The 45,053-nt window shown below is 65.2% G+C and carries 41 protein-coding genes and 1 pseudogene; 17 read left to right on the forward strand and 25 right to left on the reverse strand.

Going from position 1 to position 45,053, the window contains the following annotated elements:
- On the forward strand, positions 1-236 hold a 236-nt coding region (locus H165_RS18685), incomplete at its 5' end, for a transposase domain-containing protein (RefSeq protein WP_017939954.1).
- Positions 237-778: 542 nt separating this feature from the next.
- Here the strand turns inward: H165_RS18685 and H165_RS0116015 are convergent.
- The 9 genes from H165_RS0116015 to H165_RS0116055 form a co-directional block, all read right to left on the reverse strand.
- Positions 779-2,377: an isocitrate lyase gene (locus H165_RS0116015; RefSeq protein ID WP_017939955.1), complete on the reverse strand. Its 1,599-nt coding sequence runs from the start codon at positions 2,375-2,377 to the stop codon at positions 779-781.
- 486 nt (positions 2,378-2,863) lie between these two features.
- Positions 2,864-3,667: a secretin N-terminal domain-containing protein gene (locus H165_RS0116020; protein ID WP_155943626.1), complete on the reverse strand. Its 804-nt coding sequence runs from the start codon at positions 3,665-3,667 to the stop codon at positions 2,864-2,866.
- A 2-nt stretch (positions 3,668-3,669) separates the two neighbouring features.
- Positions 3,670-4,308, reverse strand: a complete 639-nt coding sequence (locus tag H165_RS0116025) for a DUF7931 domain-containing protein (RefSeq protein WP_017939957.1) — start codon at positions 4,306-4,308, stop codon at positions 3,670-3,672.
- Between the two features lie 7 nt (positions 4,309-4,315).
- On the reverse strand, positions 4,316-4,741 hold the full coding sequence (locus tag H165_RS0116030) for a GNAT family N-acetyltransferase (RefSeq protein WP_026146677.1): 426 nt from the start codon (positions 4,739-4,741) through the stop codon (positions 4,316-4,318).
- Positions 4,734-5,900: a ribosomal protein uL16 3-hydroxylase gene (locus tag H165_RS0116035; protein WP_017939959.1), complete on the reverse strand. Its 1,167-nt coding sequence runs from the start codon at positions 5,898-5,900 to the stop codon at positions 4,734-4,736. Before H165_RS0116035 ends, H165_RS0116030 begins: the two co-directional genes overlap by 8 nt.
- 79 nt (positions 5,901-5,979) lie before the next feature.
- Entirely contained in the window at positions 5,980-7,350 is a 1,371-nt protein-coding gene (purB, locus tag H165_RS0116040; protein ID WP_017939960.1) for an adenylosuccinate lyase, read from the reverse strand.
- Between the two features lie 112 nt (positions 7,351-7,462).
- Positions 7,463-8,086: a high frequency lysogenization protein HflD gene (gene hflD, locus H165_RS0116045; protein ID WP_017939961.1), complete on the reverse strand. Its 624-nt coding sequence runs from the start codon at positions 8,084-8,086 to the stop codon at positions 7,463-7,465.
- Complete coding sequence (mnmA, locus tag H165_RS0116050; RefSeq protein WP_026146678.1) at positions 8,083-9,210, reverse strand: tRNA 2-thiouridine(34) synthase MnmA; 1,128 nt, start codon at positions 9,208-9,210, stop codon at positions 8,083-8,085. The genes hflD and mnmA overlap by 4 nt, the downstream gene beginning before the upstream one ends.
- A gap of 63 nt (positions 9,211-9,273) precedes the next feature.
- Positions 9,274-9,717, reverse strand: a complete 444-nt coding sequence (locus H165_RS0116055) for an NUDIX hydrolase (RefSeq protein ID WP_017939963.1) — start codon at positions 9,715-9,717, stop codon at positions 9,274-9,276.
- A gap of 427 nt (positions 9,718-10,144) precedes the next feature.
- Between H165_RS0116055 and icd the strand changes: the two genes are divergently transcribed.
- Complete coding sequence (gene icd, locus H165_RS0116060; RefSeq protein ID WP_017939964.1) at positions 10,145-11,401, forward strand: NADP-dependent isocitrate dehydrogenase; 1,257 nt, start codon at positions 10,145-10,147, stop codon at positions 11,399-11,401.
- A 287-nt stretch (positions 11,402-11,688) separates the two neighbouring features.
- Here the strand turns inward: icd and H165_RS0116065 are convergent, their stop codons facing one another.
- The 4 genes from H165_RS0116065 to H165_RS0116080 all read right to left on the reverse strand — a co-directional run bounded on the left by H165_RS0116065 (position 11,689) and on the right by H165_RS0116080 (position 14,846).
- Positions 11,689-12,456, reverse strand: a complete 768-nt coding sequence (locus H165_RS0116065) for an SDR family oxidoreductase (RefSeq protein WP_017939965.1) — start codon at positions 12,454-12,456, stop codon at positions 11,689-11,691.
- 17 nt (positions 12,457-12,473) lie between these two features.
- A complete protein-coding gene (locus tag H165_RS0116070) occupies positions 12,474-13,541 on the reverse strand; it encodes a phosphotransferase family protein (RefSeq protein ID WP_017939966.1) in 1,068 nt (355 codons plus the stop codon).
- Positions 13,542-13,767: 226 nt separating this feature from the next.
- Positions 13,768-14,082 (reverse strand): SCP2 sterol-binding domain-containing protein, encoded by a 315-nt coding sequence (locus H165_RS0116075; protein ID WP_017939967.1) that lies wholly within the window; start codon positions 14,080-14,082, stop codon positions 13,768-13,770.
- 56 nt (positions 14,083-14,138) lie between these two features.
- Complete coding sequence (locus H165_RS0116080; RefSeq protein WP_017939968.1) at positions 14,139-14,846, reverse strand: histidine phosphatase family protein; 708 nt, start codon at positions 14,844-14,846, stop codon at positions 14,139-14,141.
- A gap of 222 nt (positions 14,847-15,068) precedes the next feature.
- Between H165_RS0116080 and sohB the strand changes: the two genes are divergently transcribed.
- Positions 15,069-16,088: a protease SohB gene (gene sohB, locus H165_RS0116085; protein WP_017939969.1), complete on the forward strand. Its 1,020-nt coding sequence runs from the start codon at positions 15,069-15,071 to the stop codon at positions 16,086-16,088.
- Between the two features lie 18 nt (positions 16,089-16,106).
- A complete protein-coding gene (locus tag H165_RS0116090) occupies positions 16,107-17,099 on the forward strand; it encodes a YhdH/YhfP family quinone oxidoreductase (protein ID WP_017939970.1) in 993 nt (330 codons plus the stop codon).
- Between the two features lie 276 nt (positions 17,100-17,375).
- On the opposite strand, the gene H165_RS0116095 is transcribed toward H165_RS0116090, so the two are convergent.
- Entirely contained in the window at positions 17,376-17,873 is a 498-nt protein-coding gene (locus H165_RS0116095) for a DUF934 domain-containing protein (protein WP_017939971.1), read from the reverse strand.
- Positions 17,857-19,515: a nitrite/sulfite reductase gene (locus H165_RS0116100; RefSeq protein ID WP_017939972.1), complete on the reverse strand. Its 1,659-nt coding sequence runs from the start codon at positions 19,513-19,515 to the stop codon at positions 17,857-17,859. Before H165_RS0116100 ends, H165_RS0116095 begins: the two co-directional genes overlap by 17 nt.
- Before the next feature lie 596 nt (positions 19,516-20,111).
- Between H165_RS0116100 and H165_RS0116110 the strand changes: the two genes are divergently transcribed.
- Entirely contained in the window at positions 20,112-21,083 is a 972-nt protein-coding gene (locus H165_RS0116110) for an ABC transporter substrate-binding protein (protein WP_017939974.1), read from the forward strand.
- Between the two features lie 3 nt (positions 21,084-21,086).
- Here the strand turns inward: H165_RS0116110 and H165_RS18690 are convergent, their stop codons facing one another.
- From H165_RS18690 to metH, 4 genes are read right to left on the reverse strand one after another with little or no spacing between them, the layout of a single operon-like run.
- Positions 21,087-21,308, reverse strand: a complete 222-nt coding sequence (locus H165_RS18690) for a DUF2970 domain-containing protein (protein ID WP_017939975.1) — start codon at positions 21,306-21,308, stop codon at positions 21,087-21,089.
- 36 nt (positions 21,309-21,344) lie between these two features.
- The gene (locus H165_RS0116120) at positions 21,345-22,388 is read right to left on the reverse strand and encodes an RNA methyltransferase (RefSeq protein ID WP_017939976.1); all 1,044 of its coding nucleotides are present in this window, start codon (positions 22,386-22,388) and stop codon (positions 21,345-21,347) included.
- Positions 22,389-22,447: 59 nt separating this feature from the next.
- Entirely contained in the window at positions 22,448-22,780 is a 333-nt protein-coding gene (locus tag H165_RS0116125; protein WP_017939977.1) for a cupin domain-containing protein, read from the reverse strand.
- A gap of 18 nt (positions 22,781-22,798) precedes the next feature.
- Positions 22,799-26,491 (reverse strand): methionine synthase, encoded by a 3,693-nt coding sequence (metH, locus tag H165_RS0116130; RefSeq protein ID WP_017939978.1) that lies wholly within the window; start codon positions 26,489-26,491, stop codon positions 22,799-22,801.
- A 177-nt stretch (positions 26,492-26,668) separates the two neighbouring features.
- Between metH and H165_RS0116135 the strand changes: the two genes are divergently transcribed.
- The 8 genes from H165_RS0116135 to H165_RS0116170 all read left to right on the forward strand — a co-directional run bounded on the left by H165_RS0116135 (position 26,669) and on the right by H165_RS0116170 (position 35,714).
- Positions 26,669-28,942 (forward strand): fatty acid cis/trans isomerase, encoded by a 2,274-nt coding sequence (locus tag H165_RS0116135; protein ID WP_017939979.1) that lies wholly within the window; start codon positions 26,669-26,671, stop codon positions 28,940-28,942.
- A gap of 108 nt (positions 28,943-29,050) precedes the next feature.
- Positions 29,051-29,986 (forward strand): pca operon transcription factor PcaQ, encoded by a 936-nt coding sequence (gene pcaQ / locus H165_RS0116140; RefSeq protein WP_017939980.1) that lies wholly within the window; start codon positions 29,051-29,053, stop codon positions 29,984-29,986.
- A gap of 157 nt (positions 29,987-30,143) precedes the next feature.
- Positions 30,144-30,863: a protocatechuate 3,4-dioxygenase subunit beta gene (gene pcaH, locus H165_RS0116145; protein WP_017939981.1), complete on the forward strand. Its 720-nt coding sequence runs from the start codon at positions 30,144-30,146 to the stop codon at positions 30,861-30,863.
- Positions 30,864-30,876: 13 nt separating this feature from the next.
- Positions 30,877-31,482, forward strand: coding sequence for a protocatechuate 3,4-dioxygenase subunit alpha (pcaG, locus tag H165_RS0116150; protein ID WP_017939982.1), 606 nt, complete (start codon positions 30,877-30,879; stop codon positions 31,480-31,482).
- Positions 31,472-32,560, forward strand: coding sequence for a cell division protein ZapE (gene zapE, locus H165_RS0116155; RefSeq protein WP_017939983.1), 1,089 nt, complete (start codon positions 31,472-31,474; stop codon positions 32,558-32,560). Before pcaG ends, zapE begins: the two co-directional genes overlap by 11 nt.
- A 14-nt stretch (positions 32,561-32,574) precedes the next feature.
- Positions 32,575-33,501: an AEC family transporter gene (locus H165_RS0116160; RefSeq protein WP_017939984.1), complete on the forward strand. Its 927-nt coding sequence runs from the start codon at positions 32,575-32,577 to the stop codon at positions 33,499-33,501.
- Positions 33,502-33,628: 127 nt separating this feature from the next.
- Positions 33,629-34,471, forward strand: coding sequence for an IclR family transcriptional regulator (locus tag H165_RS0116165; RefSeq protein WP_017939985.1), 843 nt, complete (start codon positions 33,629-33,631; stop codon positions 34,469-34,471).
- A gap of 286 nt (positions 34,472-34,757) precedes the next feature.
- Positions 34,758-35,714, forward strand: a complete 957-nt coding sequence (locus H165_RS0116170; RefSeq protein WP_017939986.1) for an AraC family transcriptional regulator — start codon at positions 34,758-34,760, stop codon at positions 35,712-35,714.
- 9 nt (positions 35,715-35,723) lie between these two features.
- On the opposite strand, the gene greB is transcribed toward H165_RS0116170, so the two are convergent.
- The 3 genes from greB to H165_RS0116185 are packed head-to-tail and all read right to left on the reverse strand — an operon-like array spanning position 35,724 to position 39,468.
- Positions 35,724-36,221 (reverse strand): transcription elongation factor GreB, encoded by a 498-nt coding sequence (gene greB / locus H165_RS0116175; protein WP_026146680.1) that lies wholly within the window; start codon positions 36,219-36,221, stop codon positions 35,724-35,726.
- A 41-nt stretch (positions 36,222-36,262) separates the two neighbouring features.
- The gene (locus H165_RS0116180) at positions 36,263-38,785 is read right to left on the reverse strand and encodes an ABC transporter permease (protein ID WP_017939988.1); all 2,523 of its coding nucleotides are present in this window, start codon (positions 38,783-38,785) and stop codon (positions 36,263-36,265) included.
- Positions 38,785-39,468: an ABC transporter ATP-binding protein gene (locus tag H165_RS0116185; protein ID WP_017939989.1), complete on the reverse strand. Its 684-nt coding sequence runs from the start codon at positions 39,466-39,468 to the stop codon at positions 38,785-38,787. The genes H165_RS0116180 and H165_RS0116185 overlap by 1 nt, the downstream gene beginning before the upstream one ends.
- Positions 39,469-39,478: 10 nt before the next feature.
- Between H165_RS0116185 and H165_RS0116190 the strand changes: the two genes are divergently transcribed.
- From H165_RS0116190 to H165_RS0116200, 3 genes are all read left to right on the forward strand, one after another.
- Positions 39,479-40,087 carry an arylesterase gene (locus H165_RS0116190; protein WP_017939990.1) on the forward strand — a complete coding sequence of 203 codons (609 nt, stop codon included), beginning with the start codon at positions 39,479-39,481 and terminating at the stop codon, positions 40,085-40,087.
- Between the two features lie 73 nt (positions 40,088-40,160).
- Positions 40,161-40,442, forward strand: a complete 282-nt coding sequence (locus tag H165_RS0116195; RefSeq protein ID WP_017939991.1) for a hypothetical protein — start codon at positions 40,161-40,163, stop codon at positions 40,440-40,442.
- 60 nt (positions 40,443-40,502) lie between these two features.
- A complete protein-coding gene (locus H165_RS0116200) occupies positions 40,503-41,477 on the forward strand; it encodes a L,D-transpeptidase family protein (protein WP_026146681.1) in 975 nt (324 codons plus the stop codon).
- A gap of 134 nt (positions 41,478-41,611) precedes the next feature.
- Here H165_RS0116200 and oprI read toward each other — a convergent pair whose 3' ends face one another.
- The 3 genes and pseudogenes from oprI to H165_RS0116220 all read right to left on the reverse strand — a co-directional run bounded on the left by oprI (position 41,612) and on the right by H165_RS0116220 (position 43,877).
- Complete coding sequence (gene oprI, locus H165_RS0116205; protein WP_017939993.1) at positions 41,612-41,863, reverse strand: outer membrane lipoprotei OprI; 252 nt, start codon at positions 41,861-41,863, stop codon at positions 41,612-41,614.
- A gap of 473 nt (positions 41,864-42,336) precedes the next feature.
- Positions 42,337-42,838, reverse strand: a pseudogene (locus H165_RS20005) (transposase); the annotation flags it as partial.
- Between the two features lie 67 nt (positions 42,839-42,905).
- Entirely contained in the window at positions 42,906-43,877 is a 972-nt protein-coding gene (locus H165_RS0116220; RefSeq protein ID WP_017939995.1) for a helix-turn-helix domain-containing protein, read from the reverse strand.
- Between the two features lie 730 nt (positions 43,878-44,607).
- On the opposite strand from H165_RS0116220, the gene H165_RS18695 reads away from it, so the two are divergent.
- The coding region (locus H165_RS18695; RefSeq protein WP_040640668.1) for an aldehyde dehydrogenase family protein at positions 44,608-45,053 on the forward strand (446 nt) is incomplete at its 3' end.

Here is a 45,053-nt window from a genome sequence, read left to right on the forward strand (position 1 = left end):
CCGAGAACGCCATCCGCCCGTTCGTCATCGGCCGCAAGAACTGGCTGTTCAGCGACACCCCGCAAGGCGCCACGGCCAGCGCACAGATCTACAGCCTGATCGAAACCGCCAAGGCCAACGGCCAGGAGCCCTACGCCTGGCTGCGCCAGGTGCTTGAACGTCTGCCCAGCGCGCGCAGCGTCGAGGACTACGAAGCGCTGCTGCCATGGAACTGCGCTCCGAACTCGGCGTCCTGAAGAGCACCCCGTCCTGGCGGACGGGGTTTATGGAGCGCTTACGTAGAGTCGCCCGGCAAGATCGGAAATTTTCAGCCCTTTTCAATCCGTCCGTGGAAATGGGGTAGGACCCTGGATGCCGAGCGCACGCGTGTGCTGTGGGGGGGGGCGAAGGCAACAGTCGCGAGGCGATCCGGCCTTTCTTCGGATGACTGAGCGAAGAGGGCCGTACATATATCGAGGCGGTCGCAATGGACATGCACACCGCAGCGATCTGGAAGTGCGTGCCCAGCCCCCGAACGCCGAAGTGGCCCATGACCTCTTTCACGTTTGGCTGGGAGGTGAGCGACCGGGGTCGCGATAACTGGGCTGCGACGGTCTGGGCACTTGCCCCGCGTGCAGGTGACGGCTGCGCTCTGGGCTGCCAGGGGCGGAGCTTCAGGGCTGGGTCTGGAGGCTGGGGCGAGGGCTGGCAAGGTTCCGGGCGGGAAAAAGAAAACCCCGGCATTGCTGCCGGGGCTCTCCAACGACACCTTTGGTCCGAAGACCGGGTGAACCTGTACTTAGTGGAACTGGTTCATGGTGTTGTTCTGGCCACTGGCCTTCAGCGCGGCCTCGCCGGCGAAGTATTCCTTGTGGTTGTCGCCGATGTCGGAACCAGCCATGTTCTGGTGTTTCACGCAGGCGATGCCCTGACGGATCTCCTGACGCTGCACACCCTTCACGTAGGCCAGCATGCCTTCCTCGGCGAAGTAGCCCTTGGCCAGGTTGTCGGTGGACAGGGCCGCAGTGTGGTAGGTCGGCAGGGTGATCAGGTGGTGGAAGATGCCGGCCTGAGCGGAGGCGTCACGCTGGAAGGTGCGGATGCGCTCGTCGGCTTCCTTGGCCAGGTCGCTGTTGTCGTACTCGACGCTCATCAGGTTGGCGCGATCGTAGGCGGACACGTCCTTGCCTTCGGCAGCCCAGGCATCGAACACCTGCTGGCGGAAGTTCAGGGTCCAGTTGAAGGACGGGCTGTTGTTGTAGACCAGCTTGGCGTTCGGGATGACTTCGCGGATGCGGTCCACCATGCCCTTGATCTGACCGATGTGCGGCTTCTCGGTTTCGATCCACAGCAGGTCTGCGCCGTTCTGCAGGCTGGTGATGCAGTCCAGGACCACGCGGTCCTCGCCGCTGCCCTGCTTGAAGCAGAACAGGCCGGAGGGCAGGCGTTTCGGCTTGAGCAGCTTGCCCTGAGCCTTGATGACCACGTCGCCGTTGGCGATGTCGTCGGCGGACTCGATGTACTCGCCATCCAGGAAGCTGTTGTACAGGTCGCCCAAGTCGCCCGGCTCGTTGGTGACGGCAATCTGCTTGGTGAGGCCAGCGCCCAGGGAGTCGGTACGGGCGACGATCACGCCGTCGTCAACGCCCAGCTCGAGGAAGGCGTAGCGAACTGCGTTGACCTTGGCCAGGAAGTCGGCGTGTGGCACGGTGACTTTGCCGTCCTGGTGGCCACACTGTTTCTCGTCGGACACCTGGTTCTCGATCTGGATGCAGCAGGCACCAGCTTCGATCATCTTCTTGGCCAGCAGGTAGGTAGCCTCGGCGTTGCCGAAACCGGCGTCGATGTCGGCGATGATCGGCACGACGTGAGTTTCGAAGTTGTCGATCTGGTTCAGGATTTCCTGTTCCTTGGCCTTGTCGCCAGCGGCGCGGGCTTTGTCCAGAGCGGTGAACAGCAGGTCCAGTTCACGGGCGTCGGCCTGGCGCAGGAAGGTGTAGAGCTCTTCGATCAGGTTGGCGACTGCGGTCTTCTCGTGCATGGACTGGTCGGGCAGCGGACCGAACTCGGAGCGCAGGGCGGCGACCATCCAGCCGGACAGGTAGAGGTAGCGCTTGTTGGTGGACTTCAGGTGCTTCTTGATGGAGATCAGCTTCTGCTGACCGATGAAGCCGTGCCAGCAACCCAGCGACTGGGTGTACAGGGCGGGGTTGGCATCGTACTCGGCCATGTCCTTGCGCATGATGGCCGCGGTGTACTTGGCGATGTCCAGGCCGGTCTTGAAACGATTCTGGATACGCATGCGAGCGGCGTACTCGGGGTTGATGGCGCCCCAGCTGCTGCCGTATTTCTCTTTCAGGGCGGCAACTGCCTTGATCTCGTTCTGATATGCGGACATGGTCAATCCTTCAAAAAGTAGTGGTTGAGCCCGACTTTCCGCTTGAGTCGTCGCACGGTCGACGGCTCGTTGCCTGGCGTTCGGGTGATCGATGAAGGAGAGACTGGAAGGATGAGGTCTGCGGAGCGGAGAGTGACGTACAGTGGCAGGCCTCGGCGTCGTGTGCAGTGCTCGCTTGCCGGCTCGTGGATGCCGTTGGGCGACGCGTTTCGACGGCGCTGTCGATCTGACTGATTGAGTGCTTCCCCGTCCCTCAGGACAACTTTCGTTCCAGTCGCAACCTCGTCGAATCGCCTTGTGGGCCATGCAACACGGGTCGGCTCGGGGGTGACCGGAGCGCGACCCGGAGGCTCCTTTCGGAGCCCCTGATTAGCGGGAGCGGGGCCATCATGCCTTTGGAAAATGGCTTCGTCAAACGTTTTGTAGTGTTTTTTTTTAGCTACTACAAAATTTCCGAAGGCGACCGGACGGTCAGCCGGCGGGCATTCAGTCGAGGGCCTCGACCTTTAGGCGCAGGCTCATGTCGTCCTGCCCGCGGGTGGAGTAGTGGCGGAGGAAGCCGTTCTCTCCGGACTGTCTGCTCTGACTGGCGCCGCCCACGGTGATCCATTCGCCGAGCCGTCCCGAGACCCGGGTACTGGTGCTCTGCACGTCGATGGCGCCCTGCTGGGAGCGGCTCAGGCGTTCGTTGTGGCTGTCCAGGGTGACCTGCACCTGGTCGCCGTTGATCCGGGCGGTCACGTAGAAGCCACGGGTGACGTCGCGGTACTGGGTTTCGTTGTGGACACCGCCGTATGGGTCGACGCTGGTGGTGGTGAGGGGCACGCTCTGGCCGATCTGGATCAGGGCCGGGTAACCCTCGGTAGCTTGCACCTGCTGGACGCCGCCGTCGCGGCTGCGGGTACTGCGCCGGATGATGCGCATCTGGTCCTGGCCGCGGACTTCGCCACGCCCGGCCTGGATCTCCAGGTTGCCGGCGCGGGCGCTGCCATCGACGCGATAGCCGTGCTCGTCGAGATAGGCGCTGTCGCTGGTGTCGACGCTGATCAGCAGGCGTCGCGGACGGATGTCCAACTGCTGGAGCAGGTCGCGCAGCTCGCGGAGCTTCTCGGGGGAGGCGTTGACGATCAACTGGTTGCCATAGGCGCTGGCCTTGCCTTCATCGCCGAGCACCGACTGCACCACCGGCAGCACCTCGTCGGCCGTTCGGTAGCTGAGGGGAATCAGCTCGGTGGCGGCAGGCAGCGGCTGGCTGAGGGCGAGCAGCAGGGTGGCGAGCAGGGTGCGCATCTTCACAGCAGGAAGCTCCGCAGGTCGGGATCGGTGATGCTCTGGTCCCAGGCCTGGTCGAACTGTTCCTGACGCTGGCGGACTCGCCCCGGGTCGTTATAGAGCGCGTAGCCCTCGGGGATTTCCGGCTTTGGGCGCAGCAGCAGGCCGCGATCGTCGGCGAGGAGGAAGGCGGCTTCCTCGCTGGGATAGTCGGGATGCAGCTTGCGGATGTGCAGGTTGCTGGTGACACGGCGCGCCAGGTTGAGCAAGCGGTGACCTTCCTTGACCGCCCGACTGCTGTCGCGCAGGAGGATGCGCAGGTGGTTCCTGGGGTTGGCCAGCAGGAAGCGCGTGCAGGCCTCCTGGACACTGCTATGGTGGTACAGCCAGGGCTCGAGGTCGGGGGTGTAGAGGCACAGCGAATAGCGTACCTGCTGCAGCAGGGCCAGGGCGTGGGCGCGGGCGGCGTCCGGGTGGCTAAAGCGCTCCAGGGCGGCATGTTCGCCGAGACGGAAGGGCGCGGGCTCCCAGGCTTCCGGCTCGGCGGGCAGGGGCAACGGGTTGTGGACGGCGAAGCGACCCGGCGACTGGAACTCAATGGCCGGTAGCTCGTCCGTATCAGGATGCTGTCCAGTCGGCAGGTCGCTGTCGTCGTTCATGTCTACCTCAGCTGCTTTGTCTCACCATGTCCACGTGGGGGATGCCGGCCTCGAGGAACTCCTCGCTGACAATGGAGAAGCCTAGCCGTTCGTAGAAGGGCGCGGCGTGAACCTGAGCACTGAGTTTCTGTCGGGTCAGGCCGCGCCGTTCGGCCTCGGCGATCACCGCCTTGAGCAGCGCCTCGCCGACCTTCAGTCCGCGATAGTCCTTGAGCACCGAGACGCGGCCGATGTGCCCGTCGGGCAGCAGGCGCGCGGTGCCGATCGCGTAGTCGTCATCCAGGGCGAGGAAGTGGATGGCCTGTGCGTCCTCGTCATCCCACTCCAGTTCCGGCGGCACCGACTGCTCGGCAATGAACACGGCTTCACGGATGCGGCGCAGGTCGGCGTTGTCCTTCTGCCAATCGGCGACACGCACATGCAGGTTATTCATTGGCAAACCCCAAACTACCTTGTTTCACTAACTCCCAGATGAGGGTACGACCCTCGTCGTCGGCCAGCCATTGGCCGAGATTGTCGATATGCAGCGCGTCGGCGCTGCAGATCAGTTTCAGCAGCTCGCGCAGGCCGGCGGACAGCACGCGGCTCTGCCCGCTGGCGAACAGCACCAGATCCTCGCCCACTTCCGACCAGGCCAGACGGGCGCTCGGGTTGCGGATGATCACCGCACCACCTTCCAGAGTGTCGAGCAGCTCCTCCTCGCCGATGTCGATGCCGGTCACCAGCTCGGGATAGCGCGGTTCGGTCATGAACTGGCCGAACCAGGTCATCAGCAGGCGCTCGTCGCCCATGTGGCGGTCGAGCAGGGCCTTGAGGCGCTCCAGGGCGTCGCGCTGGATCTGGTTGGGGTCACTGGCCGGCTGCACGTCGGGGTCGCTGTAGCGCTCTTCCTCGGGCAGGAATTGTCCCAGGAAGTCGGTGAAATGGGTCAGTACTTCAGCGGCGCTGGGCGCGCGGAAGCCCACGGAATAAGTCATGCAATCATCCTCAGCGGTACCACAGTGAGCGAGGAGGGGCGGCAGGTAGAGCATGTCGCCGGGCTCCAGCACCCATTCATCGGTCGTATCGAACTCGGCCAGGATCTTTAGATCCGGATGGTCGAGAAGCGGGCTGGCGGAACTGCACATCTGGCCGATCTGCCAGCGGCGTCTGCCATAGCCCTGAAGCAGGAACACGTCGTAATTGTCGTAGTGTGGGCCGACCCCGCCGCCGGGCGCAGCGTAGCTGATCATCACGTCGTCGATGCGCCACTTGGGCAGGAATTTGAAGGACTCGAACAGCTCGGCGACCTCCGGGACGAACTGGTCGACGGCCTGTACCAGAAGGGTCCAGTCGCGTTCCGGCAGGTGGCGGAAGGTGTCCTCGTCGAAGGGGCCGCGGCGCAGCTCCCAGGGGCGGGCGCCATGCTCTATGACCAGGCGCGATTCGACCTCTTCCTCGAGCGACAGCCCTGCCAGTTCGTCGGGCGTGATCGGGCTCTCGAAGCCGGGGATCGCCTGGCGGACCAGCAGGGGTTTCTTCTGCCAGTAGTCGCGCAGGAACTCGCGTGGGGTCAGGCCGCCCAGCAGTTGAAGCGGAGTATCGGGATTCATCGCTAATCCTTTGAAATTCTTTGAAAGCTCTAAACAAAAACGCCCGGCACGGCCGGGCGTTCACCTGGCTCTCGGTGGATCAGATGCGCTTGGCCTGCGCGGCGGCGTTGCCGACGTAGCTGGCCGGGGTCAGGCGCTTGAGCTCGGCCTTGGCGTCCGCCGGAATCTCCAGACCGTCGATGAAGGCCTGCAGCGCTTCGGGGCTGATGCCCTTGCCGCGGGTCAATTCTTTGAGCTTCTCGTAGGGGTTCTCGATGCCGTAGCGGCGCATCACGGTCTGCACCGGCTCGGCGAGCACTTCCCAGCAGGCGTCCAGATCCTCGCCCAGGCGCTGGGCGTTCAGCTCCAGCTTGCCGATGCCCTTGAGGCTGGCCTCGTAGGCGATCACGCTGTGGGCGATGCCCACGCCCAGGTTGCGCAGCACGGTGGAGTCGGTCAGGTCGCGCTGCCAGCGGGAGATCGGCAGCTTGCTGGCCAGGTGCTGGAACAGAGCGTTGGCGATGCCCAGGTTGCCTTCGGAGTTCTCGAAGTCGATCGGGTTGACCTTATGCGGCATGGTCGAGGAGCCGATCTCGCCGGCCACGGTCTTCTGCTTGAAGTAGCCCAGGGAGATGTAGCCCCAGACGTCGCGGTCGAAATCGATGAGAATGGTGTTGAAGCGGGCGATGGCGTCGAACAGCTCGGCGATGTAGTCGTGGGGCTCGATCTGGGTGGTATAGGGGTTCCAGGTCAGGCCCAGGTCCTGCTCGATGAATTCACGGGCGTTGGCTTCCCAGTCCACCTGAGGGTAGGCGGACAGGTGGGCGTTGTAGTTGCCCACGGCGCCGTTGATCTTGCCCAGCAGCGGCACTGCGGCCACTTGGGCGATCTGGCGCTCCAGGCGGTAGACCACGTTGGCCATTTCCTTGCCCAGGGTGGTCGGCGAGGCCGGCTGGCCGTGGGTGCGGGAGAGCATGGGCACGTCGGCGAACCTGACCGCCAGCTCGCGGATGGCGGCGGCGATCTGGCGCATCAGCGGCAGCACTACCTCGTCACGGCCGGCGCGCAGCATCAGGGCGTGGGACAGGTTGTTGATGTCCTCGCTGGTGCAGGCGAAGTGGATGAACTCGCTGACCTTGGCCAGCTCGGGGAGCTTGGCGGCCTGCTCCTTGAGCAGGTACTCGACGGCCTTGACGTCGTGATTGGTGGTCCGCTCGATTTCCTTGACGCGCTGGGCGTGCTCGAGCTGGAAGTCGTTCACCAGGCTGTTCAGCAGGGCGTTGGCTTCGGCCGAGAAGGGCGCGACCTCGGGGATGCCGGGGTGGTTGGCCAGGCGCTGGAGCCAGCGGACCTCGACCATGACCCGGAAGCGGATCAGGCCGTATTCGCTGAAGATCGGACGCAGGGCGCTGGTTTTGCCGGCATAGCGGCCATCGACGGGGGAAACCGCGGTGAGCGAGGAAAGCTGCATGAGGGCGTTCTCGACAGTCGGCTGACGGAAAATCGGGGGCGCGAATCATACATGAAAAACGCGCCCCGGTCTTGGCGGACCGATCGGCGTGCGACCGGCTGGGTGTGCTCAATCAGCTGCCGCGCAGCATCGGATAGAGCTGGTCGAGCAGCTTCTTGCGACTGAACACCAGCTGCCAGCGGTGCCCGCCGAGCTGGCGCCAGAGTCGCGCGGAACGGATCCCGGCGAGCAGCAGGGCGCGGATCTTCGCCGCGTTGCTGGGCTGCTGCAGGTGGCGCATGTCGCCGTGGACCTGGATGCGCTGGCGGAAGGTGCTCAGGGTGTCCTGGTAGAGCGCGGCGCAGGAGGCGATGACGTTCTCGTGGGTGATGCCGAAGTGCTCCACCTGCTGCTGGATCTGGTCGAGGCGCTTGCCGATGACCTCCAGCATGTCGTCGCGCTTGGCCAGCTGACGCTCCAGAGCGACCAGGGCCAGGGCATAGCGCAGCGGCTCGCGCTGCAGACTGGTCGGGTCGCGCTCCAAGGCGCCGACCAGCACCCGGTAGCCGTCGCGCAGGTTGAGGTCGTCGCCACCGTAGACCTCCAGGGTGTCCTGGGGATTGCGTACCAACAGGCTGCCGAGCATGCAGCCCAGCGGTGCCTCGCTGACCTGGCCAGTGCGGGCGATGCGGTCGACCAGGGCGGCGGATTCGAAGATTGCCCCCAGGGCCACCAGCTGTTCCTGCAGCGGCGTCATGCCAGGGCCTCCGCGTAGGCCGGCTCGGCCACTTCGATCACCCCACCGCCCAGGCACACCTCTCCGTCGTAGAGCACCACCGACTGGCCGGGAGTGACGGCGCGCTGCGGCTGGTCGAAGACCACCCGGTAACCGTCGGCGGTGCGTTCCAGGGTGCAGGCCTGGTCGGCCTGGCGGTAGCGCACCTTGGCGGTCAGGCGGCGCGGCCCGTTCAATTCCACGGGGTTGACCCAGTAGACATCGGAGGCGAGCAGGGCGCGGGAGAACAGCCAGGGGTGATCGTTGCCCTGGCCGACGATCAGCACGTTGCGCTCCAGGTCCTTGCGCAGCACGTACCAGGGCGCCTCGCCGGCTTCCTTCAGGCCGCCGATGCCGAGGCCCTGACGCTGGCCGATGGTGTGGTACATCAGACCGTGGTGGCGGCCGATCACCTTGCCGTCGGTGGTCTCGATATTCCCGGGCTGGGCCGGCAGGTACTGCTTGAGGAAGTCGCTGAAGCGCCGCTCGCCGATGAAGCAGATGCCGGTGGAGTCCTTCTTCTTCGCGGTGGCCAACTGGTACTGCTCGGCAATGGCGCGCACCGCCGGCTTCTCCAGCTCGCCGACCGGGAACAGGGTCTTGGCCAGCTGCTCGCCACCCACGGCATGCAGGAAGTAGCTCTGGTCCTTGTTCGGGTCCAGACCCTTGAGCAGCTCGGTGCGGCCGTCCAGGTCACGACGGCGCACGTAGTGGCCGGTGGCGATCAGATCGGCGCCGAGCATCAGGGCATAGTCGAGGAAGGCTTTGAACTTGATCTCACGGTTGCAGAGGATGTCCGGGTTGGGTGTGCGTCCAGCCCTGTACTCGGCGAGGAAGTGCTCGAACACGTTGTCCCAGTACTCGGCCGCGAAGTTGGCGGTGTGCAGCTTGATGCCCAGCCGGTCGCAGACGGCCTGGGCGTCGGCCAGGTCGGTCATGGCGGTGCAGTATTCGGTACCGTCGTCCTCTTCCCAGTTCTTCATGAACAGGCCTTCCACCTGGTAGCCCTGCTGCAGGAGCAGGAGGGCGGACACGGAGGAGTCGACGCCGCCGGACATGCCGACGATCACGCGTTTCGAGGCTGGGGTGGTGCTTGAATCGGACATCGTGGAAAAGGGTTCGTCGCCACAAAGGGGAAGATTCTATCAGGCAGCCGGAGTTGCCGCGAATCAGCTCCTGCTTCGGATCAGGCTCAGAGGGAAGCGTTCTCCGCCCAGGTAGTCGTCGATGCAGCGCAGCACCAGCTCGCTGCGCCAGCGCTCGGGCTGGGCGGCAAGCTCCTCGCGGGTCAGCCAGCGCGGGCCGATGATGCCGTGGTCCAGCGGACGCTCGGGGTGGTGACGCAGCGGGCGGGCGGCGAAGCACACGCGCTGGTAGGTCACCCCGTTGCGCCCGGTGTACAGGTAGATACCGGTGACCGCGGTCAGCTCGACTTCCCAGCCGGTCTCCTCGAGGGTTTCCCGCAGCGCGGCCTGGATGAGACTTTCGTCGGCTTCCAAGTGGCCGGCAGGCTGGTTAAATACGGCGCGACCCTCGGCCAGCTCCTCGACCAGCAGAAAGTGTCCCTGGTCCTCGACGATGGTCGCGACTGTGACGTGCGGGGTGAAGCGCATAGAAAGTCCTCGGGAGAAGTAACATGTGATGCCCGTAGGCCGGCTTCGCTGGTCGGGCGGGAATGGAGTTTACCGTCTGCAGGGCGATTCGGGCTCGATTTCGCCAGCATTCAACCGGATCGGCGCATCTTCCACGTCGTCCGACGGAGTGCGCTGGCGGAGTCGGGCAGGGCGTGGATGAGCTGCTAGGCTATTGGCTGCTCTGCATCGGCAGGCTTGTAGCGCTTCTGTAGTCTTACTACAAAGCGTCTGAAAAAGCGGGGCGAAAACGACCCGCAGCGCCATACCCGGCGCGGGAGGGGATGGAAAAAAGCGTGACTTTCGGTAGAAAAACTACAAGAATGTGCCGCCTTTTCTATACCCAAGATTCTTCCGTCGTGCCAACCGCGTGACGGAATGTCAGACCACGAGAGCAACGGAGTCCAGCATGGGATACCAAAAGATCCAGGTGCCAGCCACTGGTGACAAAATCACCGTCAATGCCGACCTGTCCTTGAATGTGCCGAACAACCCGATCATTCCGTTCATCGAAGGTGACGGCATCGGCGTGGACATCACTCCGGTGATGATCAAGGTCGTCGACGCGGCTGTGCAGAAAGCCTACAGCGGCGAACGCAAGATCGCCTGGATGGAAGTCTACGCCGGCGAGAAGGCCACCAAGGTTTACGATCAGGACACCTGGCTGCCCAAGGAAACCCTGGAAGCCGTGCGCGACTACGTCGTTTCCATCAAGGGCCCGCTGACCACTCCGGTCGGTGGCGGCATCCGCTCCCTGAACGTTGCCCTGCGCCAGGAGCTGGACCTGTACGTCTGCCAGCGCCCGGTTCGCTGGTTCGAAGGCGTGCCCAGCCCGGTCAAGAAGCCCGGCGACGTGGACATGGTGATCTTCCGGGAGAACTCCGAAGACATCTACGCCGGCGTCGAGTGGAAAGCCGGTTCTCCGGAAGCCGAGAAGGTCATCAAGTTCCTCACCGAGGAAATGGGCGTCAAGAAGATCCGCTTCACCGACATGTGCGGCATCGGCATCAAGCCGGTTTCCGAAGCCGGTACCAAGCGCCTGGTGCGTAAGGCCCTGCAGTACGCCGTGGACAACGATCGCAGCTCTGTGACCATCGTCCACAAGGGCAACATCATGAAGTTCACCGAAGGTGCCTTCAAGGAGTGGGGCTACGAAGTCGCTCGTGACGAGTTCGGCGCCGAGCTGCTGGACGGCGGTCCCTGGATGCAGTTCAAGAACCCGAAAACCGGCAAGAACATCGTGGTCAAGGATGTGATTGCCGACGCCATGCTGCAGCAGATCCTGCTGCGTCCGGCCGAGTACGACGTGATCGCCACCCTCAACCTGAACGGTGACTACCTGTCCGACGCTCTGGCGGCCGAAGTCGGTGGTATCGGTATCGCTCCCGGCGCCAACCTCTCCGACAGCGTCGCCATGTTCGAAGCCACTCACGGCACCGCGCCGAAGTACGCTGGCCAGGACAAGGTGAACCCGGGTTCGCTGATTCTCTCTGCCGAGATGATGCTGCGTCACATGGGCTGGACCGAAGCGGCCGACCTGATCATCAAGGGCACCAACGGTGCCATCGCCGCGAAGACCGTGACCTACGACTTCGAGCGTCTGATGGAAGGTGCCAAGCTGCTGTCCTGCTCGCAGTTCGGCGATGCGATCATCGCCAATATGTAAGCGACCAGCGGCAAACGAAAAGGCCGGTCTGCATGACCGGCCTTTTTTTGGGTTCTTCGCGCAATCCAGGGGAAGTAGTGGTTGGCGAGTCGGAGGTTGGTAGATCGGCAGTCGCCAAACCAGCCGATCCCCTTCCTCTTTCCCGTCATGCACGATGCCATGTTGGGCGTGGTCTTCTGGGGCTGCGCCTCGCTGAAGCTCCTTCTTTGCCGTCCCCGATGCGGTCGTTGCAGTAGATGAGCCCGAAAAAGGGACCCGGAGGTCCCATTTTTCGTAAGTGTTAGGGGTCAGGCCAGGAAGCCGCCGTCCACGTTCATCGCCATGCCGGTAGCGTAGCTGGAGGCATCGCTGGCCAGGTAGAGCACTGCGCCGGCCATTTCGCTGGGTTCGGCCACGCGCTTGAGCGGGATACGCTGCAAGGCGTAATTGCGGATGGCGTCGTTCTTCACCAGCGCCGAGGCAAACTTGGTGTCGGTCAGGCCGGGCAGCAGGGCGTTGCAGCGAATGCCGAACTGCGCGCATTCCTTGGCGAACACCTTGGTCATGCTGATCACCGCTGCCTTGGTCACCGAGTAGATGCCCTGGAACTCGCCAGGGGTGACGCCGTTGATGGAGGCCACATTGATGATGTTGCCGCCACCGTTCTCCTTCATCAGCTTGGCGCCTTCGATGGACATGAAGTAGTAGCCGCGGATGTTGACGTCCACGGTCTTCTGGAAGGCGCTAAGGTCAGTGTCCAGTACGTTGCAGAACTGCGGATTGGTGGCGGCGTTGTTGACCAGGATGTCGAGACGACCGAACTGCTCGCGAATCTGCGCGAAAGTGTTGTGGATTTGCTCCATCTCGCCGATGTGGCAGGGGATGGCCGTGGCCTTGCCGCCTTCGGCGGCGATGGAGTTGGCCACTGCCTGGCAGCCTTCGAGCTTGCGGCTGGAGACGATCACGTGGGCACCTTGCTGAGCCAGCAGCCTGGCGATGGCCTCGCCGATGCCGCGGCTGGCGCCGGAGACGAAGGCGATTTTGCCGTCGAGGTCGAACAGGTGAGTCTTGGGCATGGTGTCTCCCTTCTCCTTTACAGTCGGGACTTGTCGATGAGCTGCAGGCTGAATTGCTCCAGCGCCTTGTTGGCCTGGATGAAGATGGCGAAGCGCTGATCCTTGGTCTGGCCGTGATAGAAGCGGTAGTAGATCTGTTGCATGATTCCAGCCAGGCGGAACAGCCCGTAGAGGTAGTAGAAGTCGAACTCCTCAATACGGATGCCGGTGCGTTCGGCGTAGTAGTCGACGAACTGGCGGCGGGTCAGCATGCCTGGCAGATGGCTGGGCTGGCGGCGCATCATCTGGATCGGCGCCGGGTCGTCGGCCTGCACCCAGTAAGCGAGGGTGTTGCCGAGGTCCATCAGTGGATCGCCGATGGTGGCCAGCTCCCAGTCGAGCACGCCGATGATCTTCAGCGGGTCGGCGGGGTCGAGGATCACGTTGTCGAAGCGGTAGTCGTTATGGACGATCCCCGGCTTGTGGTGATCGGCCGGCATCTTGTCGCGCAGCCAGGCCTTGACCGGCTCCCATAGCGGCGCATCGGGGGTCAGGGCCTTCTCGTAGCGGTCGCGCCACCCGTCGATCTGGCGTCGCACATAGCCTTCCGGCCTGCCCAGATCGGCCAGTCCGCAGGCGGTATAGTCGACGTTGTGCAGTTCGACCAGCTTGTCGATGAAGTTCTGACACAGCTGGCGAGTCTGGGCTTCGTCCAGCTTCAGTTCCGCCGGCAGGTTGTCGCGCAGGATGATCCCGCGCATCCGCTCCATGACGTAGAACTCTGCGCCGATCACCGTTTCGTCGGTGCAGTGCAGGTAGGCCTTGGGGCAGTAGGGGAAGCCGGCGTTGAGGCGGTTGAGGATGCGATACTCGCGGCCCATGTCGTGGGCGGATTTGGCCTTGCGGCCGAACGGCGGGCGGCGCAGGACGAACTCCTGGTTCGGGTATTCGATCAGGTAGGTCAGGTTGGAGGCGCCGCCGGGGAACTGGCTGACCTTCGGGGTGCCGGTGATACCGGAGATGTTGGCTTTGAGGTAGCTATCGATCGCAGCGGCGTCGAGCTCTTCGCCTTCGCGGATGCGAGTTGACTGGTCGGTAAGCGCCATGCGTATCCCTATCCTTTATCTTTATGATGGCGGCATCGGATCATTGGCTAATCTAATGCTGCTGCCGAGGCCTCACAAGCGCGGGTGGGCCTACATTGGTGAGCGTGTTGCCCACCGATCAACCCGCCTGATCGGTCTTGCGCAGCCGGTCATGAACATTCTTCAGGCATAAAAAACCGGAGTCCGAGGACTCCGGTTTTCATCGGGCGACAGCCTTGCGGAAGGCTTAGACCGGGAACAGCTCGCTGAGCTTCATGGCCAGCATCATGTCGCCTTCGGCGCGCAGCTTGCCGGCCATGAAGGCCTGCATGCCGTCGGTTTCGCCGCTGGTGATGCCCTTCAGGGTTTCGCTGTCCATGATCAGGGTGACGTTGGGGTTCGGGGCGTCGCCTTGCTGCACGTCGCAGGTGCCGTCCTTGACGATCAGGTAGTGGTTTTCGCCGTCTTCGATGTTGAACTGGAAGACCAGGTCCAGGCCGGCTGCGGCGCTGGAGTTGAACTTGGACTGCATGGTTTTGACGATGTCAGCAACGGTGGTCATGAGCGTTATCCTTTGTAGTTTTGGTTCCAGATGGCCGTTTTGGCCAGAAGTTGGGCTCATCGGTAGGTAATGAGCTCCGGGGTCTTCAGCAGCTCCAAGTGTGTGTAGCTGTTGAAGGAAGCCAGTGTCACCTCGCTGCCGCGGAACTTCAGGCGGTTAAGTGAGGTGTTGACGATCTGCCAGTTCATCTCGAAGGCCTGGCGCGCCGGGATGCTGGTGATCAGGTGGAGCAGGGCGGTGATAGTGCCGCCAGAGGTGAACACCGCGATGTTCTGGCGCGGGTTGGCCCGGGCGAGGAGGCGTTCCAGGCCGTCGCGTACGGTTCCCACGAACGATGCCCAACTGGTCAGGGATTCGTCGTGCTCGCCGTTCAGCCAGCAGCCGATCAGGCGGGCGAACAGGCGTTGGAATTCGTTGCGGTTCTGCCCGGGATTGCGCAGCACCTCCAGAGCCTGGGGCTCTTCTTCGAGCAGATGGGGCAGCAGAGCGCGGATCACGGCGTCGGCGTCGAACTCGTTGAAGGCCGGTTCGATCTCGATTTCCGGGGCCGGCAGGCCGGCGCTGCCGATCTGCGCCAGCGTCGCCTGGGCGGTGTGCTGCTGACGGCGCAGCTCGCCGCTCAGGCAGCGGTCGAAGCCGAGGCCGAGTTGGGAGAAGTGCCGTCCGAGGATTTCCGCCTGGCGAATTCCGATCTCCGACAGGACATCATAGTCATCGGCTCCGAACGAAGCTTGACCGTGTCGAATCAGATAGATGCTGCCCACGCTCGGCTTGCCCTTGTGGATTGGAGTTCCGCGAGAGTAGGGGGATAGGTGGGACCTGTCAATGAAAAAACATACGCTTGTTTTAATCGACTGTAACAATCCATTCGAAGGCTCTGGCTCACGCAAAGCCAGCCTGCACGTGCTGGTCTGAAGCTGGGGGCATGGGTATGCTTGGGCGTCACGCGGGCGCCGGCGAGCGGTGCCGAGAGCAAGGGGAGTAACGTGGAGTTTCTAGCCGATTATGCGGGCTTCCTGGCCAAGACACTGACCCTGGTGGTGGCCATCCTGGTGGTCCTGGGGGCAATCGCCGCGCTGCGCAGCAGGGGCCGTGGCAAGGCCGAAGGTCATCTTGAGGTCCACAAGCTCAACGACTTCTACAAGGGGTTGCATCAGCGCCTCGAGCAGGTGGTGCTGGACAAGGCCAGGCTCAAGCAGCTGCGCAAGCAGGAGGCCAAACTTGCCAAGGCGGCGAAGAAGGCTGGCGAGCACAAGCCACGGGTTTTCGTGCTGGATTTCGATGGCGACATCAAGGCCTCGGCCACCGAGCACCTGCGACACGAGATAACCGCAGTGTTGGGCATGGCCACTCCCAAGGACGAGGTGGTGCTGCGCCTGGAGAGCGGCGGTGGCATGGTGCATAGCTATGGCCTGGCCGCATCGCAGCTGGCGCGCATCCGCCAGGCCGGCGTGCCGCTGACCGTGTGCGTCGACAAGGTGGCGGCCAGCGGCGGCTACATGATGGCCTGCATTGGCGATAAGGTGATCTCCGCGCCCTTCGCCGTGCTTGGTTCCATCGGTGTGGTGGCCCAGCTGCCCAACGTCCATCGCCTGCTGAAGAAGCATGACGTGGACTTCGAGGTGCTCACCGCCGGCGAGTACAAGCGCACCCTGACGATATTCGGCGAGAACACCCAGAAGGGCCGGGAGAAGTTCCAGGAGGACCTGGAGACCACCCACCGGCTGTTCAAGAACTTCGTCGCCCACTACCGGCCGCAGCTGTCCATCGATGAGGTTGCCACCGGCGAGGTCTGGCTCGGTCAGGCAGCCCTCGGCAAGAAGCTGGTGGACGAGCTGAAGACCAGCGACGAGTACCTGGCCGAGCGTGCCAAGTCGGCGGAGCTGTTCCAGCTTCGCTACGTGGAGAAGAAGACTCTTCAGGAACGCATCGGTCTGGCCGCTAGTGTGGCTATGGACCGCCTACTGCTGAACTGGCTGGGCCGCCTCAACCAGCGCTTCTGGTAAATCGATGGAGGAAGACAGATGAACAAGTTCCGGGCCCTGCGGGTCAGTCAGGACGAGTCAGGCGCCTACGTACGCCGGGTGATCGAGTGCGGTATCGATGAGCTGCCGGCCGGCGAGCTGCTGATCCGAGTGCATTACTCCTCGCTCAATTACAAGGACGCGCTGTCGGCCAGCGGCAATCGCGGGGTTACCCGCAACTACCCGCATACCCCGGGCATCGACGCTGCCGGCGTGGTGGCCGAGTCCGCAGTCGCGGAGTTCGCGCCGGGAGACGAGGTGATAGTCACCGGCTATGACCTGGGCATGAATACCGCTGGCGGTTTCGCCGAGTACATTCGCGTGCCTGCCGCCTGGGCGATCAAGCGTCCGCAGGGCTTGTCCCTGCGCGAGGCCATGCTGCTCGGCACCGCAGGCCTGACCGCCGCACTGTGCGTCGACAAGCTGGAAAAGACCGGCCTTGACGCTTCGGCCGGACCGGTGCTGGTGACTGGCGCTACCGGCGGGGTGGGCAGCATCGCGGTACGCCTGCTGGCCCGCCTCGGCTACCAGGTGGCGGCGGCAACCGGCAAGGCCGAGCAGGCGGACTTCCTGCGCAGTCTGGGGGCCGGCCAGATCGTCGAGCGCGCAGCGCTGCTGGAAGGCGTGGACAAGCCGCTGCTCAAGGAGCAGTGGGCCGGAGCGGTGGATACCGTGGGCGGCGATGTGCTGTTCAACGTGGTCAAGTCGTTGCGCTACGGCGCCAGCGTGGCCTGCTGCGGGCTGACCGCCGGGGTGAACTTCAAGGCCAACGTGTTTCCCTTCATCCTTCGTGGCGTGAACCTGCTGGGGGTCGATTCGGTGGAGCTGCCGCTGATGGTCAAGGCCTCGATGTGGGACCGCCTGTCCTTGCAGTGGAAGCTGGATGGTCTAGAAAGTCTGGCAAGGGAGGTCGGTCTGGACCAGTTGCCGGGGGAGATCGAGCGCATTTTGGCAGGGCAGCAGGTCGGTCGGGTGCTGGTCCGGCTGATCTGACTCGGCAGAAAGAAGCCCTGCTCAGGCCGGGCTTCCTGTTTCAACAGGCTTCCTGGCGTACAGGGTGATTTCCGCAGCTGGCCGATCTGGGGGGCAGGGCCTGCTCAGGCGACTGCCGGAGGACTCTTCGGTGTCCATCATGATTGGCCCGGGCCAGGACTTCGTCAGGCATTGGCTGGCCGGGCGGGCGCACGCGAACGCACCTGCACGAATGGTGCGAGCTCTTCGCGCAGGTGGCCTAGGGGCGTGACGGCGGAGTAGGGGGAGCCGCGCCGTTCAGGCGCGGCGGCGGAACAGCGGCAGTGGCTGGTCGACGGCGGCCTGGTAGACCTCGGAGAACTCCTCGAAGGCCTTGAGGGCATCGTAGGGGTCCTTGTCCTCGCGCACGGCGAAGGCGTCGAAGCCGCAGCGCTTCATGGCGAACAACTGGTCGCGCAGCACGTCGCCGATGGCACGCACCTCGCCCTGGTAGCCGTAGCGCTGACGCAGCAGGGCGGCAGTGGAGTAGTGGCGACCGTCGGTGAAAGCCGGGAAGTTGAGGGCGATCACCTGGAAGCTGTCCAGCTCGCCAGCGATTTCCTCGACCTCCTCATCGGCGTCCAGCCAGATGCCCAGACCACCATCACGGGCCTTGAGGGCATGGCCGTGCTCGCGCCAGAGGGCGAGGGGGACGATCACGTCGCCACTGTTGGGGACGCTCTCCAGAGGCGCGTCCTTGGGCAGCAGATGCCAGGTTTCGTCGATCACCTGGCCATTCTTAATGATTCGCTGCATATACGCGCTCCTTGAACGGGTCGATACCGATACGGCGGAAAGTGTCGAGGAAACGCTCGTCCTCGGTGCGCTGCTCGACGTAGACGCGGATGATCTTGTCGATCACGTCGGGCATTTCCTCCTGAGCGAAGGACGGGCCGAGGATCTGCGCCAGGCTGGCGTCGCGGCCGGAGCTGCCGCCGAGGGACACCTGGTAGAACTCCTGGCCCTTCTTGTCCACGCCGAGGATGCCGATGTGGCCGATGTGGTGGTGGCCACAGGCGTTCATGCAGCCGGAGATGTTCAGGTCGATCTCGCCGATGTCGAACAGGTAGTCGAGGTCGTCGAAGCGGCGCTGGATGGCTTCCGCCACCGGGATCGACTTGGCGTTGGCCAGGGAGCAGAAGTCGCCGCCCGGGCAGCAGATCACGTCGGTGAGCAGGCCGATGTTCGGGGTGGCGAAGCCCAGTTCGCGTAGCTCGTTCCACAAGGTGAACAGCTGGCCCTGCTCGACGTCGGCGAGGATCATGTTCTGCGCATGGCTGTTGCGCACCTCGCCGAAGCTGTAGCGGTCGGCCAGGTCGGCGACGGCGTCGAGCTGCTTGTCGGTGATGTCACCGGGCGCGTGGCCGGTGGCCTTCAGCGACAGGGTCACGGCCACGTAGCCGGGCTTCTTGTGCGGGAAGGTGTTGCGCTGGCGCCAGCGGGCAAAGCCAGGATGCTGGGCGTCGAGGGCCTTGAGGGCCTCTTCCTGGTCCTCCAGGGCCTTGTAGGCCGGGTCAGCGAAGTGCCGGGAGACGCGCTCCACCTCGGCTTCGGTGAGGGTGGTGGGGCCATCCTTGAGGTGTGCCCATTCGGCGTTGACCTTCTCGGCGAAGACTTCCGGAGTCAGCGCCTTGACCAGGATCTTGATGCGCGCCTTGTACTTGTTGTCGCGACGGCCATAGCGGTTGTACACGCGGAGGATGGCGTCCAGGTAGGACAACAGGTGCTGCCAGGGTAGGAACTCGTTGATCAGGCTGCCGACCACCGGGGTACGCCCCAGACCGCCGCCGACCAGGACGCGGAAGCCCAGCTCGCCTGCGGCGTTCTTCACGGCCTCCAGGCCGATGTCATGCACCTCGATGGCGGCACGGTCGCTGGCGGCGCCGTTGACGGCGATCTTGAACTTGCGCGGCAGGTGGGCGAATTCCGGGTGGAAGGTGGACCACTGGCGGATGATCTCGCACCAGGGGCGCGGGTCCACCACTTCGTCGTAGGCCACGCCGGCGAACTGGTCGGTGGTGGTGTTGCGGATGCAGTTGCCGCTGGTCTGGATGGCGTGCATCTGCACCTTGGCCAGCTCGGCGAGGATCTCCGGCACGTCTTCCAGCTCCGGCCAGTTGAACTGTACGTTCTGGCGGGTGCTGATGTGAGCGTAGCCCTTGTCGTAGTCGCGAGCGATCTGCGCCAGCTTGCGCACCTGGGTGGAGTTCAGCAGGCCGTAGGGCACGGCGATGCGCAGCATGGGCGCATAACGCTGGATGTAGAGGCCGTTCTGCAAACGCAGTGGGCGGAATTCCTCGCCACTCAACTCGCCGGCCAGATAGCGGCGGGTCTGATCGCGGAACTGCTTGACGCGGTCCTCGACGATCCGTTGATCGTACTCGTCGTATACGTACATATATTCCTGTTCTCAGGCTACTTGCTGCTGGAACGCGCGCACGGCCGCACGCTCCTGGCGGGCCGGGCAAGATACCAGTTCAGGGATATGCGCAAAAGTGAAGTTTTAGTATATGAATCAAACTCATGGTGATAAGTGCAGGGATGGCTCCCTGCAGCCTTGAGGGCGCCGCTGGGCTGGTCTTAACTCCAAGGGCAATCCACCGACAAGCACAACAAGAGGGGGTAGCCATGTCCGAGCAAACCGGTCGCGACGAACATGAACGTGACAGCATCGTCGATGCCCGAGCCATCTTCGCGCTGATCCTGTTGACCGTGATCACGGCGGTCTACTGGGTCAGTCATCAATAATCATTGCAAAGGGCCGTGACCGCTCGTCTGCGGTCATGGTCCTCTCTATCGCTCCGATAGAGAAAGCCAGCGGGCGCTAGCCACACGGATGATTATAATGGGCACCCTTTCTTATGCGAGTGCTCCGAATTGAAGTCGGTAGTCCGATTGGCGGCAGTGCTCTGGTGTCTGTTCGGCAGCATCGCAGCGGTTCAGGCGGCGAGTGTCGTTTTTCTCTGCCCAGGGCGCTCCGACGAAACCTTCTGGGTGGAATATGCGCAGTTCATGCAGGTCGCGGCGGACAGTCTCGGCATGGAGCTGGAGGTGCTCTATGCCGAGCGCTCCCGTGACCGGATGGAGGCCCAGGCACGGGGCGTGCTGACGCGCCAGCGGCGGCCGGACTTCCTGGTGTTCGTCAACGAGGAGTATGCCGCGCCGGAAATTCTCCGCCAGGCCGAGTCCAGCGACGTCAAGCTGTTCATGGTGCACAACGCGCTGACCGAGGATCAGCGTGACTGGCTTGGCATGGCCCGGGAGAAGTATCCGAACTGGATCGGCAGCCTGGTGACCAACGACGAGGACGCCGGCGAGCTGATGGCCGAGGCGCTGATCCGCGAGTACCGTGTCCGGCACGGCGACGGCCCGGTGGAAATGCTGGCCTTCGGCGGCCTGCGCAACACCCCGAACGCCCAGGCCCGCGAGCGGGGGTTGCAGAAGGCTCTGGCGCGTCATCCCGAGGTGCGCCTGCGTCAGCTGGTGCGCGGCGACTGGCTGCAGGCGCGCGCCTACGAGCAGGCACGCCTGCTGCTGCAGCGCTATCCACAGATCAAGCTGGTCTGGGCGGCCAACGACCAGATGGCCTTCGGGGCCATGCATGCCTTGGAGGAGCTGGGCGGCGTGCCCGGCAAGGATGTGCTGTTCTCTGCGCTGAACAACTCCGAGGAGGTGCTGCTGGCGAAGCTGGACGGACGCGTCACCGTGCTGGCCAGCGGGCACTTCGCCCTTGGTGCCTGGGCTATGGTGCTGCTGCACGACTACCACGCCGGCCTGGATTTCGCCGAGCGCGGGGGCGTGGAGCAGACGGCGCAGCTGTTCACTTTGCTCGATGAGCCCCAGGCGCTGAAGATGCTGAAGGTCATCCGCCAGCGTGGCATCGGCCTGGATTTCCGCCGCTTCAGCGCCGTGGGGCGGCCGGAGATGCGCGAATACGACTTCTCGCTGCAGACCCTGGTGGACTGAGGATCAGAGCCCTGCCAGGTGCAGCACCAGCTTTACCAGGCCGAACAGTGCCAGCACGAAGACCGTCGTGAACAGCAGGCCGAGCAGGATGAACTGGCTGGGCTTGCCCTTGCTGAAGTCGCGTGCGCGATTCTTGCTGCTCTGCACGCCGAAGGCCGCGGCCAGCACGCTGTGTAGCATCTGGCCGAAGGTCAGGGGTTTGTCGTCGTTGTGCGGCTCGCTCATGGCTACCTCCCGTTGCCATCAGCTTAGCCGCTTCGTTCAATTCTGCTGGCTTCTGCGCAGTCGCCGGGTGTTGATCACGTCCACCGCTCGGGCGCGCAGTTGGCCGCAGCCGCCTTCGACGTCCTGACCGGCGGAGTTGCGTACCTTGGTCAGCACTCCGCGGCCGTGCAGGTAGCGGACCATCTCGACGATCCGCTCGCCGTCCGGGCGCTGGTAGTCGTCCACTTCCAGGCTGTTGTAGGGGATCAGGTTCATCACCGCGTACTTGCCCTTGAGCAGGCGCAGGATGCCGTCCAATTCCTCCTGGCTGTCGTTGATGCCCTTGAGCAGCGTCCACTGGTACTGGATGGGGTAGCCGACCCGGCGTGCGTACTGCTCGCCCAGCTCGACCAGTTCCTCCGGGGTGATCCTCGGCGCCTTGGGCAGCAGCTGGGCGCGCAGCTCGGCGCGGCTGCTGTGCAGCGACAGGGCCAGGGCCGGCTTGACCCGTTGCTGGGGCAGGCGCTCGAAGACGCGCAGGTCGCCCACGGTGGAGAACACCAGGTTCTTGTGACCGATGCCACCTTCGCTGCCCAGCAGGTCGATGGCTTCGAGTACGTTGTCGAGGTTGTGGGCCGGCTCGCCCATGCCCATGAACACCACCTTCTTGACGTGGCGGAAGCGGCGGGCGAGGGCGACCTGGGCGACGATCTCGGCGCTGCCGACCTGGCGCAGCAGGCCGCTCTTGCCGGTCATGCAGAATACGCAGCCCACCGCGCAGCCCACCTGGGTGGACACGCAGAGGCCGTCGCGCGGCAGCAGCACGCTTTCCACCATCTGCTTGTCAGCCAGCTCTACCAGGAGGCGCGCCGAGCCGTCGGCGCCCGGATGCTCGGAACGCAGGCGGGCGAGATTCTCCAGCTCTTCGGTCAGCGTCGGCAGAGCCTGGCGCACGGACAGCGGCAGGAACAGTTCGCTGGGCTGGTTGCGGTTGCCGGCATCCAGCGGCAGGCCGTTCAGCCAGGCGCGGATGATCCGCCGGCTGTGCAGGGGCTTGGCGCCGAGCTCGGCGAGGCGTTGGTAGATGTCTGGGATTCGCATGGGGCGCGGATGCTACCACGGCTGCGGGGCGCAGGGGGAAGGGCGCCCGGCCGCCGGGATCAGGAGGTTGCCTCGTCGGTGACGTGCAGGGCGAGCCAGAGCGCGTCGGCGGAGCAGCTGGCCACCCGGTGCCGGCAGTGGGCGGGGATCAGCAGGGCATCGCCGGCCTTGAGCGGCAGCAGACCGTCCTCGAACTCCAGTTCGGCCGCGCCGCGCAGCAGCGCCACCCATTCGGCCTCGGCCTGGTCGTACCAGAATCCTGGCGGGCTGGCATGGCCGTGGGAGAGGATGCGTTCCAGGCGCAGCTTCGGAGTCTGCAGCAGGATGTCGAACTCCTCGCCCCCGACATTGCCGGTCGCGGCCTGGAACAGGGAGGTGATGGCGGGTGGCATCGCTTCCTCGCGTCGCTCTCAGGCCTCGTAGCCCAGGTTTGGCGCCAGCCAGCGCTCGCTGACCGCCACATCCTGGCCCTTGCGCTTCGAGTAGCTTTCCACCTGGTCGCGGTCGATCTTGCCGACGGCGAAGTACTGCGCCTCGGGATGGGCGAAGTACCAGCCGGAGACCGCCGCGGTGGGCAGCATGGCGTAGTGCTCGGTGAGGCTCACGCCGCTGGCGCCCTGCGGGTCGAGCAGGCGGAACAGGGTGCCCTTCTCGGTGTGGTCCGGGCAGGCCGGGTAGCCGGGAGCCGGGCGGATGCCCTTGTACTGCTCCTTGATCAGCGCCTCGTTATCCAGCTGTTCGTCCGGCGCGTAGCCCCAGTATTCCTTGCGCACCCGCTCGTGCAGCCACTCGGCGCAGGCCTCGGCCAGGCGGTCGGCCAGGGCCTTGACCATGATGGCGCTGTAGTCGTCGCCCTTGGCCTCGTAGTCCTTGGCCAGCTCCTCGGCGCCGATGCCGGCGGTGGTGATGAAGCCGCCCACGTAGTCGGTGAGGCCCGACTCCTTGGGCGCCACGAAGTCGGCCAGGGACAGGTTGGGCTTGCCGTCCGGCTTGATGGTCTGCTGGCGCAGGTGGTGCAGGATGGCGAGCACCTTGCCGTGCTCGTCGCGCACCTCGATGTCGTCGTGGTTGATCTGGTTGGCCGGCCAGAAGCCGAGCACCGCGCGGGCGCGGATCAGCCTGCCGTCGATCAGCCTGTCCAGCATGGCCTGGGCGTCCTTGAACAGGGAGCGGGCCGCCTCGCCCACTACCTCGTCCTCGAGGATGCGCGGGTACTTGCCGGCCAGGTCCCAGGCGATGAAGAAGGGCGTCCAGTCGATGTAGTCGACCAGGGTGCGCAGGTCGATGTCTTCCAGCACCTGCACTCCGGTGAAGCTGGGCTTCGGCGGCTGGTAGACGGCCCAGTCGAACTGCGGCTTGTTGGCCAGGGCGTCGGCGTAGGACAGCCGCTCGGTGCGCGAGCTGCGCGCGGCGGTGCGCTCGCGGACCAGAGCGTAGTCCTCGCGGGTCTTCTGCACGAACTCGGCCTTGAGCTCCTTGGAGAGCAGGGAAGTGGCCACGCCCACGGCGCGGGAGGCGTCGGTGACGTAGACCACCGCATCGTTGCTGTACTGCGGCTCAATCTTCACCGCGGTGTGCGCCTTGGAGGTGGTGGCGCCGCCGATCATCAGCGGGATATCGAAGCCCTGGCGCTGCATCTCCCGGGCGACGTGGACCATCTCGTCCAGCGACGGGGTGATCAGCCCGGACAGGCCGATGATGTCGCACTTCTCCTCGCGGGCGGTCTGCAGGATCTTCTCGGCGGGGACCATCACCCCGAGGTCGACCACGTCGTAACCGTTGCAGCCTAGCACCACGCCGACGATGTTCTTGCCGATGTCGTGCACGTCGCCCTTGACGGTCGCCATCAGGATCTTGCCCTTGGCTTCCGGCTTGTCGCCTTTCTCCGCCTCGATGAAGGGGATCAGGTGGGCCACCGCCTGCTTCATCACCCGGGCGGACTTGACCACCTGGGGAAGGAACATCTTGCCGGCGCCGAACAGGTCGCCCACCACGTTCATGCCGGCCATCAGCGGGCCTTCGATCACCTCGATGGGCCGCGCGTACTTCAGGCGGGCTTCCTCGGTGTCCTCGACAATCCAGGTGGTGATGCCCTTGACCAGCGCATGCTCCAGACGCTTCTCCACCGGCAGCGAGCGCCATTCCTCGTTCTCCACTTCCTTGGCGGCGCCGTCGCCCTTGTACTGGTCGGCGATGGCCAGCAGCGCCTCGGTGGCGCCGGGGTGGCGATTGAGCACCACGTCCTCGACCTTGTCGCGCAGCTCGGCGGGAATCTCGTCGTAGATCGCCAGCTGGCCGGCGTTGACGATGCCCATGGTCAGACCGGCGCGGATGGCGTGGTAGAGGAATACCGAGTGGATCGCCTCGCGCACCGGGTTGTTGCCGCGGAACGAGAAGGACACGTTGGACACGCCGCCGGAGGAGAGCGCGTAGGGCAGCTCGTCGCGGATGTAGGCGCAGGCTTCGATGAAGTCCACCGCGTAGTTGTTGTGCTCCTCGATACCCGTCGCGACGGCGAAGATGTTGGGGTCGAAGATGATGTCTTCCGGCGGGAAGCCCACTTCGTTGACCAGAATGTCGTAGCTGCGCTTGCAGATTTCCTTCTTGCGCGCGGCGGTGTCGGCCTGGCCGGCCTCGTCGAAGGCCATCACCACCACGGCGGCGCCGTAGCGCTTGCACAGCCGAGCGTGGTGCTTGAAGGCGTCCTCGCCTTCCTTCAGGGAGATCGAGTTGACGATGCCCTTGCCCTGGATGCATTTCAGGCCCGCCTCGATCACCTCCCACTTGGAGGAGTCGATCATGATCGGCACCCGGGAGATGTCCGGTTCGGAGGCGATCAGGTTGAGGAAGGTGACCATGGCCGCCTTGGAGTCGAGCATCCCTTCGTCCATGTTGATGTCGATTACCTGGGCGCCGGCTTCCACCTGCTGGCGGGCCACGTCCAGGGCCTCGGCGTAGTTCTCCTCGCGGATCAGCCGGGCGAACTTGGCGCTGCCGGTGATGTTGGTGCGCTCGCCGACGTTCACGAACAGCGAGTTGCGGTCGATGGTGAAGGGCTCCAGACCGGACAGCCGGCAGGCGCGGGGGATTTCCGGGATGGCCCGTGGCGGATACTTGGCCACCGCCTCGGCGATTGCCCGGATGTGCGCCGGGGTGGTGCCGCAGCAGCCGCCGACGATGTTGAGCAGGCCGGAGGCGGCGAATTCCGCGACCACCTCGGCCATCTGCGCCGGCGTCTCGTCGTACTCGCCGAAGGCGTTGGGCAGGCCGGCGTTGGGGTGGGCAGAGACGTGGGTATCGGCCTTGGCGGCCAGTTCGGCCAGGTAGGGGCGCAGGTCCTTGGCGCCCAGGGCGCAGTTGAGGCCCACGGAGATCGGCCTGGCATGGCGCACCGAGTTCCAGAACGCCTCGGTGGTCTGCCCGGAGAGGGTGCGTCCGGAGGCGTCGGTGATGGTCCCGGAGATCATGATCGGCAGCTCGACGCCATCCTCCTCGAACACCTGCTGCACGGCGAAGATCGCCGCTTTGGCGTTCAGGGTGTCGAAGATGGTCTCGATCAGGATCAGGTCGGCGCCGCCTTCGATCAGGCCGCGGGTCGCCTCGGTGTAGTTGGCCACCAGTTCGTCGAAGGTGATGTTGCGAAAGCCCGGGTTGTTGACGTCCGGGGAAATCGAGCAGGTGCGGCTGGTGGGACCGAGCACGCCGGCGACGAAACGCGGCCTGTCCGGCGTCTCGGCGCTCTTGGCGTCGGCCACCTGGCGGGCCAGGCGGGCGCCTTCGCGGTTCAGCTCGTAGACCAGCTCTTCCATGCCGTAGTCGGCCTGGGACACCCGGGTGGCGTTGAAGGTGTTGGTTTCCAGGATGTCGGCGCCGGCATCCAGGTAGGCGCGCTCGATCTCGGCGATCACCTCGGGCCTGGTGAGCAGCAGCAGGTCGTTGTTGCCCTTGAGGTCGCGCGGCCAGTCGGCGAAGCGCGTGCCGCGGTAGTCGGCTTCCTCCAGCCCGTAGCTCTGGATCATGGTGCCCATGCCGCCGTCGAGAATCAGGATGCGTTCCTGGAGGGCTTGCTGGAGAGCATGGAGGCGGGCGGCGCGATCGGACATGGGAAAAGCTACCTGAGGGAATGCCAGAAAAAGGGCCGGGATGATAACAAAACCCTAGTCGCTCCGAGCCTTGCTGGCAGGCTCATGAATTTTGCTCATGTTCCGTCGGCGGTTCGGCTCGTCCAGCAGGCACATGGGCCGCTAGACTGCCGTCAGTTCGACCTTTTGGAGCCCTCCATGTCGCTGCGTGCGCTCGCCGCCATACCCCTGCTGTCGCTGCCCATCATGACCCTGGCGCAAGAGATCTCCTACAGCCGGGACATCCAGCCGATCCTTACCGAGAAGTGCGTGGTCTGCCACGCCTGCTACGACGCGCCCTGCCAGCTCAACCTAGGCAGTGGCGAGGGCGTGCGGCGCGGCGCCAGCAAGCTGCCGGTGTACAACGGCAGCCGTACCAGGGCGCAGGACACTACCCGCCTGTACTTCGACGCCCAGGGCGAGCAGGCCTGGCGGCGCAAGGGCTTCTTCTCGGTGCTCGACGGCCAGGCCGCCCTGCTGGCACGCATGCTGGAGCTGGGCCGGACCAATCCGCCGCAGCCCAACGCCCGGATGCCGGAGGAGCTGGATCTGTCCATCAACCGCGACAACCAGTGTCCGCTGCCCGAGGAGTTCGACGCTTACGCCAGGAAGTTCGCCCACGCCGGCATGCCCTTCGCGGTCAGCGGGCTGAGCGATGCCGAGTACCGGACCCTGCGGCGCTGGCTGGCGCAGGGCGCACCGGTGGACGAACAGGCTCTGCTGCTTTCCGCCATGGAGCGCCGGCAACTGGCCGAGTGGGAGGCCTTCCTCAATGCCCCCGGGGCCCGCGAGAGCCTGGTCAGCCGCTGGCTGTACGAGCACCTGTTCCTCGCCCACCTGTACTTCGAGGGTGGTGAGCCTGGACACTTTTTCCAGCTGGTGCGCTCGCGCACGCCGAGTGGCCAGCCCATCGACCCCATCGCCACCCGGCGGCCCAACGAGGACCCGGGCACGGAGTTCTACTACCGGCTGTGGCCGATCCAGGGGGTGATCGTCCACAAGACCCATATCACCTATCCGCTGAGCGCGAAGAAGCTCGCTCGGGTACGCGAGCTGTTCTATGCAACGGACTGGACGGTGGATGCCGTGCCCGGATATGGCGCCCAGCGCCGCGCCAACCCCTTCGAGACCTTCCAGGCGATCCCCGTCGGGGCGCGCTACCAGTTCATGCTGGACAATGCCGAATACTTCGTACGCACCTTCATCCGCGGTCCGGTGTGTCGCGGGCAGATCGCCACCGACGTGATCCGCGACCACTTCTGGACGCTGTTCCAGGACCCGAGCCACGACCTCTACCTCAGCGATGCCGAGTACCGTGCCAAGGCCACGCCGCTCTTGGCCATGCCCGGACAGTTCGACGAGATCGGCGACCTGCCGGGCCTGTGGACGAGCTACCGGGACAAGCGCAACGCCTACGAGCGGCTGCGCCAGGCTGCCTACGCCCGTGCGCCGCGGCCCGATTGGTCGCACCTCTGGAGCGGCAACGACAACGCGCTGCTCACCGTGTTCCGCCAGCACGACAGCGCCTCGGTGCGCAAGGGGCTTATCGGCGCCATCCCGCAGACCCTATGGCTGATGGACTACCCGCTGTTCGAGCGAACCTACTACCAACTGGTGGTCAACTTCGACGTGTTCGGCAACGTCTCCCATCAGGCCCAGACCCGTCTGTACTTCGACCTGATCCGCAACGGCGCCGAGGTCAACTTCCTCCGCCTGTTGCCGGCGGCCTCGCGCCGGTCCTACCTGGACGACTGGTATCAGAACAGCGGCAAGCTGAAGATGTGGCTGGACTACCAGGCCATCGACGCCGATACCCCGAGCGGCCTGGAGCTGCCTGTCGAAGGGGCCCGGGAGGCCTTCGCCGAAGGGCTGCTGGCGCGCCTGGCGCCGATCAACGCGCGGCCCGATCCGATCAACCGCTGCCGCAACGGCGCCTGCTATCGGAAGGCGGTGGGGCCTGAGCTGCAGGCCGCCGAGCAGGCCCTGAGCCGGTTGGTCAGCCGCCCGGCGGCGGGGCTCGGGGTGATCCGCCAATTGCCTGAGGCGACCCTGCTGCGCATCGAGCTGGCCGATGGCCGGCGCGAGATCTACAGCCTGCTGCGCAACCGCATGCACAGCAACGTGGCCTTCATGCTCGGCGAGGCGCTGCGCTACCAGACGGGGCTGGACAGCCTGACCCTGCATCCTGGGGTGCTGACCAGCTACCCGAACTTCCTGTTCAACCTGCGTGCCGCGGAGGTGGAGCAGTTCGTCCAGGCCCTGGAGCAGGCCGGCAGAGACCCGGCGGCCTTCGAGCAGGTGGTGCAGCGCTGGGGCATCCGACGCAGCCACCCCGAGTTCTGGCGCTACTTCCACGATCTGTCCGCGCATATCCGGGAAACCGAGCCGGTGGAGGCTGGAGTGCTGGACATGAACCGATACCAGAACCTCTAGCCTCCGTGCCTTCCCGGCAACTGAGGACGGGGCAGGGGAGGCAACTGATGCTTTTGGTTATGGATCGGCTGTGCGAGAGTGTCGCATCGCCTCATTCGGTTACTCGGCATGAACATCGACAACCGCATCAAGTTCCGCCATCTGGTGTGCTTCCTCGAGGTCGCTCGGCAGCGCAGCTTCGCCAAGGCGGCCGACCGGGTGGCGGTCAGCCAGCCGGCGATCTCCAAGACCATCGGCGAGCTGGAGGAACTGCTCGGTGCCCGGCTGTTCGAGCGGAGCAAGAGCGGCGTGACCCTGACCCCGGCCGGCGACACCTTCCTGCGCTACGCCGGGCCCTGCGTGCAGTCGCTGCGCGACGGGGTCAACACGCTGCGCGACCACGATCCCCAGGGCGGCCTGCTGCGGGTCGGCGCACTGTCCACCGTGGAGAGCCTGCTGCTGCCCGAGGCGGTGCTGCGCCTGCAGCGCCGCCATGCCGCGGTGACGGTCAGCGTGGCCACCGGCTCCAGCGCCCACCTGCTGGCCCAGCTCAAGGTGGGGGAGCTGGACCTGGTGGTCGGGCGCATGACCGACAGCCCGGAGATCCACGGCCTGGCCTTCGAGCACCTGTACAGCGAGGCCATGACCCTGGTGGTACGCCCCGGTCATCCGCTGCTCGCCGAGCCGCTGGACGACCTCGGCCGCCTGGCCGACTACCCCCTGGTGCTGCCCCTGGCCGGCACCACCATCCGCAAGTACGCAGATGCCTTCTTCGTGCAGTGGGGCATCCCACTGCCGGCGCAGCGCCTGGAAACCCTGTCGCCGGCTCTGAGCCGCCGTTACGTGGCGCGCAGCGAGGCGGTCTGGGTAGCGCCGCGAGATGCGGTGCGCCTGGGCGTCGGCAGCGGCGAGCTGGTGGAGCTGGACTTGGGCATCCAGGAACCGGGCGGCTCGGTGGGTATCTGCACCAATGTGGCCATGCCCCTGCCGCTGGTCGGTCAGTGGTTCTGCGACGCCCTGCGTGAGGTGGTGGAGAGCCTCGCCGACGACCTACAGCCGCTCTGAAATGGGCCCTGGCTAGCTGCCAAGGCTTGATTCATAACCATTTGGTTATGTGATGGGGCGGTCTTTTCAATTTTCATCCGCCGGCTCCTGGACCACACTGCGCGCCACCGACGGCCTCCGGGCCGAGTCCGACAAATCCAAAAAGCAGGAGCCTGATATGCACGACGCCGACAACCGTCGTTTCGCGATCCGCGATCGAAACTGGCACCCCAAGGCCTTCACCCCTGACTACAAGACTTCCGTCGCCCGTTCGCCGCGCCAGGCGCTGGTGAGCATTCCGCAGTCGATCTCGGAAACCAGCGGTCCGGATTTCTCGCACCTGAAGTTCGGTCCCTTGGACAACGACCTGCTGCTCAACTTCAACCACGGCGGCCTGCCGGTCGGCGAGCGCATCATCGTTTCCGGCCGCGTCATGGACCAGTACGGCAAACCGATTCCGCACACGCTGGTGGAAATGTGGCAGGCCAACGCCGGCGGCCGCTACCGCCACAAGAACGACCGCTACCTGGCTCCCCTGGATCCCAACTTCGGTGGTGTCGGCCGTGCCCTGACCGACAGCGAAGGCCGCTACATGTTCCGCACCATCAAGCCGGGTCCGTACCCGTGGCGCAACGGTCCGAACGACTGGCGTCCGTCGCACATCCACTTCTCCATCAGCGGTCCGTCGATCTCGACCCGTCTGATCACCCAGCTGTACTTCGAGGGTGACCCGCTCATCCCGCTGTGCCCGATCGTCAAGACCATCGCCAACCCCGAGGCGGTGCAGACCCTGATCGCCAAGCTGGACATGAGCGGCGCCAACCCCATGGACTGCCTGGCATACCGTTTCGACATCGTGCTGCGCGGCCAGCGCCAGACCCACTTCGAGAATCGCTGAGAGGAGATCCGAGATGCCCGTACAACTGCTGCCGGAAACCCCTTCGCAGACCGCCGGCCCCTACGTCCACATTGGCCTGGCCCTGGCTGCCGCCGGCAACCCGACTCGTGAGCAGGAAATCTGGAACCAGATGGCCAAGCCGGAAGCTCCCGGCGAGCACATCACCCTGGTCGGCCACGTCTACGACGGCAACGGCCACCTGGTGCGCGACTCCTTCCTGGAGTTTTGGCAGGCCAACCACGAAGGCGTCTACGACGAAGAGTACAACCTGGACAAGCCGTTCAACTGCTTCGGTCGTACCGCCACCACCTTCGACGCCGGCGAGTGGACCATCCACACCATCAAGCCGGGCGTGGTGAAGACCGCCGCCGGCCTGCCCCAGGCGCCGCACATCAACGTGTCGCTGTTTGCCCGTGGCATCAACATCCACCTGCAGACCCGCATCTACTTCGAGGACGAGGCCGAGGCCAACGCCAAGGACCCGGTACTCAACCTGATCGAGAACGTGGAGCGGCGTCAGACTCTGGTGGCCAAGCGTTGCGAGATCGACGGCAAGCCCGCCTATCGCTTCGACATCCGCATCCAGGGCGAAGGGGAAACGGTATTCTTTGACTTCTAAGGCACCCCCGTCGGAGGCGCCCGCCGAACTGCCCGGCGCGCGCATCCGCCGCCACTTCGCGGACGCGCTGGAGGCCCGGGGCTACCGGGCCGATCCGGCGCAAGGAAGCGCCATCGAGACCCTGGCCGACTGGCTTGATGCCCGGCTGGGGTTTCGTCGTTCCTGGCTGCGCCGCCCGCCGGCCGGCATCTACCTGTGGGGCGGGGTGGGGCGCGGCAAGAGCTTCGTGATGGATGCCTTCTTCGCTGCCGCTCCGGTCCAGGCGAAGCGCCGTGTGCACTTCCACGCCTTTCTCCAGGAGCTCCAGGCGCGCATGAACGCCCTCAGCGGTCAGTCCGACCCGCTGGTGCGGGTGGCCCGCGAGGTGGCCCGGGAGGCGCGCCTGCTGTGCTTCGACGAGTTCCACGTTCACGACATCGGCGATGCCATGCTGCTCGGCCGCCTGCTGGCGGTGCTGGTGGAGGAGGGGGTGAGCCTGGTGTGCACCTCCAACTACCCGCCGGCCGGACTCTGTCCCAACCCGCTGTACCGCGAGCGCTTTCGCCCGGCAATCGCGATGCTGGAAAAACGCTTCCGGGTGCTCGAGCTGGATGGCGGCGAGGACTACCGGGAGCGTGCCGGGGTGGCGGAAACCTGGGGCAGCTATGCCTGGCCGCTGCAGGACGGCTCGGTGGGCCGCTGGCTGGACACCGAGCTTGGACTGACTGCCGAGGCCCTGCGTGGGCAGGTCCGGCGGATCAACCACCATCCGCTCCGGGTGCTGGCCGAGGAGGGCGAGCGCATCGCCCTGGAGTTCACCGAGCTGTGTCGAAAGCCGCACTCCAGCAGGGATTTCCTCTGGCTCTGCCAGCACTACCGGCATATCGCCCTGGTCGGTGTGCCGCCGCTGCACGGCGAGGCGGTGGATGCCCGGCAGCGCTTCCTCAACCTGGTGGACATCGCCTACGACGCCGGCGTGCACCTGCACCTGGCCTGCACGGCAGATCCCGACGAGCTGTGCCGGGCCGATGCCCACATCGACTTCAACCGCACCCGCAGCCGTCTCCGGCAGCTGCGTCCGGTGCCGCTGAACGCCTGAACGGACCTTCCCGCATGTTGCAAATCCTTGGCATCACCTCGCCGATCTTCCTGCTGATCGGCATCGGTTTTCTCTGTGCGCGCTTCGCCCTGGTCAGCCGCGAGCAGATCGCCGGCATGGGCAAGTTCGTGATCACCCTGGCGCTGCCGGCGCTGGTCATCCGGGCGATGACCGAGCGGCCGCTGCACGAGCTGTTCGAGCGCAATTACCTGCTGGTCTACGGCGCGGCCTCGCTGCTGGTGTTCGTCGCCGGCCTGCTGTTCGCCCACAGTGTGCGCCGCGACAGCTTTACCGGCAGCGTTCTCAGCGGCCTGGGCATGTCCATGTCGAACTCCGGCTTCATCGGCTACCCGCTGGTGTCCATGGCGCTCGGCCCGGTCTCCGCGCTGGGCCTGGCGATGAATATGGTGGTGGAGAACCTGCTGATGCTGCCGCTGGCCCTCGCCTTGGCGGAAGCCGGCGAGCAGCGCGGCGGCTGGCGGCGCACGCTGCGCGAGGTGTTTGTCCGCCTGCTGCGTAACCCGATCATCATCGCCATCTGCCTGGGCCTGGCTCTGGCGCTGCTCGACCTGCGCCTGCCTGCGGTGCCGGGCAAGGTGGTGGAGATGCTCGCTTCGGCCTCGGCGCCGGTGGCCCTATTCGTGATCGGCGGCAATCTCTACGGCCTCAAGGTCGGCCGGCTGTTCGCCGACGTCGCGCAGATCGGTATCGGCAAGCTGCTGCTACATCCGCTGGCGGTGCTGCTCTGCCTGCAGCTGTTCCCGGTGGAGGACCCGCAGCTGCGGCTGGCCGCGGTGCTCTTCGCCTGCGCGCCGATGATGAGCATCTACCCGATCATCGGCCAGCGCTTCGGCCTGGAAGGGCGCTGCGCCGCCGCCCTGGTGGCCAGCACCGTGCTGTCGTTCCTGACCATCAGCGCCTTCCTCGCCCTGCTGCACTGAAGGATCCCGAACGTGCCGGCCGGGCCGTTGCCTGGCCTGCCGGCGCATGAATCGTGCCGGTAATTGCGATTACCGCACGACAGTTCGATAATCGGTCGTCATTGGACCGTCACAGGACAAAACAACAATGAGCGAAGAATCACGCACCAGCCATGCGCCCCTTGCGCCGCCGATCATCGCCTCGCCTGCCAAGCGCATCGAAGCCTTCACCGGCGACCCCAACTTCATGACCTCGCTGGCCCGTGGCCTGGCGGTGATCCACGCCTTCCAGGAGCGCAAGCGCCACCTGACCATCGCCCAGATCAGCCACCGTACCGAGATTCCCCGCGCCGCCGTGCGCCGCTGCCTGCACACCCTGATGAAGCTGGGCTACGTGACCACCGACGGGCGGACCTATTCGCTGCTGCCCAAGGTACTGACCCTGGGTCACGCTTACCTGTCGTCCACGCCGCTGGCGGTCACCGCCCAGCCGATCCTCGACCGGCTCAGCGAGCAGCTCCACGAAGCCTGCTCCATGGCCACCCTGGAGGGCGACGAAATCCTCTACATCGCCCGTTCCGCCACGCCGCAGCGGCTCATCTCGGTGGACCTCAGCGTGGGCAGCCGCCTGCCGGCCTACTGCACCTCCATGGGCCGCATCCTGCTCGCTGGCCTGGACGACACCGCCTTCGAGGAATACCTGGCCCAGGCCGACCTGCAGGTGAAGACCAGCCGCACCGTGCACACCCCGGAAGGGTTGCGCGCCAGCATCGAGGAGATCCGCCGCCAGGGCTGGGTGATCATCGACCAGGAACTAGAGATCGGCCTGCGCTCGCTGGCCGTGCCGGTGCGCGATGCCGCCGGACAGGTACTCGCCGCGCTGAACGTCGGCACCCACGTCAGCCGGGTCAGCCGCCACGAGCTGGAAACCCGCTTCCTGCCGGCGCTGCTGGAAGCCAGCCGGGAGCTGAGCAGCCGGCTGTTCGCCTGAGTTTCCCGGCTTGGCTGATTGCTGGCCGTTCGATTAGCGAACGAAGAGTGCCCCGGGCGAGTTGACCTTGCCCGGAGGGCTTCGTAGTGTGCGCGCAAGTCCCGCTGACTGCCTGTGGGCGGGGAGGCTGGGCCATCGGCGAGCCTGTGCCCCTGACCGCTGGTCAGGCGTGGCCCTGTCGGAGAGCTGGCCGCCTGAGAATCGACTCTGATTAGCCGTGGAGCCGGTCCTTTCGGCAGGCTTCGCCTGATGTAGAAAGCATAACAACTACAAGAGTTGCCTTGCCATGCTAAGTCGCCTGCTGACCGAGCGCAGTAGCGTCTTCGAGCGCGCCGACCCCTATGCGGTGTCCGACTATGTGAACCGCCACGTCGGCTCCCACTGCATCCGCCTGCCCGCCACCGGTTCGCCCCGGGCCAGCCTCAACCATCGCCAGTTCGCCAGCCTGGACCTGTGCCGGATCAGCTACGGCGGCAGCGTGCGGGTCATCTCCCCGGCGCTGGAAAGCATCTTCCACCTGCAGATCCTTCTTAGGGGACACTGCCTGTGGCGCGACCACAGGCAGGAGCACTATTTCGTCCCCGGGGATCTCCTGCTGATCAACCCCGACGATCCGGTGGACCTCACCTATTCGGAGGATTGCGAGAAGTTCATCCTCAAGCTGCCGGTGAGCCTGCTGGAGTCCATCTGCGACGATCAGCGCTGGCAGCGTCCCAGCGAGGGGGTGCGCTTCATGGAGAAGCGCTACCGACTGGTGGACCTGGAGGGTTTCAGCAACCTGGTCAGCATGGTCTGCAACGAGGCCGGCGACCTGCAGCTGCCCAAGGTGCAGGAGCACTTCGCGCAGATCCTCGGCAGCAAGCTGCTGACCCTGCTGAAGACCAATGTCTGTCGCGAACGGCTGAGTAGCCAGGCGGCCAGCTTCGAGCGGATCCTCGAATACATCGAGGCCAACCTGAAGCAGGACATCTCCCCGGAGAGCCTGGCCCGCCAGGCGAGCATGAGCCTGCGCTCACTCTACGGGCTGTTCGAGCGCCGGCTGGGCACCACGCCGAAGCACTACATCCGCCAGAAGAAGCTGGAGCGCATCCGCGTCTGCCTGAGCGATCCCAGCTGCCCGGTGCGCAACGTCACCGAGCTGGCCCTGGACTACGGCTTCCTGCACTTGGGGCGCTTCGCGGAAAGCTACCGGCTGCAGTTCGGCGAGTTGCCCTCCGACACCCTGAAGCGCCGCGGCGGCTGAGCGGCGCTCTCAGGGGTATTGGATGTCGACGATGTAGCAGAGCTTGTCGCCGGTAGGCGTGCGCACGCGAACTTCCGCGTCCAGGGACTTGCCTACCAGGGCGCGGGCCAGCGGCGAGTCGATGCTGATCAGGTTCTGCTTGAGGTCCAGCTCGTCCGGCCCGACGATGCGGTAACGCGACTGCTCGCCGTCCTCGTCCTCGATGGTCACCCAGGCACCGAAGTACACCTTGCTGGTGTCCGCCGGGCGTTCGCGGACTACCTTGAGGGCCTCCAGACGCTTGGTGAGGAAGCGCACGCGGCTGTCGATCTCGCGCAGCATCTTCTTGCCGTAGGTGTACTCGGCATTCTCCGAGCGGTCGCCTTGCGCCGCCGCCTCGCTGACCGCCTGGGTCACCTGGGGACGGCGCACGTGCCAGAGTTCGTGGAGTTCGGCGCGCAGCCGCGCCTCGCCTTCCGGCGTGATCAACGGGGTTCCTGCACTGCGGGGTGGACGATAGCGACTCATGGTTCGACGGTGGCGGTGAAAAAACCTGATTTTACCAGGCCTTAGCCCTCGCGCAGCACGGCCAGCGGGCTGGTCTGCAGGGCACGGCGAGTGCCCAGCAGACCGGCCACGCCGACCATCAGGGCGCCGGCCAGCGGCAGAAGCAGCAGCCAGGGATGGGGCCGCCAGGGCAGCTCGAAGGCGTAGCGGTAGAGCAGGAAGCTGACCAGCTCGCAGCCCAGCGCCGCGAGCAGTCCACTGCAGGCGCCGAGCAGGCTGAATTCGATGCGACGGGCCTGCTGCAGCAGCTCGCGGCGGGCGCCCAGGGCCCGCAGCAGGGCACCCTGGCGGATGCGCTCGTCGAGGGTCGCCTGCAGGCCGGCGAACAGCACGGTAAGTCCGGCGGCGAGGACCAACAGCAGCACGTACTCCACCGCCAGGGTCACCTGGGTGAGGATGCTGCGCAGCTGGGCGAGCAGGGCCTCCACCTGCAGCAGGGTTACCGCCGGGAAGGCGCGGGCCAGCTCCACCAACTGACGGTCCTGGCCCGCCGGCAGATAGAAGCTGCCCAGGTAGGTCACCGGCAGGCCGCCCAGGGTGCCCGGCTGGAAAACCATGTAGAAGTTCGGCTGGAAGTTGTCCCACTTCACCTCGCGCAGGCTGGTCACCCGGGCCTCGCGCTGGATGCCGCCGACGTTGAAAGCGAGCCGGTCGCCCAGCTTCAGGCCCAGGCTGGCCGCCACGTCGGCCTCCACCGAAACGCCCGGCAGAGCGGAGTCCTGGTCATCCGGCAGGGCATCCCACCACTGGCCGGCGACCAGCCGGTTGCCGGCTGGCAGCTCCGCCGACCAGGTGAGGCTGAGATCCCGGCGGGTGGCACGCCGGCCCTCGCTGTCGCGGTCATCCTTGCTGACCCGCTGGTCGACAGGCTCGTCGTTGATGGCCACCAGGCGGCCCGGCACCACCGGATAGAGTGGCGAGGCATTGGGCGACAGCTCGGCCAGGCGCGCGGCGAAGGCCTCCTGGTCGGCGGGCAGCACGTTGAGGGCGAAGTGATTGGGCGCGTTTTCCGGCAACTGGGACTGCCAGGTGTCCAGCAGCTCGCCGCGCAGCAGGCTGATCAGCGCCATGGCCAGAAGGATCAGGCCGAAGGCCAGGACCTGCCCGGCCGCGGCCAGCGGATGGCGCAGCAGCTGGCCGAGCCCCAGGCGCCAGGGCAGGGCAGCGCGCGCCAGCAGGTGGCGCAGCCCCCGCAGACCGAGCAGTAGCAGGCCGCCGAGCAGCAGAGTGGCGATCAGCCCGCCGCCGAGCAGAGAGAGAGTCAGCCTAAGGTCTAGGCTCAGCCGCCACATGATCAGCCCCAGAGCGAGGAGTGCCGCGCCGTAGACCAACCAGATGCTCGGCGGCGTGGGCAGCAGGTCGCTGCGCAGCACCCGCAGTGGCGGCACGCGCCCCAGGGCGGCCAGCGGTGGCAGGGCGAAGCCGACCAGGGCCACCAGCCCGGTGGCGATTCCGGCCAGCGCCGGGATCAGGCCGCCGCCCGGTACCACCGGTGGCAGCAGCTCATCCAGCAGATGGAACAGACCGTGTTGGCCCAGCCAGCCGAGCAGGGCACCGGCCAGGCAGGCCACGCTACCGAGCAGGGCCAGCTGCAGGGCGAACAGACCGAGCGTCTCGCGGCGTGAAAGGCCCAGGCAGCGCAGCAGGGCGCTGGCATCGTAGCGCCGGGTGGCGAAGCGCGCGGCGGACAGGGCCACGGCTACCCCGGAAAGCAGTACCGCGGCCAGGCTGGCGAGGTTCAGGTAGCGCTCGGCACGGCCCAGGGCGCCGCCGACCTGGAGGTTGCCGTGACGGGCATCCTCGATGCGCTGATTGGGCGCCAGCCCCGAGCGGACGGCCTGCCGGTAGGCCTCCAGCGCCTCCGGCTTGCCGCGCCAGAGCTCGCGGTAGCGTACCCGGCTGCCGGGCTGGACGATGCCGGTGGCCTCCAGATCGTCGAGGTGCATCAGTACGTGCGGATTGAGGCTGTAGAAGTCGCCGCCGCGGTCCGGTTCGTAGGTGAGCACGCGGGTCAGCCGCAGACTGGTACGGCCCACGTCGATACGGTCGCCCGGCTGTAGGTTCAGCGCGCTGAACAGGCGCGCCTCGGCCCAGGCCTCGCCCGGACGCGGGGCGCCGCCGGCAGTCTCCGCCCGATAGGGCGCCGCGGCGCTCTTCAGCTCGCCGCGCAGCGGATAGCCGTCGCTGGCTGCCTTGATGCTGGCCAGCTGAATGCCTTCGTCGGTGGCGATCACGCTGGAGAATTCCACCACCCGGGCATGTTCCAGACCGAGGCGTCGTCCCGCCTCGATCTGCTCGGCACTGGCCGGCGAGCTGCCGTCGAGCACCAGGTCGGCGCCGAGGAACTCGGTGGCGCGTAGCAGCATGGCGGCATTCAGGCGGGCGCCGAAGTAGCCGATGGCGGTGCTCACGGCCACGGCGATCAGCAGGGCGAAGAACAGTACCCGCAGCTCGCCGGAGCGGGCATCGCGCAGCAACTGGCGCAAGGCCAGCCCGAGCAGGCGGGAGAAGGGCAGGCCGTCCATTAGGGCTCCACTTGTTCGACCAAGTGCCCGGCTTCCAGACGGACCAGCCGTCGGCAGCGATGCGCCAGTCGTTCGTCGTGGGTGACCAGCACCAGGGTGGTGCTGCGCTCCTGGTTGAGCTCGAAGAGCAGATCGCTGATGTGTTCTCCGGTGCGGGTGTCGAGGTTGCCGGTGGGCTCGTCGGCGAACAGGATGTCCGGCTCGGCGGCGAAGGCTCGGGCGATGGCCACTCGTTGCTGCTCGCCACCGGACAGCTGGCGCGGCGAATGGCCGAGCCGGGCTTCCAGACCGACCCGGCGCAGCAGCTCCAGAGCGCGCAGGCGGGCGTCGCTGCGACCCTCCAGCTCCAGCGGTAGCATGACGTTCTCCAGGGCGTTGAGGTTGTCGAGCAGCTGGAAGGACTGGAATACGAAGCCGACGTGCTCGGCACGCACCCGGGCGCGCTGGTCCTCGTCCAGCTGGGTCAGCTCGTGGCCGGCCAGACTGATCTCGCCGGAGGTCGGCTGGTCGAGACCGGCCAGCAGGCCGAGCAGGGTGGACTTGCCGGAGCCGGAGGTGCCGACGATGGCCAGACTGTCGCCGCGCTGCAGGTCCAGGGAAAGGGGGTGGAGGATGGTCAGGTCGCCTTCCGCGCCTGAGACCACTTTGCTAAGGTTCCGCGCACTCAGAATGCTCTCGCTCATGGAGAATCCAATGCGTAGCTGGTGGTTGAGCGGTGCCTTGGCGTTGTTGGTGTGGAGCCAGGGGGTACTGGCCGGCACCGTGCTGGTGGTCGGGGATAGTATCAGTGCCGCTTTCGGTCTGGATACCGCCCAAGGGTGGGTCGCCCTGCTGGAAAAGCGCCTGGCCGAGCGGGACCGCGACTACCAGGTGGTGAATGCCTCTATCAGCGGCGACACCAGCGCCGGTGGTCTTGCCCGCCTGCCCGCGCTGCTCGACGCGCACCGGCCCGAGGTGGTGATTATCGAGCTGGGCGGCAACGATGGCCTGCGCGGCCTGCCGCCGGCGCAATTGCAACAGAATCTTGCCCGCATGATCGATTCGGCCCGCTCCCGCGGGGCGCAGGTGCTGCTGCTGGGCATGCGTCTGCCCCCCAACTACGGTGAGCGCTACACCCGCGCCTTCGAGGCGGTCTTCAGCGATCTCGCCGAGGAGAAGGGCGTGGCGCTGGTACCTTTCTTCATGGAAGGCGTCGGCGGCGTGCCGGGAATGATGCAGCCCGACGGCATCCATCCGACCGCCGATGCCCAGCCGCTGCTGCTGGAGCATGCCTGGTCGGCCCTCGAGCCGCTGCTCCGATAATCGTCGCCTGGGCGCTTTCCCGTCCCCCGGCTTTCCGCTAATGTGGCGGCCGCCCCGCCCAGGAAACCCTCGGATGTCGCGTCCCGTCTGGTCTTTGCATGCCTTCCAAGTGATAGTGCCGGATGAACAGCTGGATCTGTTCGCCTGCCGTGAAGTGCGCCTGCACCTGGTGGCGCGCCAGCTAGAGCTGGGTGGGCATGCCGACCGCACCCTCTGCGGCGGGCTGCTGCCGGCCATGCCGCACTGGTCGAGCCTCGAGCGGGAGACTCTGCGCGACAGGCGCCTCTGTCCGGCCTGCAAGGCGGTCCTGCAGGCCAGGAAAAACGGCGAACGGCCCGACTGGCCGGGTTTCTGAGCGACCTGCCCTCGGGTACAATTCCCAGTATTTCAGTCGTCAATTCTCAAGGATTTCCGGATGCTTTCGCGATTTTCCGCGGTCGTTCGATCGCTATCCCTCGCCTCTGCGTGCCTGGCCGGTTCCGCCGCAGCCCTCGAGCTGCCGTTGCCGCCGCCCGGTGAGGACATCGTCGGCCAGGTGCAGGTGATCAAGGCAAGGTATGAAGATACCTTCGCCGACCTCGGTACCGCCCACCATATCGGCTATCTGGAAATGGTCGCCGCCAACCCCGGGGTGGACCCCTGGCTGCCTGGCGAAGGCACCGAGATCATCCTGCCGACCCGCTACATCCTGCCGCCCGGGCCGCGCGAGGGTATCGTCATCAACCTCGCCGAGTACCGCATGTACTACTTCCCGAAGGGGCGGGATGTGGTCTACACCTACCCGCTGGGGATCGGCCGCGAGGGCTGGGGGTCGCCCATCGCCACCACCACCATCACCGCCAAGACGCCCAACCCGGCCTGGTACCCGCCGAAGTCGATCCGCGAGGAGCACGCCGCCGAGGGTGAATACCTGCCCACCGTGGTACCGCCCGGCCCGGACAACCCGCTCGGTCCGTTCAAGTTCAATCTTGGCGTGGCGGGTTACCTGATCCACGGCTCCAACAAGAAGTTCGGCATCGGCATGCGCGTCAGCCACGGCTGCTTCCGCATGCTCAACGACAACGTGCTGGAGCTGGCCAGGATGGCGCCGGTGGGCACCAAGGTGCGCATCATCAACGAGCCGTACAAGTTCGGCCTGAGCCAGGGTAAGGTCTATCTGGAGGCCCATGCGCCGCTCGACGATCATGGCGAGCCCTCGGTGGTGGACAAGCACACCACGGTCATCAACGCCATGCTCAAGAACGATCGCCTGACGCCCGCGCTGCGTCTCGACTGGGACCGGGTGCGCGAGGTGGTGGCTGCCGAGGATGGCCTGCCGGTAGTGATCGCCGAGCCGAGCGATGACTCGGCCGCAGTGGCGACCAGCAGCGAGGCGCCGGCTGTTTACTGATCGGCAAGAGGTCTGAAAAGACCCGTCGGTGCGTCAGTGCTGGCGGGTTTTTTATTGTCCGCCGTTTCCGGAAACTTGCGGCCAATAAAAAGCCGACCCGGAACCGGGTCGGCTTATATAGCCACGAAGGACTATTACTTGCGGCTGGCTTTTTCCAGCATGCGCAGGGCGCGCTCGTTGGCTTCGTCAGCGGTCTGCTGAGCGCGCTGAGCGGCGGCCAGAGCTTCGTCAGCCTTGCGGTAGGCTTCGTCAGCACGAGCCTGGGCGCGGGCAGCTGCGTCTTCGGTAGCGGTCAGACGAGCTTCGGTTTCTTTGGAGGTGCTGCTGCAACCAGTGGCCAGAACGGCAGCCAGAGCCAGAGCAGAGAATTTCAGAACGTTGTTCATCGTGTTCCCCTTAAGGTGGATATTCCATAAAAGCAACTCCTCGGGACCGAGGAATTAGCCGGCCTACATATTACCTGTTACTTTTCGTAAGTAAACCGACAGAGCGCAGGACGCGCCGCTTTTTTTCAACTGATTGAGTGTTTCTTAGGCAAGTAGAAGCGACTCTGTACAAAAAGCATACAGTTCGTTCGTCCGTACACTCAAACATCCCTTTACTTTGTAGCAGAGATTTCCGGTAACGCAGGGTGATTCATGGCTGGCCGGTATCCACCCTGATACCTGATAGTGTTCGCACTTTGTCATCGAAAGTAACTACTACTGTCGGCAGGGATGCATGCCTGTCGAAGACTCTGAAGTGGAGAGCTGCTTTCCATCCTGGCCATTGCCGTGCTCATCAAGTTGTCGCCGTGGTGGTCGGGAGGGGCCGTGATGAACGATGCGATCACGTAGCTGTCGCCGTTCATGAACATCAGTTACCCGAGCATTACTTCTTCGTTCGATGGTCGGGGGGGCTGGAGAAACTCCAGGTGCGCATTCCCGCCCTGAGTGACGGGGTGAGCATCGAGCAGATCGAATTGAAGTTCCGCAGCCTCGGCGGACTGTTGCGTTTCGGGGAGCGCCTGGTCGAGCGCAAGCCCGGGGCATGCGTCCCGGGGAGTGGTGTGACTGCCCGCGGCTCTAGCAATCGAGTCCACGGGGGACTCGGTGATCACAGCGGACAGCCGAGCAGATTGATCGTCACTTGAGCGATTGCAGCCCCTCAAGCGGCATGTAGCGCCGTTGCAGACGCCATTCGTCGTTCCATTCCGGCAGCATTGCCCCGACCGGCCGGACGATGTCCGCATCGTCGGGGAAGATGGCCGCCATGTCGGAGCACCTCTTGCTCTCGGCGTTCAGCCGCTCCAGCGGGTTGCTGCTGTGGATGTGCTGCCGGTACGCCTTGGGGAGGCTCATATGAGCCAGAGCCTCGTCTTCGCCAGCGTTCGTGAAAACGGGGTGGAACTCTCCCGTGGAACAGGGCCACGGGAGGCATTCCGTTCGATCAGTGCGAAATGGCGCGCCGAGCGGTGGCGGAGGGCGTTTCTCCGAACAGATCCTTGTAGTAGGAGCTGAACATTCCGAGGTGCCAGAAGCCCCAGTGGGCGGCGATTTCACTGATCATCAGTGTGCCGGGCGGGCTGGTGAGCAGTTCGTGGCGTGCCCCATGCAGGCGTAGATAGCGCAGGAAGGTCACCGGGTTGATGTTCAGCACCTTTTGGAAGGCGTAGTGCAGGGTGCGACGGCTGATGCGCAGCTCCTGGCAGATCTCCAGCACCGAGGGCGGGTTACTGCGTCGCGAGAGGATGTATTCGCGGGCCTTCTCGACGATGTGCCGATGGACGAACTGCCCTGTGCCATGGGGCTTCACCTTGTCCAGGGCGGCGAGGCCGCCGAACAGGGTCTGCAGGATATCCTCGCGCAGGGCCTGCACGGCGTTGGCGTCGTTGATCGCCGCCGGGTTGTTGCTGATTCCTTCGAAGGCGCGCATAAAGCTGGTGCGCAGGGCATTCCACAGTTGCGGCGAGGTGCGTTCCGCGCCGCTCACCGTGCACAGGTGTTCGATGTCGACCTCTTCGATGGTATCGGCGTAGTTGCACATCAACTCGTGATCGATGACCGCCACGTAGATGTCCGAGAACAGCGGCGTCTTGAACTTGAGTTCGGAGTTGGGCTTGAGGAAGAACGCCGAATGCGGCTCGATGCGATCACCGCACCAGTAACCATCGCCCTCGATGTGGATGGGAATGCCGAAGGCCATGCTGTTCGGCCAGGGTTGGCCGCGCTGGTCGACGGCCTTGTCCATGGTTTCACGGAAGAGCTGGATCGGCCCCAGGGAGATGTCGCTGAGCCGGCCTTGGAAATTGCCCTTGGTGATCTGCAGGTAGTCCTGGTTCCACTTCGGCAGGGACCAGGCTTGCTGGAATACGTCGTTGGTTTCGAGATGGGTGAAGGATGCGGCAAGCGGTGCTTGCAATCCACCAGGCAACAAAGAGTTGTTTGTAGTGTTCATCGGCTGTCTCACCGGCCATTCGAAATGACCTCGTTCTTATTATCCGGCCCGGGATCACGCCTCCGGGGTGGGTCACGCCTGACCCGAATCTCTGCCGGATAGGGTGCGATGAGCCGGCTGGCCCGTCGCGCTTGTTCTTGGTCTATCGGCAGATAAAGGTCTTCCAGACGGTGCTGGTGGTTTGCCGGGCCTGTCTCGATGATCGTTTCTCCAGGCGTCTGCGGCGTACCAGGGCAGGGGGGGGGGTTCTTGTCGTGCTGCCCATGACGAACCTTTCCGCTTCCAGGGCTTGGGGCCGCCAGACTATCAGTTCCGGCTTGCGCCCGGCGCGCAATGCGTGCGGGACTGCCTAAGTCGCCCGGAAGCCGCATTTCGCGCGGCGTTCAGCGGTTTTGCTCTTCCACTCCAGCTTGGGACCACTCCTCGTGGATAGCAATCATTGGTAACAGAAAATGTCTTTGCAAGCGCCGCGGGCGCGTGCGGGGCATGCCTTGCCGATTCTTGATAGTCACGGCGCGGGTCCTGCCATTCCTTGATAAGAGAACTGCCGTCTCCCTCCATAAACTCCGCTTCGGCAGTGCGAAAGATTGCCGCCTGAATATCCGTCATTTCGCACTCTGCCGGAGGATGGCCTTTCCCCGGTCTCCTGGCAGCGACGTGTATCGGTCAATAACAACTCTCAGAGGAATACACGATGATCTACGCAAATCCGAGCCAGCCGGGTTCCCTGCTGCAGCTCAAAGCCCGCTATGGCAACTACATCAACGGTGAGTTCGTGGCGCCGGTGAATGGCGTCTACTTCTCCAACACTAGCCCGGTCGATGGTTCTCTGATTGGCGAATTCCCGCGTTCCAGTGCCGAGGACATCGAGCTGGCCCTGGACGCCGCCCATGCTGCGGCCGATGCCTGGGGTCGCACCTCGGTGCAGGAGCGTTCCAACATCCTGCTGAAGATCGCCGACCGCATCGAACAGAACCTGGAACTGCTGGCCGTAGCCGAGACCTGGGACAACGGCAAGGCGGTCCGTGAGACCCTGAATGCCGACGTGCCGCTGGCCGCCGACCACTTCCGCTACTTCGCCGGCTGCATCCGCGCCCAGGAAGGTTCCGCCGCCGAGCTGAACGACACCACCGCGGCCTA

Origin of the sequence: Pseudomonas thermotolerans DSM 14292, assembly GCF_000364625.1 — a bacterium.
GTDB classification, from domain to species: domain Bacteria; phylum Pseudomonadota; class Gammaproteobacteria; order Pseudomonadales; family Pseudomonadaceae; genus Aquipseudomonas; species Aquipseudomonas thermotolerans.

Excerpts from the sequence above, each read along its gene's own strand:
- H165_RS0116100 (WP_017939972.1), bottom strand. The coding sequence starts at position 19,515 with ATGTACGTATACGACGAGTACGATCAACGGATCGTCGAGGACCGCGTC.
- H165_RS0116030 (WP_026146677.1), bottom strand. The coding sequence starts at position 4,741 with ATGAATAACCTGCATGTGCGTGTCGCCGATTGGCAGAAGGACAACGCC.
- H165_RS18690 (WP_017939975.1), bottom strand. The coding sequence starts at position 21,308 with ATGAGCGAGCCGCACAACGACGACAAACCCCTGACCTTCGGCCAGATG.
- H165_RS0116165 (WP_017939985.1), top strand. The coding sequence starts at position 33,629 with ATGAGCGAAGAATCACGCACCAGCCATGCGCCCCTTGCGCCGCCGATC.
- icd (WP_017939964.1), top strand. The coding sequence starts at position 10,145 with ATGGGATACCAAAAGATCCAGGTGCCAGCCACTGGTGACAAAATCACC.
- H165_RS0116095 (WP_017939971.1), bottom strand. The coding sequence starts at position 17,873 with ATGCAGCGAATCATTAAGAATGGCCAGGTGATCGACGAAACCTGGCAT.
- H165_RS0116195 (WP_017939991.1), top strand. The coding sequence starts at position 40,161 with ATGTCGCGTCCCGTCTGGTCTTTGCATGCCTTCCAAGTGATAGTGCCG.
- H165_RS0116120 (WP_017939976.1), bottom strand. The coding sequence starts at position 22,388 with ATGCGAATCCCAGACATCTACCAACGCCTCGCCGAGCTCGGCGCCAAG.
- pcaQ (WP_017939980.1), top strand. The coding sequence starts at position 29,051 with ATGAACATCGACAACCGCATCAAGTTCCGCCATCTGGTGTGCTTCCTC.
- mnmA (WP_026146678.1), bottom strand. The coding sequence starts at position 9,210 with ATGTCCGATTCAAGCACCACCCCAGCCTCGAAACGCGTGATCGTCGGC.
- H165_RS0116075 (WP_017939967.1), bottom strand. The coding sequence starts at position 14,082 with ATGACCACCGTTGCTGACATCGTCAAAACCATGCAGTCCAAGTTCAAC.
- H165_RS0116020 (WP_155943626.1), bottom strand. The coding sequence starts at position 3,667 with ATGCGCACCCTGCTCGCCACCCTGCTGCTCGCCCTCAGCCAGCCGCTG.
- purB (WP_017939960.1), bottom strand. The coding sequence starts at position 7,350 with ATGCAGCTTTCCTCGCTCACCGCGGTTTCCCCCGTCGATGGCCGCTAT.
- H165_RS0116015 (WP_017939955.1), bottom strand. The coding sequence starts at position 2,377 with ATGTCCGCATATCAGAACGAGATCAAGGCAGTTGCCGCCCTGAAAGAG.
- greB (WP_026146680.1), bottom strand. The coding sequence starts at position 36,221 with ATGAGTCGCTATCGTCCACCCCGCAGTGCAGGAACCCCGTTGATCACG.
- oprI (WP_017939993.1), bottom strand. The coding sequence starts at position 41,863 with ATGAACAACGTTCTGAAATTCTCTGCTCTGGCTCTGGCTGCCGTTCTG.
- H165_RS0116180 (WP_017939988.1), bottom strand. The coding sequence starts at position 38,785 with ATGGACGGCCTGCCCTTCTCCCGCCTGCTCGGGCTGGCCTTGCGCCAG.
- H165_RS0116055 (WP_017939963.1), bottom strand. The coding sequence starts at position 9,717 with ATGCGCTTCACCCCGCACGTCACAGTCGCGACCATCGTCGAGGACCAG.
- H165_RS0116025 (WP_017939957.1), bottom strand. The coding sequence starts at position 4,308 with ATGAACGACGACAGCGACCTGCCGACTGGACAGCATCCTGATACGGAC.
- H165_RS0116065 (WP_017939965.1), bottom strand. The coding sequence starts at position 12,456 with ATGCCCAAGACTCACCTGTTCGACCTCGACGGCAAAATCGCCTTCGTC.
- H165_RS0116035 (WP_017939959.1), bottom strand. The coding sequence starts at position 5,900 with ATGAATCCCGATACTCCGCTTCAACTGCTGGGCGGCCTGACCCCACGC.
- H165_RS0116160 (WP_017939984.1), top strand. The coding sequence starts at position 32,575 with ATGTTGCAAATCCTTGGCATCACCTCGCCGATCTTCCTGCTGATCGGC.
- H165_RS0116170 (WP_017939986.1), top strand. The coding sequence starts at position 34,758 with ATGCTAAGTCGCCTGCTGACCGAGCGCAGTAGCGTCTTCGAGCGCGCC.
- H165_RS0116090 (WP_017939970.1), top strand. The coding sequence starts at position 16,107 with ATGAACAAGTTCCGGGCCCTGCGGGTCAGTCAGGACGAGTCAGGCGCC.
- H165_RS0116135 (WP_017939979.1), top strand. The coding sequence starts at position 26,669 with ATGTCGCTGCGTGCGCTCGCCGCCATACCCCTGCTGTCGCTGCCCATC.
- H165_RS0116125 (WP_017939977.1), bottom strand. The coding sequence starts at position 22,780 with ATGCCACCCGCCATCACCTCCCTGTTCCAGGCCGCGACCGGCAATGTC.
- H165_RS0116190 (WP_017939990.1), top strand. The coding sequence starts at position 39,479 with ATGCGTAGCTGGTGGTTGAGCGGTGCCTTGGCGTTGTTGGTGTGGAGC.
- H165_RS0116185 (WP_017939989.1), bottom strand. The coding sequence starts at position 39,468 with ATGAGCGAGAGCATTCTGAGTGCGCGGAACCTTAGCAAAGTGGTCTCA.
- hflD (WP_017939961.1), bottom strand. The coding sequence starts at position 8,086 with ATGACGCCGCTGCAGGAACAGCTGGTGGCCCTGGGGGCAATCTTCGAA.
- metH (WP_017939978.1), bottom strand. The coding sequence starts at position 26,491 with ATGTCCGATCGCGCCGCCCGCCTCCATGCTCTCCAGCAAGCCCTCCAG.
- pcaH (WP_017939981.1), top strand. The coding sequence starts at position 30,144 with ATGCACGACGCCGACAACCGTCGTTTCGCGATCCGCGATCGAAACTGG.
- H165_RS0116200 (WP_026146681.1), top strand. The coding sequence starts at position 40,503 with ATGCTTTCGCGATTTTCCGCGGTCGTTCGATCGCTATCCCTCGCCTCT.
- pcaG (WP_017939982.1), top strand. The coding sequence starts at position 30,877 with ATGCCCGTACAACTGCTGCCGGAAACCCCTTCGCAGACCGCCGGCCCC.
- H165_RS0116070 (WP_017939966.1), bottom strand. The coding sequence starts at position 13,541 with ATGGCGCTTACCGACCAGTCAACTCGCATCCGCGAAGGCGAAGAGCTC.